General features: G+C 69.7%; 57 protein-coding genes and 1 pseudogene (1 of these 58 running past the window's edge). 38 read left to right on the top strand and 20 right to left on the bottom strand.

Features of this window, described 5'->3' with window-relative positions:
- From ACIHCQ_RS36300 to ACIHCQ_RS36290, 3 genes are all read right to left on the bottom strand, one after another.
- A protein-coding gene (locus tag ACIHCQ_RS36300) for a GNAT family N-acetyltransferase (protein ID WP_399672361.1) crosses the window boundary here: on the bottom strand, positions 1–417 show its start. 828 nt of this gene lie to the left of the window's left edge; the window shows 417 of its 1,245 coding nt (coding positions 1–417); it begins with the start codon at positions 415–417; the stop codon falls past the left edge of the window.
- Positions 418–515: 98 nt separating this feature from the next.
- The gene (locus ACIHCQ_RS36295) at positions 516–1,502 is read right to left on the bottom strand and encodes an asparaginase (protein WP_399672359.1); all 987 of its coding nucleotides are present in this window, start codon (positions 1,500–1,502) and stop codon (positions 516–518) included.
- 57 nt (positions 1,503–1,559) lie between these two features.
- Positions 1,560–2,117, bottom strand: a complete 558-nt coding sequence (locus tag ACIHCQ_RS36290) for a hypothetical protein (RefSeq protein ID WP_399672358.1) — start codon at positions 2,115–2,117, stop codon at positions 1,560–1,562.
- 115 nt (positions 2,118–2,232) lie between these two features.
- On the opposite strand from ACIHCQ_RS36290, the gene dtd reads away from it, so the two are divergent.
- On the top strand, positions 2,233–2,658 hold the full coding sequence (dtd, locus tag ACIHCQ_RS36285; RefSeq protein WP_399672356.1) for a D-aminoacyl-tRNA deacylase: 426 nt from the start codon (positions 2,233–2,235) through the stop codon (positions 2,656–2,658).
- 73 nt (positions 2,659–2,731) lie between these two features.
- On the opposite strand, the gene ACIHCQ_RS36280 is transcribed toward dtd, so the two are convergent.
- The 6 genes from ACIHCQ_RS36280 to ACIHCQ_RS36255 form a co-directional block, all read right to left on the bottom strand.
- Positions 2,732–3,700, bottom strand: a complete 969-nt coding sequence (locus ACIHCQ_RS36280) for a YgfZ/GcvT domain-containing protein (protein WP_399672354.1) — start codon at positions 3,698–3,700, stop codon at positions 2,732–2,734.
- A gap of 10 nt (positions 3,701–3,710) precedes the next feature.
- Complete coding sequence (locus ACIHCQ_RS36275) at positions 3,711–4,160, bottom strand: Fur family transcriptional regulator (protein ID WP_399672352.1); 450 nt, start codon at positions 4,158–4,160, stop codon at positions 3,711–3,713.
- A 40-nt stretch (positions 4,161–4,200) separates the two neighbouring features.
- The gene (locus ACIHCQ_RS36270; RefSeq protein ID WP_399672350.1) at positions 4,201–4,773 is read right to left on the bottom strand and encodes an FABP family protein; all 573 of its coding nucleotides are present in this window, start codon (positions 4,771–4,773) and stop codon (positions 4,201–4,203) included.
- 260 nt (positions 4,774–5,033) lie between these two features.
- Positions 5,034–5,489 carry a hypothetical protein gene (locus ACIHCQ_RS36265; RefSeq protein WP_399672348.1) on the bottom strand — a complete coding sequence of 152 codons (456 nt, stop codon included), beginning with the start codon at positions 5,487–5,489 and terminating at the stop codon, positions 5,034–5,036.
- 324 nt (positions 5,490–5,813) lie between these two features.
- Positions 5,814–6,836, bottom strand: a complete 1,023-nt coding sequence (locus tag ACIHCQ_RS36260) for a LacI family DNA-binding transcriptional regulator (RefSeq protein ID WP_399672346.1) — start codon at positions 6,834–6,836, stop codon at positions 5,814–5,816.
- A 24-nt stretch (positions 6,837–6,860) separates the two neighbouring features.
- Entirely contained in the window at positions 6,861–7,700 is an 840-nt protein-coding gene (locus ACIHCQ_RS36255; RefSeq protein ID WP_399672344.1) for a response regulator transcription factor, read from the bottom strand.
- A gap of 209 nt (positions 7,701–7,909) precedes the next feature.
- Here ACIHCQ_RS36255 and ACIHCQ_RS36250 point away from each other — a divergent pair, with 209 nt between their 5' ends.
- The 7 genes from ACIHCQ_RS36250 to ACIHCQ_RS36220 all read left to right on the top strand — a co-directional run bounded on the left by ACIHCQ_RS36250 (position 7,910) and on the right by ACIHCQ_RS36220 (position 12,937).
- Positions 7,910–8,743 carry an alpha/beta hydrolase family protein gene (locus ACIHCQ_RS36250; protein WP_399672342.1) on the top strand — a complete coding sequence of 278 codons (834 nt, stop codon included), beginning with the start codon at positions 7,910–7,912 and terminating at the stop codon, positions 8,741–8,743.
- 33 nt (positions 8,744–8,776) lie between these two features.
- Positions 8,777–9,031 (top strand): MoaD/ThiS family protein, encoded by a 255-nt coding sequence (locus ACIHCQ_RS36245; protein WP_399672340.1) that lies wholly within the window; start codon positions 8,777–8,779, stop codon positions 9,029–9,031.
- A 10-nt stretch (positions 9,032–9,041) separates the two neighbouring features.
- The gene (locus ACIHCQ_RS36240) at positions 9,042–10,112 is read left to right on the top strand and encodes a hypothetical protein (protein ID WP_399672338.1); all 1,071 of its coding nucleotides are present in this window, start codon (positions 9,042–9,044) and stop codon (positions 10,110–10,112) included.
- A 116-nt stretch (positions 10,113–10,228) separates the two neighbouring features.
- On the top strand, positions 10,229–10,978 hold the full coding sequence (locus ACIHCQ_RS36235; RefSeq protein ID WP_399672336.1) for a DUF2993 domain-containing protein: 750 nt from the start codon (positions 10,229–10,231) through the stop codon (positions 10,976–10,978).
- Between the two features lie 426 nt (positions 10,979–11,404).
- Positions 11,405–12,244 (top strand): sulfurtransferase, encoded by an 840-nt coding sequence (locus ACIHCQ_RS36230; protein ID WP_399672334.1) that lies wholly within the window; start codon positions 11,405–11,407, stop codon positions 12,242–12,244.
- 66 nt (positions 12,245–12,310) lie between these two features.
- Positions 12,311–12,598, top strand: coding sequence for a DUF1416 domain-containing protein (locus ACIHCQ_RS36225; protein WP_399672332.1), 288 nt, complete (start codon positions 12,311–12,313; stop codon positions 12,596–12,598).
- A gap of 81 nt (positions 12,599–12,679) precedes the next feature.
- Positions 12,680–12,937 (top strand): DUF3099 domain-containing protein, encoded by a 258-nt coding sequence (locus tag ACIHCQ_RS36220; RefSeq protein WP_399672330.1) that lies wholly within the window; start codon positions 12,680–12,682, stop codon positions 12,935–12,937.
- Positions 12,938–12,958: 21 nt separating this feature from the next.
- Here ACIHCQ_RS36220 and ACIHCQ_RS36215 read toward each other — a convergent pair whose 3' ends face one another.
- Positions 12,959–13,321: a DsrE family protein gene (locus tag ACIHCQ_RS36215; protein WP_399672328.1), complete on the bottom strand. Its 363-nt coding sequence runs from the start codon at positions 13,319–13,321 to the stop codon at positions 12,959–12,961.
- Positions 13,322–13,614: 293 nt separating this feature from the next.
- Between ACIHCQ_RS36215 and ACIHCQ_RS36210 the strand changes: the two genes are divergently transcribed.
- The 3 genes from ACIHCQ_RS36210 (at position 13,615) to ACIHCQ_RS36200 (ending at position 17,009) form a co-directional block, all read left to right on the top strand.
- Complete coding sequence (locus tag ACIHCQ_RS36210; protein ID WP_399672326.1) at positions 13,615–14,772, top strand: trypsin-like peptidase domain-containing protein; 1,158 nt, start codon at positions 13,615–13,617, stop codon at positions 14,770–14,772.
- 72 nt (positions 14,773–14,844) lie between these two features.
- Entirely contained in the window at positions 14,845–15,561 is a 717-nt protein-coding gene (locus ACIHCQ_RS36205) for a response regulator transcription factor (RefSeq protein WP_399672324.1), read from the top strand.
- The gene (locus ACIHCQ_RS36200; protein WP_399672322.1) at positions 15,558–17,009 is read left to right on the top strand and encodes a sensor histidine kinase; all 1,452 of its coding nucleotides are present in this window, start codon (positions 15,558–15,560) and stop codon (positions 17,007–17,009) included. The genes ACIHCQ_RS36205 and ACIHCQ_RS36200 overlap by 4 nt, the downstream gene beginning before the upstream one ends.
- Positions 17,010–17,024: 15 nt before the next feature.
- Here the strand turns inward: ACIHCQ_RS36200 and ACIHCQ_RS36195 are convergent, their stop codons facing one another.
- Positions 17,025–17,894, bottom strand: a complete 870-nt coding sequence (locus ACIHCQ_RS36195) for a phosphatidylinositol-specific phospholipase C (protein ID WP_399672320.1) — start codon at positions 17,892–17,894, stop codon at positions 17,025–17,027.
- 113 nt (positions 17,895–18,007) lie between these two features.
- Entirely contained in the window at positions 18,008–19,828 is a 1,821-nt protein-coding gene (locus tag ACIHCQ_RS36190) for a bifunctional metallophosphatase/5'-nucleotidase (RefSeq protein ID WP_399672318.1), read from the bottom strand.
- 206 nt (positions 19,829–20,034) lie between these two features.
- On the opposite strand from ACIHCQ_RS36190, the gene mshD reads away from it, so the two are divergent.
- The 9 genes and pseudogenes from mshD to pstB all read left to right on the top strand — a co-directional run bounded on the left by mshD (position 20,035) and on the right by pstB (position 31,070).
- Complete coding sequence (gene mshD / locus ACIHCQ_RS36185; RefSeq protein ID WP_399672316.1) at positions 20,035–20,958, top strand: mycothiol synthase; 924 nt, start codon at positions 20,035–20,037, stop codon at positions 20,956–20,958.
- 1,018 nt (positions 20,959–21,976) lie between these two features.
- Positions 21,977–24,217 (top strand): RNA degradosome polyphosphate kinase, encoded by a 2,241-nt coding sequence (locus tag ACIHCQ_RS36180; RefSeq protein ID WP_399672314.1) that lies wholly within the window; start codon positions 21,977–21,979, stop codon positions 24,215–24,217.
- A 73-nt stretch (positions 24,218–24,290) separates the two neighbouring features.
- Positions 24,291–24,581, top strand: a pseudogene (locus ACIHCQ_RS36175) (CHAD domain-containing protein); the annotation flags it as partial.
- Between the two features lie 459 nt (positions 24,582–25,040).
- Positions 25,041–26,177, top strand: coding sequence for a hypothetical protein (locus ACIHCQ_RS36170; RefSeq protein WP_399672465.1), 1,137 nt, complete (start codon positions 25,041–25,043; stop codon positions 26,175–26,177).
- Complete coding sequence (locus tag ACIHCQ_RS36165; RefSeq protein WP_399672312.1) at positions 26,174–26,656, top strand: NUDIX hydrolase; 483 nt, start codon at positions 26,174–26,176, stop codon at positions 26,654–26,656. Before ACIHCQ_RS36170 ends, ACIHCQ_RS36165 begins: the two co-directional genes overlap by 4 nt.
- A gap of 179 nt (positions 26,657–26,835) precedes the next feature.
- Entirely contained in the window at positions 26,836–27,969 is a 1,134-nt protein-coding gene (gene pstS / locus ACIHCQ_RS36160; protein ID WP_399672310.1) for a phosphate ABC transporter substrate-binding protein PstS, read from the top strand.
- Between the two features lie 202 nt (positions 27,970–28,171).
- Positions 28,172–29,167 carry a phosphate ABC transporter permease subunit PstC gene (gene pstC / locus ACIHCQ_RS36155; RefSeq protein WP_399672308.1) on the top strand — a complete coding sequence of 332 codons (996 nt, stop codon included), beginning with the start codon at positions 28,172–28,174 and terminating at the stop codon, positions 29,165–29,167.
- Positions 29,164–30,228, top strand: coding sequence for a phosphate ABC transporter permease PstA (gene pstA, locus ACIHCQ_RS36150; RefSeq protein ID WP_399672306.1), 1,065 nt, complete (start codon positions 29,164–29,166; stop codon positions 30,226–30,228). The genes pstC and pstA overlap by 4 nt, the downstream gene beginning before the upstream one ends.
- 65 nt (positions 30,229–30,293) lie before the next feature.
- A complete protein-coding gene (gene pstB / locus ACIHCQ_RS36145) occupies positions 30,294–31,070 on the top strand; it encodes a phosphate ABC transporter ATP-binding protein PstB (RefSeq protein WP_399672304.1) in 777 nt (258 codons plus the stop codon).
- 130 nt (positions 31,071–31,200) lie between these two features.
- Here pstB and ACIHCQ_RS36140 read toward each other — a convergent pair whose 3' ends face one another.
- Entirely contained in the window at positions 31,201–32,199 is a 999-nt protein-coding gene (locus tag ACIHCQ_RS36140) for an anion permease (RefSeq protein WP_399672302.1), read from the bottom strand.
- 5 nt (positions 32,200–32,204) lie between these two features.
- Entirely contained in the window at positions 32,205–32,825 is a 621-nt protein-coding gene (locus ACIHCQ_RS36135) for a DUF47 domain-containing protein (RefSeq protein WP_399672300.1), read from the bottom strand.
- A gap of 221 nt (positions 32,826–33,046) precedes the next feature.
- On the opposite strand from ACIHCQ_RS36135, the gene ACIHCQ_RS36130 reads away from it, so the two are divergent.
- Positions 33,047–33,397 (top strand): metal-sensitive transcriptional regulator, encoded by a 351-nt coding sequence (locus ACIHCQ_RS36130; protein WP_399672298.1) that lies wholly within the window; start codon positions 33,047–33,049, stop codon positions 33,395–33,397.
- A 32-nt stretch (positions 33,398–33,429) separates the two neighbouring features.
- Here ACIHCQ_RS36130 and ACIHCQ_RS36125 read toward each other — a convergent pair whose 3' ends face one another.
- Positions 33,430–33,621, bottom strand: coding sequence for a hypothetical protein (locus tag ACIHCQ_RS36125; RefSeq protein WP_399672296.1), 192 nt, complete (start codon positions 33,619–33,621; stop codon positions 33,430–33,432).
- Positions 33,622–33,704: 83 nt separating this feature from the next.
- Positions 33,705–34,541, bottom strand: coding sequence for a hypothetical protein (locus ACIHCQ_RS36120; protein ID WP_399672294.1), 837 nt, complete (start codon positions 34,539–34,541; stop codon positions 33,705–33,707).
- 371 nt (positions 34,542–34,912) lie between these two features.
- Here ACIHCQ_RS36120 and ACIHCQ_RS36115 point away from each other — a divergent pair, with 371 nt between their 5' ends.
- Entirely contained in the window at positions 34,913–36,478 is a 1,566-nt protein-coding gene (locus ACIHCQ_RS36115) for an FAD-binding oxidoreductase (RefSeq protein ID WP_399672292.1), read from the top strand.
- Positions 36,479–36,487: 9 nt separating this feature from the next.
- Here the strand turns inward: ACIHCQ_RS36115 and ACIHCQ_RS36110 are convergent, their stop codons facing one another.
- The 3 genes from ACIHCQ_RS36110 to ACIHCQ_RS36100 form a co-directional block, all read right to left on the bottom strand.
- Positions 36,488–37,219, bottom strand: a complete 732-nt coding sequence (locus ACIHCQ_RS36110) for a phosphatase PAP2 family protein (RefSeq protein ID WP_399672290.1) — start codon at positions 37,217–37,219, stop codon at positions 36,488–36,490.
- Between the two features lie 220 nt (positions 37,220–37,439).
- The gene (locus ACIHCQ_RS36105) at positions 37,440–38,459 is read right to left on the bottom strand and encodes an NlpC/P60 family protein (RefSeq protein WP_399672288.1); all 1,020 of its coding nucleotides are present in this window, start codon (positions 38,457–38,459) and stop codon (positions 37,440–37,442) included.
- A 143-nt stretch (positions 38,460–38,602) separates the two neighbouring features.
- On the bottom strand, positions 38,603–39,010 hold the full coding sequence (locus ACIHCQ_RS36100; protein WP_399672286.1) for an ATP-binding protein: 408 nt from the start codon (positions 39,008–39,010) through the stop codon (positions 38,603–38,605).
- Between the two features lie 170 nt (positions 39,011–39,180).
- Between ACIHCQ_RS36100 and ACIHCQ_RS36095 the strand changes: the two genes are divergently transcribed.
- From ACIHCQ_RS36095 to ACIHCQ_RS36040, 12 genes are all read left to right on the top strand, one after another.
- Positions 39,181–40,059 carry a helix-turn-helix domain-containing protein gene (locus ACIHCQ_RS36095; protein WP_399672284.1) on the top strand — a complete coding sequence of 293 codons (879 nt, stop codon included), beginning with the start codon at positions 39,181–39,183 and terminating at the stop codon, positions 40,057–40,059.
- An 11-nt stretch (positions 40,060–40,070) separates the two neighbouring features.
- Positions 40,071–40,253, top strand: coding sequence for a DUF397 domain-containing protein (locus tag ACIHCQ_RS36090; protein WP_399672282.1), 183 nt, complete (start codon positions 40,071–40,073; stop codon positions 40,251–40,253).
- Positions 40,246–40,488, top strand: a complete 243-nt coding sequence (locus ACIHCQ_RS36085; RefSeq protein WP_399672280.1) for a DUF397 domain-containing protein — start codon at positions 40,246–40,248, stop codon at positions 40,486–40,488. The genes ACIHCQ_RS36090 and ACIHCQ_RS36085 overlap by 8 nt, the downstream gene beginning before the upstream one ends.
- A 218-nt stretch (positions 40,489–40,706) precedes the next feature.
- On the top strand, positions 40,707–41,123 hold the full coding sequence (locus tag ACIHCQ_RS36080) for a hypothetical protein (protein ID WP_399672278.1): 417 nt from the start codon (positions 40,707–40,709) through the stop codon (positions 41,121–41,123).
- Positions 41,120–42,910 (top strand): alpha/beta hydrolase, encoded by a 1,791-nt coding sequence (locus ACIHCQ_RS36075; protein WP_399672276.1) that lies wholly within the window; start codon positions 41,120–41,122, stop codon positions 42,908–42,910. The genes ACIHCQ_RS36080 and ACIHCQ_RS36075 overlap by 4 nt, the downstream gene beginning before the upstream one ends.
- Positions 42,910–43,470 (top strand): hypothetical protein, encoded by a 561-nt coding sequence (locus ACIHCQ_RS36070; protein ID WP_399672274.1) that lies wholly within the window; start codon positions 42,910–42,912, stop codon positions 43,468–43,470. The genes ACIHCQ_RS36075 and ACIHCQ_RS36070 overlap by 1 nt, the downstream gene beginning before the upstream one ends.
- 395 nt (positions 43,471–43,865) lie before the next feature.
- Positions 43,866–44,174, top strand: a complete 309-nt coding sequence (locus ACIHCQ_RS36065; RefSeq protein WP_389275553.1) for a hypothetical protein — start codon at positions 43,866–43,868, stop codon at positions 44,172–44,174.
- Between the two features lie 160 nt (positions 44,175–44,334).
- The gene (locus ACIHCQ_RS36060) at positions 44,335–45,204 is read left to right on the top strand and encodes a hypothetical protein (RefSeq protein ID WP_399672271.1); all 870 of its coding nucleotides are present in this window, start codon (positions 44,335–44,337) and stop codon (positions 45,202–45,204) included.
- On the top strand, positions 45,194–46,555 hold the full coding sequence (locus tag ACIHCQ_RS36055) for a hypothetical protein (protein WP_399672269.1): 1,362 nt from the start codon (positions 45,194–45,196) through the stop codon (positions 46,553–46,555). Before ACIHCQ_RS36060 ends, ACIHCQ_RS36055 begins: the two co-directional genes overlap by 11 nt.
- Positions 46,552–48,114: an SCO6880 family protein gene (locus ACIHCQ_RS36050; RefSeq protein ID WP_399672267.1), complete on the top strand. Its 1,563-nt coding sequence runs from the start codon at positions 46,552–46,554 to the stop codon at positions 48,112–48,114. The genes ACIHCQ_RS36055 and ACIHCQ_RS36050 overlap by 4 nt, the downstream gene beginning before the upstream one ends.
- Positions 48,115–48,132: 18 nt before the next feature.
- Positions 48,133–49,554, top strand: coding sequence for an ATP-binding protein (locus tag ACIHCQ_RS36045; protein ID WP_399672265.1), 1,422 nt, complete (start codon positions 48,133–48,135; stop codon positions 49,552–49,554).
- A 4-nt stretch (positions 49,555–49,558) separates the two neighbouring features.
- Positions 49,559–51,088: a type VI secretion protein gene (locus ACIHCQ_RS36040; protein ID WP_399672263.1), complete on the top strand. Its 1,530-nt coding sequence runs from the start codon at positions 49,559–49,561 to the stop codon at positions 51,086–51,088.
- Here the strand turns inward: ACIHCQ_RS36040 and ACIHCQ_RS36035 are convergent.
- Entirely contained in the window at positions 51,085–51,633 is a 549-nt protein-coding gene (locus ACIHCQ_RS36035) for a GNAT family N-acetyltransferase (RefSeq protein ID WP_399672261.1), read from the bottom strand. The genes ACIHCQ_RS36040 and ACIHCQ_RS36035 overlap by 4 nt on opposite strands.
- Positions 51,634–51,766: 133 nt before the next feature.
- Between ACIHCQ_RS36035 and ACIHCQ_RS36030 the strand changes: the two genes are divergently transcribed.
- From ACIHCQ_RS36030 to ACIHCQ_RS36015, 4 genes are read left to right on the top strand one after another with little or no spacing between them, the layout of a single operon-like run.
- Positions 51,767–52,708 (top strand): ATP-binding cassette domain-containing protein, encoded by a 942-nt coding sequence (locus ACIHCQ_RS36030; protein ID WP_399672259.1) that lies wholly within the window; start codon positions 51,767–51,769, stop codon positions 52,706–52,708.
- Entirely contained in the window at positions 52,705–53,481 is a 777-nt protein-coding gene (locus ACIHCQ_RS36025) for an ABC transporter permease (RefSeq protein ID WP_399672257.1), read from the top strand. Before ACIHCQ_RS36030 ends, ACIHCQ_RS36025 begins: the two co-directional genes overlap by 4 nt.
- 32 nt (positions 53,482–53,513) lie before the next feature.
- Positions 53,514–54,767, top strand: a complete 1,254-nt coding sequence (locus tag ACIHCQ_RS36020; RefSeq protein ID WP_399672255.1) for a sensor histidine kinase — start codon at positions 53,514–53,516, stop codon at positions 54,765–54,767.
- A 32-nt stretch (positions 54,768–54,799) separates the two neighbouring features.
- Entirely contained in the window at positions 54,800–55,474 is a 675-nt protein-coding gene (locus ACIHCQ_RS36015) for a response regulator (RefSeq protein ID WP_399672253.1), read from the top strand.
- The last annotated feature ends 88 nt before the right edge of the window (positions 55,475–55,562 follow it).

Genomic DNA, 55,562 nt, shown 5'->3' with positions numbered 1-55,562 from the left:
GGCCCACTCGGTGGTCCAGGTGGCGGGCCCGAAGCCGTACCGCCCGTAGATCGGGTACTCCGCGGCGATCAGCGTGGAGACGACGTCGCCGCGCTCCTTGGACTCCGCCAGGTCCGCGGCCATCAACCGGCTGAGCAGGCCGCGGCGGCGGTGCGTCGGCGAGACCGTGACGTTGGAGACGGCGCTCGCGGGGAGCGCGGCGCCGCCCACGGCGGTGAGCTGCTGGGCGAAGGAGCGGTACGTGGCCACGCAGCGGCCGTTGTCGAAGGCGCCGCTGACCCGGGAGAGGTCCGTGTGCGCGCGGCGGTCGGCGATCTCCTCGTCCGAGAAGACCGGAGGTCGGAGAAACCCGGTGGCCAGCGCCCGCAGCCAGTCGGGGAGCTCAGAATCGGCGATCATGCGAGTTTCGACGCTCATACGCGACACGTTATGCACCGACGGATGTAATCCGCACCGGGTTTTCGGCGGAGCCATCGACGGGGCTCGCCGGGTGCCTCGCGGCGGCCCCCGCCCGGTCAGAACGCCGCGCGGACTCCGCCGACCTCCGAGCCGCCGCCCAGCAGCGGCATTTGTCCGATCCGGCCCACCACCGGAGAGTCCACGCCCATGATTTCGAGCGCCCGGGCCAGCACCGGGCCCACCGCCCGTGCCGCGCCGTCGTCCAGCTTGAAGGCCAGCGCGCGACCGTCCGCGAACGCCACCGCCTGAACCGCCTCCGCGCCCATCTTGGAGAGCGCGCCCGGCACCGCGCGCATCAGCCAGGTGTCGTGGCGGCGCGTGCCCGCGACGTACTCGGGGTGCTCGCGCATCGCGTCCGCGACCCTGCGCTCGGCCGTGCCCGGCGCGGCCAGCACGCAGTGCCGGAAGGCGCGGGCCAGCCCGGTCAGGCTGATCGCCAGCAGCGGCGCGCCGCAGCCGTCCGTGCCGACCGCCGCAACGCGCTCGCCGGAGGCGGCCTCGACCGTCTCGTGGACGAGCTGCTGGAGCGGGTGCGCGGGGTCGAGGTAACCGGCGCGGTCCCAGCCGTTGTGCGCGCAGGCGGCGAGCATCGCGGTGTGCTTGCCGGAGCAGTTCATGGTGACCCGGTCCCGGATGTGCCCGGCGGCGAGATACGTCTCCGCCTCGGCCAGATCCAGCGGCAGGTCCGGCGGGGTCTGCAGCTCCTCCACCGCCAGGGAGTGTTCGGCGAGCATCGACCGTACGAGATCGAGGTGGAAACCCTCGCCCGAGTGGCTCGCGGCGGCCAGCGCCAGCCGCTCCCCGGCGAGGTCGAGGCCGGAGCGCAGTATGGCCGCGGCCTGCATGGGCTTGTTGCTGGAGCGCGGGAAGTGGGGCGCGGCGGGGTCCCCGAGGGCGAGTTCCACACTGCCGTCCGCCGCCAGGACGACGAGCGAACCCCGGTGCCTTCCCTCGACAAAACCGGACCGTATGACTTCGGCGAGTACCGGGGACATGCCGGCAGGAAGGGCGGTGCCGGCGGGGGTGGCGGGGGTGGTGCTCATCGTCGGCCTCTCGGGGGCGGATGCGGGCTCCCCGGAAGGGGCGTTCGATGGAACGCTTCAGGTGAGCAGGTCGTCTACTTGCGCTTCGCCCTTACGGTACCTGCGCCCGATCTCGGCGCTGCAATCGTCGGCCGTACGCTGCAACAGCTGCCGACGACGGGAAACCTGCTGCTCATAGCCGACCAGCCGGCCCATGGCGGCGTCCAGCTCCTCATCCGTACGGGCGGTCAGGTCGGAGAGCTCGACCTCGGACAGCATGTCGGCGGCCAGCCGCCGGTACTCCTCGCTCTGCGGTGTGGAGAGCGTCACATGGCGGGCGGACGAACGGTGCTGGGACGGTGCGTCGGCCAGGATCTCCGACAGCCGGTCGACGACGGGCGTCTCGGTGGCGGTACGCCGTGCCAGTTCGGCCCGCAGGATGTCGATCCGGCCCTGGAGCAGCCGCCGTACATAGCTGAGGTCCGCCTCGTCGCGGTGGGAGTCGCGGCGCAGCGTGCGCAGCTCGGGCAGGCGCAGTGCGCCGATGTCGTACTGCACCGGCTCCAGCAGCGCGGAGACCGCGGCAGGCGTAGGAGATGCGGGACCGGGCGCGTGCCCGGCACCAGATGTGCTCATTGCGTGTTCCGTCCCCTCGACCGGTGCGGCTGCACCGCCTGCCTGCATCGTGCCACTCCGGAACCTTCCGACGCAGGTGCACTGCACCCGTTCAGCCGCAGATAGGTTGGCATGTATGCGTGCGGTGGTGCAGAGAATCGACGGCGCGAGCGTCGTGGTCGCGGGTGAAACGGTCGGCGAGATCGTCGGCGAAGGGCTGTGTGTGCTGGTGGGGGTCACCCACGGCGACACCGTGGAGAAGGCCGGGCAGCTGGCTCGCAAGCTCTGGTCGCTTCGCATCCTTGATGGTGAGAAGTCCTGCTCGGACGCGAATGCGCCGTTGCTGGTGATTTCGCAGTTCACTCTCTACGGGGACGCCCGCAAGGGCCGCCGCCCCACCTGGAACGCGGCGGCGCCGGGTGAGGTGGCCGAGCCGCTGGTCGAAGAGGTGGTGGCGCAGCTGCGGGCGCTGGGGGCGCACGTGGAGACGGGCCGGTTCGGGGCGGACATGCGCGTCTCGCTCACCAATCACGGCCCGTTCACGGTGATCGTGGAGATGTAGCCGCACGGATCGGTCCGCCGCACGGATCGGGCTGTACGGATCGGGCTGTACGGCTGTAGGGGGGCCGTACGGCTCAGGGCTGGACGACCGGTTCCTGCGCGGCTGCCGTGTCGCCGCCCACCAGCAGCTCCGCGTCCAGCGGCACATTGCGCTTGATCACCGCGAGCGCGATCGGCCCCAGCTCGTGGTGGCGCGCGGAGGTGGTGACAACGCCGAGCTGGCGGCCCTCTTCACCGTCCGCCGCGAGCCGCACGGGGGTGCCGTGTCCCGGCAGGTGCACCTCGCTGCCGTCGAGGTGCAGGAAGACCAGCCGGCGCGGCGGCTTCCCCAGGTTGTGGACGCGCGCCACGGTCTCCTGGCCGCGGTAGCAGCCCTTCTGGAGGTGGACCGCGCTGCCGATCCAGCCCAGCTCGTGCGGGATGGTGCGGTGGTCGGTCTCGAAGCCGACGCGGGGGCGGTGGGCCTCGACGCGGAGCGCCTCGTAGGCGAGGATCCCGACGGCCGGACCGTTCGCGGCGGCGTATGCCTCAAGGTCGGCGCGCGGCAGGAACAGATCGCGGCCGTACGGGGTCTCCCGTACGGCAACGCCCTCGGGCGTGGGCGCGATGGAGCCCGCGGGCAGGTACACGACCGCGAAGTCGTCGGTGCGGTCGGCGACTTCGACCCGGTAGAAGAACTTCATCGACTCCAGGTACGCGATGAGCTCCTGCTGCGTGCCCGGTTCGACATGCGCCCAGACCGTCGCGCCGTCGTCCACGAGATACAGGGCGTGCTCGATATGGCCGTGCGCGGAGAGGACCAGCGCCTCGGTGGCCTGGCCCGCCGGGAGGTCGCTGACATGCTGGGTGAGCAGCAGGTGCAGCCAGGTCAGCCGGTCGTCGCCGGTGACGGTGACGACGCCGCGGTGCGAGAGATCGACGAGACCGGCGCCGTCCGCGAGGGCGCGCTGCTCACGGAACAGATCGCCGTAGTGCGCGGCGACGCCTTCGTCACGCTCTTCGGCCGCGACCGCGCCGGGCAGGGACAGCAGGGGGCTCTTCATGCGCTCCAGCCTACGACTCGGTAGTTGAAGCGTCAGCGGCGCACTTCTGGGCGCAGTTCTGGCAGCGGCCGAAGATCGCGAAGTGCTTCATGTCCGTCACGAAGCCGAAGGTCTCGCGCAGCTTGGCGGTGAACTCCGCGGCGACCGAGACATCCGCCTCGATCACATTGGCGCAGTCCCGGCAGACCAGGTGGATGTGGTGGTGGCGGTCGGCGAGATGGTACGTCGGAGCGCCGTGGCCGAGGTGCGCGTGGGAGACGAGGTTCAGCTCCTCCAGCAGCTCCAGCGTCCGGTAGACGGTGGAGATGTTCACGCCGGACGCGGTTTTGCGCACCTCGGAGAGGATGTCGTCCGGAGTCGCGTGCTCAAGGGCGTCGACAGCCTCCAGGACAAGCTGCCGCTGCGGGGTCAGCCGGTAACCGCGCTGCCGCAGATCGCTCTTCCAGTCGGTCTTCACCACGCCCCCAGTGTAGGCAGGCGTGGGGGCTGCCACCCGGCCCCTACTTGAAGAAGGCGATTCCGTCGTCGGGAAGGTCGCCGAGATCCTTCGCCCACTGCTCGACCTGCTCCGGGGAAACGACCTTCTTCAGGTGTGCCGACATGTACGGCCGCATCGGGACCTCGGGAGTGGACTTCTCGCCCACCCACATCAGGTCGCCCTTCACATAGCCGTAGAGCCGCTTGCCACCGCTGTACGGGCCCGAGGCCGCGGTGCGCGCGACCGCGTCCGTCGCCAGGTCGATCTGCGGCTTCTGGTCGGCGAGCTCGCCGTACCAGACCTCGACAACGCCCTGGTCACGGACCATGACGACCTCGACCTTGCGGCTGGAGTCGATACGCCAGTAGCCGGACTCGGACTCCAGGGGGCGCACCTTCTGGCCGTCGGTGTCGAGGACCCAGGTGCGGGAGGTGTACTCGACGAAGTCCCGGCCGTCGTGGCTGAAGGTGACTTCCTGGCCGAAGTTGCACTTCTCGGCGCCGGGGAAGTCGGCGACGCCCGCACCCTCCCAGGTGCCGAGGAGGAAGACGAGGGGGACGAGGCCGGGGTTCAGGTCGGACGGAATCTCGATCATGAGTGGCTCTGACGATCTGTAGAGATGCGAGTGTGACGAAAAGGACGATCAGTCTGCGACCGGTGACGCCTAGCGCTGGCCCTGGTACAGCTTCTTCACGGTCAGACCGGCGAAGGCGGCGACGCCGACGCAGACCAGAACCAGCAGGGCTTCGAAGAAGACTTCCAGCACGGGGTGCTCCTCGGGTGAGCGGTATGAGCGGTAGGACCGGGCCCCAGCCTAATGGGTGGGGGCCCGGCCCTCTCTGCGAGGTGCGGCACTCAGCCGAGCAGCTGGTTCTGCAGGCGACGGTCTGGTAGAGGGGGACGGCCGGGGCTGTGCCCCTCTACGACTGCACGATCAGGGCGGAGAGTGTCACCGGCGGTCATGTACGCGTGCCGGACGTGGACAGGGCCACGCGGCGCGGGCTCGTCATACACATGCGTCTGGGTCGACGGGGCCGCGTTCCAGGGCTCGTACCCCGAGTTCAGCGGAGCTGCGTCCGCCACCCCGAGCACCGGCACCTCGGCATCCATTCCACCGTCGAAGTGATCGTCGCAGAACCCCTCCGCGTACGCGACTGTGTGGAGGCGGAGCAAATAGATCTGGGTGACCGTGGAGTCGGGCGTGGTCCAGCCGCGTGCGGCGATGTGCCGCAGCCCGTCGTCGGCGAGGTCCTGTTTCAGGTCCGCTCGATCTTCCTTGGCGTACGCGGCGAGGAATCGGTCGACCGGCACCCGGCCCCTCTCGCCCTGGAGAGCCTTGTCGAGCTGGGCGCCCTTCGGCGCCGGGAGCAGCAGTCCGCCCAGGTCCGCGTTCGCCCGCCGACAGCGCGTGGCTCCATCTTCGGGTACGCCCAGAGGCCATCGCGCTTCGTCCCGTGTCCCAGGACGTCCGTGCGCGTCTGCTCCGCGATCCCGTAGGCAACACGGCCCAATAGTTTGTGCCAGTCGCCGGTGGCACGGACTGGTGCATCACCGAACCCAGGGCCCGACAGAGGCCCGCAGCCCGAGAGCCCCCGGCCCGAGCCACAAGGCCCCGCGCCCCACGCCCGAGTCGGACTATCCGCACCCGCACGACCGGCGGATGACCAAACCCGAAGGGAACTGCTTGACCCTCTCCCTCCGTGAGCCCGCCACCCGCAGGCCCTCGTCCAGGACCAGGTCCACCGCCGCCCGGGCCATCGCCGGGCGGTCCGAGGAGATCGTCGTCAGGGGCGGGTCCGTCAGGCCCGCCTCCTTCACGTCGTCGAAGCCCGCCACCGCCAGCTCGCCCGGCACATCCAGCCGCAGCTCCCGCGCCGCCCGCAGTACGCCGATCGCCTGGTCGTCCGTCGAGCAGAAGATCGCCGGCGGGCGGTCCTCACCCGCCAGCAGCTTCAGCGCCACCTGATACGCGTCGTACCGGTTGAACGGGGCATGGAAGAGCCGCCCCTCCACCGACCGGCCCGACTCCAGCATCGCCCTCCGCCAGCCCTCGACGTGGTCCGCCACCGGGTCGCCGACCGACGGGGTCGACTCGACCCCGCCCAGGCACGCCACGTACGCGTATCCGTGCTCCAGCAGATGGCGCGTCGCCAGCTGCGCCCCGCCGATGTCGTCCGTGACGACGGCCACGTCGTCGATCGCCTCCGGACGCTCGTGCAGCAGCACCACCCGCGCGTCCCACGCCTCGATCTCCGTCGCCGCCCGCTCGCTCATGCCCTGGCTGACCAGGATCAGACCGGAGACCCGCATCCCGAGGAACGCCCGCAGGTAGTGCACCTCGCGCTCGTCGCGGTAGTCGGAGTTCCCGACGAGCACCATTTTTCCGCGTTCCGCCGCGGCCTGTTCGACCGCGTGCGCCATCTCCGCGAAGAACGGCTGCCGGGCGTCCGGCACGATCATGCCTATGAGGTCGGTCCGCCGCGACGCCATCGCCTGGGCGACCCGGTCTGGTCGGTAGCCCAGCTCCTTGATCGCGGCGAGTACCCGCTCGCGCGTGGCCGGGGCAACCGGCCTCGGTCCGTTGTTGATGACGTAACTGACGACCGCAGTCGAAGTCCCCGCCAGTCGCGCCACATCATCCCGCGTCACCTTGGCCACGCGCGGCAGTCTACGCGGGGTGACCTACCTCTGGGCAGGGCGTACGGCGGCTTCCTCCGCCTCGGTCGTGTGCTCCGTACGGGGGACGGATTCCTCCGCCGGTACGGACGGCGCCACAACGGGAGCAGCCGCAGCCGCAGCAGCCGCCGCCTTCGCCTTGGCCTCCTCCGCGGCCACCGCCGCCCGCTCCACCTTCTCCGGCGTCACAAAGCGGTAGCCCACGTTCCGTACGGTCCCGATCAGCGACTCGTGCTCCGGGCCGAGCTTCGCGCGCAGCCGCCGTACGTGCACGTCCACCGTCCGCGTACCGCCGAAGTAGTCGTAGCCCCAGACCTCCTGGAGCAGCTGCGCCCGCGTGAACACCCGTCCCGGGTGCTGTGCGAGGTACTTCAGCAGTTCGAACTCCTTGAAGGTCAGGTCCAGGACGCGGCCCTTCAGCTTCGCGCTGTAGGTCGCCTCGTCCACCGACAGATCGCCGTTGCGGATCTCCATCGGGCTGTCGTCCGCGGTGATCTGCTGGCGGCCCATCGCGAGGCGCAGTCGCGCCTCGACCTCGGCGGGACCTGCCGTGTCGAGCAGTACGTCATCTATGCCCCAGTCGGCGGTGACGGCCGCGAGACCGCCCTCCGTGACGACGAGGATCAGCGGGCAGCCGGGTCCGGTGGACCGCAGCAGTTGGCACAGCGACCGCACCTGAGGCAGATCGCGGCGGCCGTCGATCAGAATGACGTCGGCACCGGGGGTGTCGACAAGAGCCGGGCCTTCGGCAGGCGCCACCCGCACGTTGTGCAGCAGCAGTCCGAGGGCGGGAAGCACCTCCGTCGACGGCTGGAGGGCATTGGTGAGGAGCAGCAGAGAGCTCATCGCGCCCCACCTGCCTGGGTCGTCCTACGGTCGTGCATGGTGCGCTCGCCCATAACGTCGGTTCCTCCTCGGTCCCTGCGAGGACATGGCGGCAATGGTCCGCCGTTCGTTCTGTGTTCACTGTTCACCTGGCTGTAACAATGGACAGGAAACACAAAAGGATCCGGTGGCTTCATTGCCCGGATCCTCTGCACAGCAGAATAACCCACATGTCTACCGGGTCAGAGGGTCCTTACCGCACTTCAATTATTCCCTTGTTCACGCGGGCGCCACTCAGGACGGTCCTCCGGACGGCGGACGGGGTGCGTATCGAGGCGGTGTACGAACCGTGTACGGCCGGTTTCACCCCTACCGCGATCGTCGTCGCGCACGGCTTCACGGGCTCCGTGGACCGGCCCGCCGTACGCCGGGCGGCGCGGGTGTTCGCGCAGCGTGCGGCCGTGGTCACCTTTTCGTTCCGCGGCCACGGCGGCTCGGGCGGACGCTCCACGGTCGGCGACCGCGAAGTGCTGGACCTCGTGGCCGCGGTGGAGTGGGCCCGCTCGCTCGGGCATACGCGGGTGGTGACCGTCGGCTTCTCCATGGGCGGCTCGGTGGTGCTGCGGCACGCGGCGATGAGGGCCACGGAGTCGGTGCACAGGGGGCGCACAGAGGCGCGTACAGACGCGGTGGTCGCCGTCAGTGCTCCCGCCCGCTGGTACTACCGCGGTACGGCCCCCATGCGGCGGCTGCACTGGGTGGTCGGCCATCCGGTGGGCCGCCTGGTCGGCCGCTACGGTCTCCGCACCCGTATCCATCCCAGGGACTGGGACCCGGTCCCCGTGTCGCCGGTCGAGGCGGTGCCGCTCATCGCCCCGACGCCGCTGCTGATCGTCCACGGCGACCGCGACGCGTACTTCCCGCTCGACCATCCGCGCATGCTCGTCGCCGCCGTAGAGGACGGGCCGGCCGAGCTGTGGCTGGAGGTGGGCATGGGCCACGCCGAGAACGCCGCCGACGACGAACTGCTCGGCCGTATCGGGCGTTGGCTGGACGGCGAGTAGCTCATGATGGAGGCAGACGAAAGGAGTGCGGACATGGCAGCGGGAACCATCCGCTACTGGGCCGCGGCCAAGGCGGCGGCCGGGATCGCGGAGGAGTCTTATGCCGCGGTGACGCTCGCGGATGCGCTCGACGTGGTGCGTGAACGGCACCCCGGTGACCTGGCGCGTGTCCTGCAGCGGTGTTCGTTCATAGTCGACGGCGCGCCCGTGGGGACCCGCGGCCATGAGACGGTACGGCTTGCCGAGGGCGGCACGGTCGAGGTGCTCCCGCCGTTCGCAGGAGGATGAACCGCAGATCATGAGCAGCGATCAGCAGTATCCGTATCCGTACGGGCAGCAGCAGCCGCCGCAACAGCAGCCGTATCAGGGTGAGTACCCGGATCAGTACGGGCAGCAACAGCAGCAACAGCCGTACCAGGACGCCGCCGCCCAGACCTGGCAGGGCGAGACCTGGGACACCCAGTACCAGCCCGCCGCGTCGGCCAACGCCAATCCGTATCCGCCGTCGGCCCAGGCAGTGTACGAACCGGCTCTTCCCGTGATTCCGCCGCCGGCCGACCCCGCCGCCGTCCCCGACGGGTACAGCGCGCCCACCACCTCCGGAAACGCCCGGCTGACCGCCGCCCAGCGCGCCCGCGCCGAGGGACGTTCGCCGATCATCGCGCCCGGCATGCAGCCCGCCGGGCTGACCGCCGCCCTGTCCCTGCTGCTCGCGGGCGGCGCGGCAATCGGCCCGTACGCCCTGCTCGTACCGCTCGTCCTGCTCCAGGCCGTCACCGCCGCGGGCTGGTTCCGGCTGAACGGCATGTGGCCCGCCCGGCAGGGCATCGCGCTCGCCTTCGCGGGCGGCCTCGCCGCCGATGCCGTACTGCTCGCCGTCGGCCGCGAGAACGCCCCCGCCGCGATCGTCGGCACGCTCGGTGTCTGGGTGCTGCTCATCCTCGTACTGCAACTGCGCAGCCGGGCGGGTGCGGACGAGCGGATGAGCGGACTGATGGCGACCGTCGCGTCGGCCGCCCTCGCCATCCTCGCGACCGGACACCTCGCGGCCGAGAGCGACGCCGTGGTGGTCGGCGCGATCGCGGTCGCCGTGGCCGTCGTCGCCCGCGCGCTGCCGCTGCCGGGTGTCGTATCCGTCGTCCTGGCGCTGCTGGCCGCCGCCGGTGCGGGCATCGCGGCCGGTGGCCTGAACGACATCGGGGCCTCGGGCGCGCTGCTCGGCGCGGCGGCCGGTGGCTGCGCGCTGATCGGGCTGCGGGCGGCGAGCTACGACTACCCGTCCCGCTTCGTCCACATGACGGCGGGCGTGGCGCTGCCGCTGACCGCCGCGGCTCCGGTGGTCTATCTGATCGGCCGCGCCCTGGTGTGACGTACCCCTGGTGTGACGTACCGCGCGACCGGGCCAGGAACCAAAGCTTCCGGCCCCACGTCGATCATTAGCAGGGCCGACGGCCTGACAGACCCAAGGTGGGGGACCCCAATCCAATGCGAGCACTGCGAATACTGCTGATAGTCGCTGTGGTACTGGGCGGCATCTTCGTCGCCGCGGACCGAATCGCGGTGAACATGGCCGAGTCCCAGGCGGCCGACAAGATCAAGACCAGTCAGGGGCTGAGCTCGACCCCGGAGATCTCCATCAAGGGCTTCCCCTTCCTCACCCAGGTCATGGGCAAGGAACTCGACGAGGTCGATGTCAGCCTCGCGGGCATCACCGCCACCGCCGACGGCCGCTCGGTCAACGTCACCGAGGTCGAGGCGCAGCTGCGCGCGGTGCGGATCAACAGCTCCTTCTCCTCCGCCGTCGCGGACCAGGCCGACGGCTCCGCCCGGATCTCGTACGCGGACCTGACGAAGGCCGCGCCCGAAGGCGCCACCGTCAGCTACGCGGGCGCCGAGCGGGCAGCCAAGGGCCAGGTCAAGGTCACCGGTCCGGCCGTCGAGCTGCTGGAAGGCGCGGGCATCCCGGTCCCCGGCAGCATCAAGGAAGAGCTCGGCGACAGCACGATCGACGCGTACAGCACGGTCGTCCTCAGGGATGGCAGCACGGTCCAGCTGAAGGCTGTGACGCTGCCGAAGCTGCCGGGTCCGGGCATGGAGGACCGGCTGCGCGAGATTGTGGACTACGACCTGGAGATCGCCGGAATGCCGTCGAGCGTCAAGCTGGACAAGGTGGAGGCGACGGACGCGGGACTGCGGTTCTCCGGCACGGGGCAGAACGTGTCCCTGACCAGCTGACGGTCGTACGGGCTGACGACCGTATGGTGAGACGCCGGTGTCCGGTAAGCAGAAACCGGAGCCCTGTCGGCGGTCACGGCGGCGACTCGGCCGGAGCATCGTCCCATAATGTGGATGATCGCGTCTCAATATCCGACACGCCGGTGACATGGTGGCCGGGTCGTCCCTACGATCGACGCATGCAGTGCTCTATTAGCGGTCTCCGACAGCGGGGACAGGCAGATCTCACGAAGCGGCGGGCAGTAGACCTGTGCCGTGTCGCTGCCATGCTCTGTCGCACTGTCTGAGCGGGAGCCCGACTCCCGTATCCCGGCCCTTCGACTCTTGTCAGGGCAACCCGTGCCTGTACGCCGCGCATTCCGCGTATCCGCACACCCACCCCTGCTTCGCACCACCCGCCGCACACTGCCCCGGAGGAGAAACCGCATGAGCCGCAGCGATGTCCTGGTAGACGCCGACTGGGTCGAGGCCCACATCGACGACCCCAAGGTCGCGATCGTGGAGGTCGACGAAGACACCTCCGCGTACGAGAAGAACCACATCAAGAACGCGATCCGCATCGACTGGACCAAGGACCTTCAGGACCCGGTCCGCCGTGACTTCATCGACCAGGAGGGCTTCGAGAAGCTCCTGTCGGCGAAGGGCATCGCGAACGACACGACCGTCGTCCTCTACGGCGGCAACAACAACTGGTTCGCCTCCTACGCCTACTGGTACTTCACGCTCTACGGCCACGACAGCGTGAAGCTGCTCGACGGCGGCCGCAAGAAGTGGGAGCTGGACTCCCGCGACCTGGTCGACGCCGTCCCCGAGCGCCCCGCCACCGAGTACAAGGCCAAGGCTCAGGACACCTCGATCCGCGCCTTCCGCGACGACGCGGTGGCGGCCATCGGCACGCTGAACCTGGTCGACGTGCGCTCGCCCGACGAGTTCTCCGGCAAGCTCCTCGCCCCGGCGCACCTCCCGCAGGAGCAGTCGCAGCGCCCCGGCCACATCCCGAGCGCCCGCAACATCCCGTGGTCGAAGAACGCCAACGACGACGGCACCTTCAAATCGGACGACGAGCTCAAGGAGCTCTACGAGACCGAGCAGGTGGACCTCGCGAAGGACACCATCGCGTACTGCCGCATCGGTGAGCGTTCCGCGCTCACCTGGTTTGTGCTGCACGAGCTGCTCGGCGTCGAGAACGTCAAGAACTACGACGGTTCGTGGACCGAGTACGGCTCCCTGGTGGGTGTGCCGATCGAGCTCGGCGCCAACAAGTAAGCCTCCGTCTCCGACTTCTCAGACCTCTCGACTTTCTCGACTTCTCCGACCGGAAGGACCAGTTTTATGTGTGGAGCACAGGCCGGCGGCCCCGACGCCTCGACGATCAAGCCCGGTGAGACGACCATCCAGGGCAGCGTGACGCGTGACGGCCAGCCCGTCACCGGTTACGTCCGTCTGCTGGACTCGACCGGCGAGTTCACCGCCGAGGTCCCGACCTCGGCCACCGGACAGTTCCGCTTCTACGCGGCCGAGGGCACGTGGACGGTGCGCGCGCTCGTCCCGGGCGGCACGGCGGACCGTACGGTCGTCGCGGAGCAGGGCGGCCTGGCCGAGGTCGCCATCGCGGTCTGAACACTGGTGAACACCGGCTGAAGGGCCGCACCCCTGGAATTCGCCCTGGGGGGTGCGGCCCTTCAGCCGTACGCTGGAGGCATGTACGCGCGGCGTCGGCGCCGGTATTTCCTGCTGATGGGCGGTTGCGTTTTTCTCTTCGTCTCCGCCTGGGCATTCGTGCGGCTCTGGTCGGTCCCCGTGGCCGTCGGCATGTGTGTTGTCGCCATGGTCATCCCGCCGATCGCCGCGATGGTCGGCAATGCGCGCGGGCCGGACGACCGCTGGTGGGACGATCCCTCGGGGGACCCGAAGTCGGACGAGTGGTGGGACGAGCTGGACGGCAAGCGTCGTCAGTAGCCCCAGCAGCCTCAGCAGCCGTCAGTAGACGAGCGCCTGGACGTCGTCCGCCAGGCTTTCGCTGACGAAGACCTGCGCGCCCGCGATCCGTACGCCCTCCAGTACGTCCTTCTCCCCGATGTCGCGCCGGGCCGCGCACTGCGTGCAGAGGGTGATCTGCCCGCCCACCCGGATCGCCTCGATCAGGTCGGGCAGCGGCGCGGCATGCGGCAGTTCGAACTCGGCCGCACGGCCCGGCAGCGCGAACCACGCGGACTCGCCGGTCAGCCAGAGCGAGACCTGCACGCCACTGGCCACGGCGACGGCCGCCACCGTAAAGGCCTGCGAGCAGCGCTCGGGCGCGTCGGCTCCGGCGGTCACCTTGATAACGAGTTTCTTGGCCATGTGCGGAACTTTGACGTGCTCCCTGGCCTAAAGTCCAGGGATTCTTGCCACGGTCGTTGGACCGTCTGGGTGGCTTCCTGCTAGGCGATGGCGCGAAGCTGCCGCACGGGGGTGTGGGGGCGTCAGCCCACACGAACCCTCCCCCAGGGGTCTGGGGTGCAGCCCTCAGTCAAGGAAACGGGCGGGGTGGGGGAGAGCAACCCCGCAGCCCTTATTTGCCGCATACACGCTTCTGTTGGGCTTCTTAGGGCCTCCTCAGGCCCCTCTCATCTACAACGCCGACAGTCGTTGCCATGAGCGACTACTACCGCCGAAGCGGCGAAGAGGGCAACCAGCAGCAGCCGTACAGCACGGGCGCCGGCGACTACCCGCCCCCGCCCCCCTTCGGGCCCACCGCGCCCACCGCGCCCACTGGGCCCACCGGGCCGGAAGGGCACACCGCGCCCGCCACCGTGTGGCCGGGCGACGGTGGCGCGGGGTACCAGCCCCCCGGTGGCGTCGTACAGGCCGGCACACCCGACGCCGCACCCGGCCCCGGACACGCACCCGCACCCGCACCCCACCGCGCCCGCGCCAAGCGCCCCGTCGCCCTCCTCGCCGCCGTCGCGCTCATCGCCGCCGTCGTCGGGGGTGGCGCCTCCGCCCTCGTGCAGCAGTACGTCGACAACGGCGACACCGGCAGCGCCGCCGCCACCTCCGTCACCGGCACCACCGTCTCGCAGAGCAGCAACGGCACCGTCGCCGGAGTCGCGCAGGCCGTCTCGCCCAGCATCGTCGAGATCAACGCGACCTCCACCGCCGGAGAGGCCACCGGCTCCGGGGTGATCATCACCTCGGGCGGCGAGATCGTCACCAACAACCACGTCGTCTCCGGCGCCGACTCCATCAAGGTCCAGCTCAGCGACGGCAAGACGTACACCGCCAAGCTCGTCGGCGCCGCCCCGGACAAGGACCTCGCCCTCATCAAGCTGGAGGGCGCCAGCGGCCTCAAGGCAGCGACTCTCGGCGACTCCAGCAAGGTCAAGGTCGGTGACGAGGTCGTCGCCATCGGCTCGCCCGAGGGGCTGACCGGCACCGTGACCAGCGGAATCGTCTCCGCGCTCGACCGCGATGTCACCGTCGCGAAGGACGAAGGCCAACAGCAGCAACAACAACAGCAGCAGGGCGGCGGCAACTGGCCCTTCGAGTTCGGCGGGCAGCAGTTCAACGGCGACACCGGCTCCTCCAAGACCACGTACAAGGCCCTCCAGACGGACGCCTCGCTCAACCCCGGCAACTCCGGTGGCGCGCTCATCAACATGAACGGCGAGATCATCGGCATCAACTCCGCGATGTACTCGCCCAGCGCGGCATCCAGCTCCACCGCGGGCAGCGTCGGCCTCGGCTTCGCCATCCCGGTCAACACCGTCAAGAGCGACCTCGGCAGTCTGCGCGACGGCGGCGACAGCTAGCCCCCGTACGGGGCTCGGCCCATGCGAGGCTGGGCCCCGGAACCGACGTCCCCGGACCGAAAGAGACCGCAGATGACCAGCGCCGAGCGCATCCTGATCGTCGACGACGAACCCGCCGTGCGCGAGGCACTCCAGCGCAGTCTCGCCTTCGAGGGCTACGGCACCGAGGTCGCCGTCGACGGCGTCGACGCGCTCGCCCGTGCCGAGGCGTACGCGCCCGATCTGATCGTCCTCGACATCCAGATGCCCCGGATGGACGGCCTGACCGCCGCCCGCCGGCTGCGCTCCGCCGGATCGAAGGTGCCGATCCTGATGCTGACCGCGCGCGACACCGTCGGCGACCGCGTAACGGGCCTGGACGCGGGCGCCGACGACTATCTGGTCAAGCCGTTCGAGCTGGACGAGCTGTTCGCCCGGGTCCGGGCGCTGCTGCGGCGCAGTTCGTACGCCGCCGCCGCGGACGCGGCCACCGACGACGACGTGCTGGCCTTCGCCGATCTGCGGATGGATCTGGCCACCCGCGAGGTCACCCGCGGTACGCGCCGCGTCGAGCTGACCCGTACGGAGTTCACGCTGCTGGAAATGTTCCTGGCGCACCCGCGCCAGGTGCTCACCCGTGAGCAGATCCTCAAGGCGGTGTGGGGTTTCGACTTCGAGCCGAGTTCGAATTCACTGGATGTGTACGTGATGTATCTGCGCCGCAAGACGGAGGCGGCCGGTGAGCCGCGCCTGGTCCACACGGTGCGCGGGGTGGGGTACGTCCTGCGTACCGGAGGCGGTGAGGGGTGAGCAGTCAGCCCCAGAACCACCGCAGGTCGTTCCGTACGCTGCCGCTGCGCTCCCGGCTGGCCCTGCTGGTCACCACGGCCGTCGCGGTCGCCGTCGCCGCCGTGTCCGTCGCCGCCTGGCTGCTGACCAGCGCCCAGCTGCACAACGAGCTCGACACCTCGCTGGAGAACAGCAGCGCGCCATTCGGTTCGGTGCGACAGGCGCTGGACACATGTCTCAATCCCCCGAGCGAATCCACGCCGGGCGCCGGCTTCGCCTATATCCAGGTCGTCGCTCCCAGCGGCGAGGCCTGTGTCGATCCGTACTCGCAGCCCGTGAAGGTCCAGCAAGAGGACATCGACGTCGCGAACGGCACCACCTCCGAGACCCTGCACAACTCGACCACGGAGCAGGGTGTTGAGGTACGCGTCCACACGGAGCTGATCGACGCCAGACCCTTCGACGTCCGCGCTCTCAATGTCGACCCGCGATCGCCGCTGATCGCCGTCTCGGTCTCGCGTCCCCTGACTGAGATCGACACGTCCCTGAACCGGCTCGCCCTGCTCCTGACCGCCCTCGCCGGCATCGGCGTACTCGGCGCGGGCGCCGCCGGCCTGTGGATCGCGCGGACCGGGCTGAAGCCGGTCGACCGGCTCACCGGAGCCGTCGAGCACGTCGCCCGTACCGAGGATCTGACCGTACGCATCCCCGTCGAGGGCGAGGACGAGATCGCCCGCCTGTCCCGCTCCTTCAACTCCATGACCGCCGCGCTCGCCACCTCCCGCGACCGGCAGGCGCAGCTGATCGCCGACGCCGGGCACGAGCTGCGTACGCCGCTGACCTCCCTGCGTACGAACATCGAGCTGCTCGTGCGCAGCGACGCGACCGGCCGGGCCATCCCGCCCGCCGACCGTGCGGCGCTGATGGCATCGGTCAAGGCGCAGATGACCGAACTCGCCGCGCTCATCGGCGACCTGCAGGAGCTCTCCCGGCCCGACGCCGTCGGCCACGGCCCGTTGAAGGTCGTCGCCCTGCACGAGATCGCCGAGACCGCACTGGACCGGGCGCGGCTGCGCGGCCCCGAGCTCACCTTCACGGCCGAGCTGGAGCCCTGGTACGTACGGGCGGAACCGGCCGCGCTGGAGCGGGCGGTGGTCAACGTCCTGGACAACGCGGTGAAGTTCTCGCCGCCGGGCGGGACGGTCGAGGTGGCTCTGCGACGCGGCGAGCTGACGGTACGGGATCACGGCCCCGGCATTCCCGCCGAGGATCTCCCGCACGTCTTCGAACGCTTCTGGCGCTCGCCGTCCGCGCGCGCCCTGCCGGGCTCGGGGCTCGGACTGTCGATCGTGGCCCGTACAGTGCAGCAGGCGGGCGGCGAGATCGCGCTCGGGCCCGCGCCGGGCGGCGGTACGCGCGCGGTGATCCGGCTCCCGGGGGCGGCGACCCCGCCGCCGGCCACTCCCTGACTCAGTTGCGCTGACTCAGTTGTGGCGGATCAGTGCGTCGACAAGCCCGGCCCGGATGTTGGGGTAATCCATCGGCACGATGCCCAGCCCCTTCCAGCCGCCCGCCTCGGCCCCGTCGACGAAGGAGTGGACCCGGGGGTTCAGCCGGTCCGAGTTCCAGCGCGGCGGCAGCAGGGCCGCGGTGGACACGTAATTGACGTACAGCTTGCCGGGCTGCTGCGCCGCCTTGCGGAAGTGCGTCTCGATCTTGGGGTATTTGGCCCCTGGCTCGGCCATGTAGTCGTCCTGGATGTCGAAGAGGTTCCCGTCCCCGTACCGGACGCCGGGCAGCCCGCCGTTGTCGGCGAGGAGGACCACCTTGCCGCGCGCCTGGCCCAGCGTCGGCAGTCCGGCGCCGATCCGGAAGAGCGGACGCCAGCCCTTGCCGTCCAGGTACAGATCGAAGATGCGGCGGAAGGTGGCGTCGCTGTCCTCCGAGTACTCCTGCTTGACCCGCATCAGTACCGTCTCGGAGGGATGCGCGGCAAGGAAGTCACGGCAGGCGATGAGCACATCGCCGAACATCAGGTTCTGGTAGGACGCGCCGTGGTGGATGGCGAACGAGTCGCCGGTGACCCGGCAGCGTACGTCCAGGAACCGGATGCCGCTGTTCAGCTGGTCGGCGATGGTGGTGTTCTGACACTCCGTCCACAGTCCGCCGAAGCGCGTGCCGGAGTTGTGGGTCCCGGGAATCGTCAGCCGCGCGAGGGCGGTGGAGTCGCCTGCGCCCGCCATCCAGTCCTGCGCGGCCAGGGTGCGCTGCGGCGCGGCGAGGGCGCCCGGTGCGGTGATGAGGGCGGTGGCGGAGACAGCTGCCGCGCCCGCGAGAAAGCTCCGTCGGTCCATGGTCAGGCAGTATGGCGGGGTCACGTCAAACGCCGCCAGGGTGCAACGGCGGTGGGGCGGCAGGCTGTTGCCCACCGCCCCACTCACTCACGTACTGGCCACTGCTACCGCTGTTACTGCACGACCGTGATCCGGCCCGTGGCCGGCGGCGCGATCGGCTTGTCCGCCGTCGAGTTCGCCGCCAGGTACTCGTTGAAGAGATCCAGGTCGGACGCGCCGACCAGCTTGTTCGTGTGCTCCTTCAGCACGGCGAAACCGTCGCCGCCGCCCGCCAGGAACTCGTTCATCGCAACCCGGTAGGTCTTCGCCGGGTCGAGCGCCACGCCGTCCAGCTTCACCGAGGCGACATCGATCCGGGCAGCGCCCGTCTTCGTCAGGTCCAGGGTGTACGTGAAGCCCTTCGACACCTGGAGGATCTTCGTCGACGCCTCGTTACCGCCGCTCACCTGCTGCTGGAGCATGGTGATCAGCTGGGCGCCGGTCAGGTCGACGACGTTCATCATGTTGGTGAACGGCTGCACGGTGAACGCCTCGCCGTACGTCACCACCCCGTCGCCCTCGCTCCCGGACGCCTTGAAGACCAGGTCGGACCTGATCCCGCCCGGGTTCATGAACGCGATCTGCGCGCCGCCCTTGTCCGCCGGGGCAAGACCCGCCAGCTGCGCGTCCGCGATCAGGTTGCCGAGCGGCTTCTCGGGCGCCGTCGAGCCGCGCCCGTTGATGTCGGCGGAGATCCAGCCCTGCGGCCGGTTCGCGACCGGCGCGGCCAGTACGTTCCAGCGCGCGATGAGCGAGGTCATGTCCGCGGCCTTCGGCTGGTCGCGCCTGACGATGTGGTTCGCGGACTTCACCGACGTACGGACGATGTCGCGTGTCCGGCGGTCGTAGGTGAGCGTGGTGTCCGTGTAGAGCTTGCCGAACGCGGCTGCCGAGGTCACCGTGCGCGGCTTGCCGGACGGGTCCGGGATCGTGCACGCGTACGCCTGGTGGGTGTGGCCGGTCACCAGCGCGTCCACCTGCGGGGAGATGCCCTTGGCGATGTCGACGATCGGCCCGGAGATCCCGTCACCGGCGCCCGGCGAGTCGCAGTCGTAGTTGTACGCCGTCGAGGCCGGGGCGCCACCCTCGTGGATCAGCGCGACGATCGACTTCACGCCCTTGCGCTCCAGCTCACGGGCGTACTTGTTGACCGTCGCGATCTCGTCGTGGAACTTCAGGCCCTTGACGCCGTTGGCCGTGACGATGTCCGGCGTGCCCTCCAGGGTCACCCCGATGAAGCCGATCCTGACGCCGTTCTTCTCCCAGACCGTGTACGGCTTGAGGATCGGGCGGCCGGTCTTCTCGCTGGTGACGTTGGCGGCGAGGTAGGGGAAGTCCGCGCCCTTGAACTCGGTGTCCTTCTCGTAGCAGCCCTCGACCGGGTGGCAGCCGCCGTTCTGCATACGGGCCAGTTCGAGCGCGCCCTCGTCGAACTCGTGGTTGCCTACGGCCGACACATCGAGGTCGATCTTGTTCAGCGCCTCGATGGTCGGCTCGTCGTGGAAGAGCCCGGAGAGCAGCGGGCTGGCGCCGATCATGTCGCCGCCCGCGGCGGTGATGGAGTACGGGTTGCCCTTGCGCGCGGTGCGCAGCGAGGTCGCCAGGTACTCCACGCCACCGGCGGGAATCGTCTTGGTGGTGCCGTCGGCCTGGTGCTCGGTGACGTTCCCGGCGGAGCCGGCCGGCGGCTCCAGGTTGCCGTGCAGGTCGTTGAAGGAGAGCAGCTGCACATCGACGGTGCGCGAGGGCTTGTGGCGGTCGCCCTGGCTCTGGCTGCCGGTGGCGGCGGCGGGCAGCGCGGCGACGAGCGCGCCGGCGGTGGCCACGCCCGCGGCGGCGGCGAGCAGCCGCCGGGTCCGCCGGGCCGCGCGGTTCTTCTGTTGTGTCGGTGACATCTGTCCCCTCATGTCCCTCTGTGCCCTTGTCGAGCGGCAGCCTAGAGTCAACGCGCGTAGCGCGACAGGGGGGTACGTGTTACGACCTGGTTGCTTCGGCCCGAACGGGCGGTACTTCGCGGGGTGCGGCGGCGCGAAATGGCACCCGCGCGAAATGCCGCCCGGGCAGTGCCCGTGGGCGCCGCCCTCCGCCGTACCCTCGACGCATGACCACTGACTCGGTGTTTCCGGAGCCCGGACGGCAGATCGAGACCCTTGACGAGCTCTCCGCCGATCAGGCCGGCGCCGTGCTGGACATGCTCGCCGCGGCCACGCGCGCCGATGGGATGCAGGCCGTGTCCGAGCAGGGGCGGCTGCAGCTGCGCGGCGGGAAGCGGGAGGGCGTACGGCATCTCCTGCTCACGGTCGGCGGCGAGCTGCTCGGCTACGCGCAGCTGGAGGACACCGACCCGGTCGAGGCCCCGGCCGCCGAACTGGTCGTGCATCCCTCGCACCGGGGGCGCGGGCACGGGCGGGCGCTGGGCATGGCGTTGCTGGCGGCGTCCGGGAAGCGGCTGCGGGTGTGGGCGCACGGCGGAAAGTCCGCGGCCCGCCATCTGGCGCAGGTGCTCGGGCTGACCCTGTTCCGTGAACTGCGCCAGCTGCGGAGGCCGTTGAGCCCGCTGGACATCCCCGAGCCGGTGTTCCCGGAGGGCGTGACCGTACGCACCTTCGTGCCCGGCGAGGACGACGCGGCCTGGCTGGCCGTAAACGCGGCGGCCTTCGCGCACCACCCCGAGCAGGGCTCCCTGACGCAACGGGACCTGGACGACCGCAAGGCCGAGCCGTGGTTCGACCCGAAGGGCTTCTTCCTCGCGGAGCGGGGCGAGGAGCTGATCGGCTTCCACTGGACGAAGGTGCACGCGGAGGAGCACCTCGGCGAGGTCTACGTCCTGGGCATCCGGCCGGACGCCCAGGGGGGCGGCCTGGGCAGGGCGCTCACGGCGGTCGGACTGCGCCACTTGGCAGCGCAGGGCCTGACGACGGCGATGCTGTACGTGGACGCGGACAACCCGGCGGCGCTGAGGGTGTACGAACGGCTCGGCTTCGCCACGCATGAGGTGGACCTGATGTACCGGACGGAGACGTAACGGGGCCTGACGGGGGCTGACCGCTCCGGCGGTCGGCTACGGCCCCCGGTGCGGCTGGGTAGGGCCGCGCGCACTGCGTAGGGCGTGGACAACGGCGAGGTAAGACCTGCGGACGGGCCGCGTACCGGCAGGGGCGGTAACGGGCGTGGCCTGGGCTACGGGGCCGGGGACGGCCTGCGGGCGGGCCGGGGTACGGGCCGCCGTACGGTCGAGGACAACCGCCGGGTTCGGCCTGCGGACTGCCGGGTACGGGCCGCTGTACGCGGTCAAGGACAACCGCCCGGGTACGGGCCGCGCGCGCACCGCGTACAGCGAGGACAACGACCAGGTACGGCCTGCGGACGGGCCGCATACCGGCAGGGGCGGTAACGGGCCCGGCCAGGCCTACGGGCCGGGTACGGGCCGGGTACAGCGAGGACCAACAGGTGCGGCCTGCGGACGGCCGCGTACCGGCAGGGGTGTGACGGGCCCGGCCAGGCCTACGGGCCGGGTACGGGCCGGGTACGGGCCGCCGTACGGTCAGAGACAACCGCCGGGTACGGCCTGCGGACTGCCGGGTACGGGCGGGTATGGGCCGAGCCGACCGCGCACGGGCCGCCGTACGGTCGGGGACGACCGCCCGCGTACGGGCCGGGTACAGCCGCGCGACCCGCCCGTACGGTCCGCGCACGTCCGCGCGAACCGCCCGCAGGATCCGGGCGCAAGGGCCGCGCACGGCTACGCGAACCGCCCGCACGATCCCCGCGTACGGGACCGGCCCCACGCGCCCGGGGCGGCCACACGAGCCGCCCGTACGGCCCCGGCATACGGCCCACGCCGGGCGCCCGCCCGGCACCCGACCCCCGCAGGCCCCTCCCCGCTTCCTCCCACGTCATGTCGTTGTTACCCCGCATTCAGAAACCCTTGCGACCCTCACTCAATGCAGCCTGCTGTGCCCGCCTCCCCCAACGGCAAAATCCCCCTTACTCCAGCCCTCTCCGACGCGCCAGTGACCCCCTCCGCGCGGAACAATGGGCCCATGAGCCAGCACGCAGCGAACGCAGCCGAGGTACCGGTCCAGCACCCCCAGCCGTCCGTCGGTACCATCGCCGCGCACCGGACGCACACCGTCGCGGCCACCGTGTCAGATCTTGAGCCCGACCTCGATGCCGATCTCGACGGTTACGAGGAAGAGCACGAGGGCGGCGGCGCCGAGCTGCCCCAGGGCCGTTTCCTGGACCGGGAGCGCAGCTGGCTCGCGTTCAACGAGCGGGTTCTGGAGCTTGCCGAGGACCCCGCGACGCCCCTCCTCGAACGGGCCAACTTCCTCGCGATCTTCGCGTCGAACCTGGACGAGTTCTTCATGGTCCGCGTCGCCGGCCTCAAGCGCCGTATCGCGACGGGTGTCGCCACCCGGTCCGCGTCCGGTCTCCAGCCCCGCGAGGTCCTGGACCTGATCTGGTCCCGTTCCCGAGAGCTCATGGCCCGGCACGCCGCCTGCTACCAGCAGGACATCGCCCCGGCGCTCGCCGACGAGGGCATCCATCTCATCCGCTGGCCGGAGCTCACCGAGAAGGAGCAGGCCCGCCTCTTCACGCTGTTCCGGCAGCGGATCTTCCCGGTCCTGACGCCGCTGGCGGTCGACCCGGCGCACCCCTTCCCGTATATCTCGGGCCTCTCCCTGAACCTCGCGGTCGTCGTACGCAACCCGGTCAGCGGCCACCGCCACTTCGCCCGGGTGAAGGTCCCGCCGCTGCTCTCCCGCTTCCTGGAGGCGTCGCCGCAGCGGTACGTCCCCCTCGAAGACGTCATCGCCGCGCACCTCGAAGAGCTCTTCCCGGGGATGGAGGTGCTGGCGCACCACATGTTCCGGGTGACGAGGAACGAGGACCTGGAGGTCGAGGAGGACGACGCCGAGAACCTTCTCCAGGCCCTGGAGAAGGAGCTCATGCGGCGCCGCTTCGGTCCGCCGGTGCGGCTGGAGGTCGAGGAGTCGATAGACCCGTACGTCCTGGATCTGCTGGTCCGCGAGCTGAAGATGTCCGACGCCGAGGTGTACCCGCTGCCCGGGCCGCTGGACCTGACCGGGCTCTTCAGGATCGCGTCGATGGACCAGCGGCCCGACCTGAAGTTCCCGAAGTTCGTGGCGGGCACGCACCGGGACCTGGCCGAGGTGGAGTCGGCGTCCGCGCCCGATATTTTCCTGGCGCTGCGTGAGCGGGACGTACTGCTGCACCATCCGTACGACTCGTTCTCGACGTCCGTCCAGGCCTTCCTGGAACAGGCCGCGGCCGACCCGGACGTGCTGGCGATCAAGCAGACGCTGTACCGGACGAGCGGCGACTCCCCGATCGTGGACGCGCTGATCGACGCCGCCGAGTCGGGCAAGCAGGTGCTCGTACTCGTCGAGATCAAGGCCCGCTTCGACGAGCAGGCGAACATCAAGTGGGCGCGCAAGCTGGAGGAGTCCGGCTGCCATGTCGTCTACGGGCTGGTGGGGCTCAAGACCCACTGCAAGCTGTCGCTGGTGGTCCGCCAGGAGGGCGACACGCTGCGCCGGTACTCGCATGTCGGGACCGGCAACTACCACCCGAAGACAGCGAGGCTGTACGAGGACCTGGGGCTGCTGACGGCGGACCCGCAGGTCGGCGCGGACCTCTCGGACCTGTTCAACAGGCTGTCGGGGTACTCGCGGCGCGAGACGTACCGCAGGCTCCTGGTGGCGCCCAAGTCGCTGCGCGACGGTCTGATCGCGCGCATCAACAAGGAGGTCGCGCACCATCGTGCGGGACGGCCCGCGTACGTACGCATCAAGGTCAACTCGATGGTGGACGAGGCGATCATCGACGCCTGCTACCGGGCGGCGATGGCGGGCGTACCGGTGGACATCTGGGTACGCGGGATCTGCGCGCTGCGCCCCGGGGTCACCGGTCTCTCGGAGAACATCCGGGTGCGGTCCATACTCGGGCGCTTCCTGGAGCACTCCCGGGTCTTCTCGTTCGGCAACGGCGGTGAGCCGGAAGTGTGGTTCGGCAGCGCGGACATGATGCACCGGAATCTGGACCGCCGTATCGAGGCGCTGGTACGGGTGATCGACCCGGCGCACCGGGCGGCGATCACCCGGATGCTGGAGGCGGGGATGTCGGACGGCACGTCGTCGTGGCATCTGGAGGCGGACGGTTCGTGGACGAGGCACTCCGCGGACGGGGATGGCCAGCCGCTGCGGCATGTACAGGAGATGCTCATAGACGCCCGGAGGCGCCGGCGTGCACAGCCCTGATCTGTCCCATCTGTCCCGGACGACGACCCGGACGGCCTCGCGGGGCCCTCGGGGCTCACGGCAGGACCCGGTCATGGACACGGCGGGTGAGGCTCTGGCCCGGTATCTGCATGCGCGGGCGGGGGACTTCCTGCGGAGTCTGCGGCTGCACGGGGAGAGCGGCGCGGATACGGCGGGGGTGCTGGAGGCGACCCACGCGCTGCGGCAGGCGTCCCGGCGTATAGGCGGCACGCTGCACACGTTCCGTCCGCTGCTGGACCCGGTCTGGGCGGACGACCTGCGCACGGAACTGTCGTGGCTCTCGTCCACCCTGGCCCAGGAACACGCGTATGCGGCGCGCATCGCGCGAGTGCTTGACGCGTTGTCCCGGCTCTCGGGTTCGACGCCGCTGCCGCCACCGAGGGGCGGCGCGGGCGGGACGGGCGGGACGGGGGGCCACGGCGCCCCGGGCGCACCCGCCGGCCTGGGCGACGGCAACGAGCTGGGCAATCCGGATGGCTCCGGCACCCTGGGGGCTCCCGGCGGGCACGGCGCCCCTCACGACCAGGGCGACACGGGCAGTGTGAGCGGCTCGGGCCACCACGGCACCCTGGGCAAACCAGACGGCTCCAGCTCCAGCCACCTCGGCATAACGGTCAACCCCGGCGACCTTGAAGGGCTCGGCACCCCGAGCGGCTCCGACCCCCCGGGCGATCTCGGCACGCTCGGCGCACCCGCCGATTCCGGGAACTCGGGCGAACTCACCGCCCCGGGCGGCTTGAGCGGCTCCAGCGGGCTGGGTCGTCGTCCGGGCGGCTCCGGCGGCTCCGCCGACCACGGCACCATGGGTAACCCGACCGGTACCGACGCCCCCCTCGGCCAAAGCACGGGCGACCACAGCGGCCCGCCAGGCGCTCCCGGCACCCCGGGCGTTTCCGGGCATCTCGGCATAACGGTCAGCCCCGTCGGCCCTGGCGGCACCGACGCCCCGGGCGCTCCCGGCATCCTCGGCACACCTGCCGGTTCCGGCGAACCGGCTGCCCCGGGCAGCCCGGGCGCACCCGGCGACCTCGGCACCATGGGCAACCCGACCGGCCGCGTCGCCCCCCACGGCCACGGCGGCGCGGACAGCCTGGCCACGCTCGGCGATCCCGGCCGCGCCCACGCGCCGGGCGCGGTCGGCAAGCTCGGCACCCCCGCCAGGTCTGGCAGTTCCGGTGACCAGGCGGCCCCTCGCGGCCCGGGTAACCCAGCCGGTCCCGGCACCGCGGGCGACTCCACCAAACTCGGCACCCGCCCCGGCGGCCCCCGTGCCGCCTCCGCACGCAGTGGCGAAGCCTCCCGGGTCACCGGAGCCCTCACCGTAGGCGCCGCGCGCGCCGGGGCCCTGTTGGAGCGTCAGCTCAGCCTTGCGCGGACCCGGGCGCATTCCGCCGCGTTGCAGGCCCTCGGCTCCGCCCGCTTTCACGCGGTCGCCGACTCCGTCGCCGTGCTCGCCTCGGAGCTGCCGCTCAATTCCCTGGCCGACGCCTCCACCGAGGCCCTCGCGCTGCCCGCCCAGCTGGCCGAGCACCGGCTGCTCGATGCCGTGGACGCGCTGCCGCTCGGCCGCGCGGCGCACCCGTACAACGCCGAAGCCCTTGTGCACGGCCTCGCCGCCGAGTCCGCCGGGGAGGCCCAGGACGCCCCCTGGCACCACGTACGACTGCTCCTGAGACTGCACCGGTACGCCCAGGAGGTGCTGCGACCGCAGGCGGACCCGGCCGTCGACCCCGTGCTGGGGCACGCCGGCCTCGTCCTCGACCGGCATCGCGACGCCGCCGCTGCCGCCACCGCTGCCGCCGCCGCCGCCCGTACGCCGCGGATCGCCCCGGCCACCGCGTACGCCCTCGGCGTCCTCCACGCCGATCAGCGGCACGAGGTCGAGGCCGCGCGCTTTGCCTTCCAGCAGGTGTGGCCCCGGAGGGCGGCGGACCGATGAGGGACGACGAGACCGTGCTGGCGGCTGGGTGCGTGTTGTGGCGGCGCGCACCAACACCCGGCAACGGCGCCCACGCCGACGACCGCGACTGCGACGAGATCGAACTCGCCCTCGTCCACCGGCCCAAGTGGTCAGACTGGTCCCACCCCAAAGGCAAGCTCAAGCCGTACGAAGACCACCCGCACGCCGCCCTCCGCGAAGTCCGCGAAGAGACCGGCATGACCGCCGACCTGGGCCCGGAGCTGCCCACCGTCCGGTACACGGTCGACGGCCGCCCCAAGGAGGTCCGCTACTGGGCCGCCGAGGCCACCGGCGGCGCCTTCGTCCCGAACCGCGAAGTGGACCGGATGGCGTGGCTGCCGCCCGCCGCCGCCCGCGCCCGACTGACCCAAACCAGGGACCGGGAACTGGTCACCGCCCTCCTCTCCACCCTCCATCCACGCACCGGCAGAGAGACCGGCAGAGACACAGGCACCTAGCCGCCCAACACGGTTCACCTCCCGTTCACCCTCTCCCGTTGGCGGCTTCACCTGATCTGCCTAATTTCGGCCTTACACGGTGACCGGTACAGCGCTGGTCCCCCCACCCCGACACACGCCGCCATAAAACGTGTCAGACATCAGTCAGCGTCTGGCGGCTCCTGGAAGGAACACCCGAAGTGAAGCTTCAGCGCATCAACGGGCTTCGCGCCACCGCGCTCGGCGCCCTCGCCCTTTCCGGCGCCCTGGTTCTCACGGCGTGTGGCTCGGACGACAACGCGGACAAAACGGGCACAGGCGAGAAGACCAGCGCCGCCTCGAACATCAAGTGTGAAGGCGCCAAGGGCCAGCTCCTCGCGGCGGGCTCCACCGCCCAGAAGAACGCCATGGACCTCTGGGTGAAGAACTTCCAGGCCGCCTGCGAGGGCGTGGAGATCAACTACCAGGCCATCGGCTCCGGCGGCGGTATCACCAAGTTCACCCAGGGCCAGGTCGCCTTCGCGGGCTCCGACTCCGCCCTGAAGGAGGACGAGGTCGCCGCGTCCAAGACGGTCTGCAAGACCGGCCAGGGCATCAACCTCCCCATGGTCGGCGGACCGGTCGCCATCGGCTACAAGCTGAGCGGCGTGGACAACCTCATCCTGGACGCCCCCACCCTCGCCAAGATCTTCGACTCGAAGATCAAGAAGTGGGACGACGCCGCGATCAAGGCGCTGAACCCGGACGTCACCCTGCCCAGCACCAACATCCAGGCCTTCCACCGCTCGGACGAGTCCGGCACCACGCAGAACCTCGGCAAGTACCTCAGTGAGGCCGCCCCGGCCGACTGGAAGCACGACCCGAAGTCGAAGACCTGGAAGGCCGAGGGCGGCCAGGCCGCCAACGGCTCCTCCGGAGTCGCCACCGCCGTCAAGGGCGCCGAGGGCTCCATCGGCTACTTCGAGCTCTCCTACGCGACCTCCCAGAGCATCCCCACCGTCAAGGTGGCCACCGGTGCCTCCGCCCCCGTCGAGGCCACCACCGACAACGCCTCCAAGGCCATCGGCGCCGCCAAGATCAAGGGCACCGGCAACGACGTCGCCCTGTCGCTCGACTACAAGACCAAGGTCGAGGGCGCGTACCCGATCATCCTGGTCACGTACGAGATCGCCTGCGACAAGGGCAACAAGCCCGAGACCCTGCCGACCCTGAAGGCGTTCCTGAACTACGCGGTCAGCGAGGACGGCCAGAAGGTCCTCGCCGACGCCGGCTACGCCCCGCTCCCCGCCGAGATCGCGACCAAGGTCCGCCAGATCGTCCCGACCCTGTCCTGACCTCCTGACCGGAACCCCGGACGTGAACATGAACGTGACCGTGAACATAAACGTGCACATGCACATGAACCCGTCCTGAACCTGTCCTGATTTCCGACCGAGGCCGGTCCGTCCGTACGCCACACGGGCGGGACGGACCGGCCCCGGCATCCGGTGCACCGCCGCCAGGAGCCCGCACGCTCCGCAGACCGGAAGAGTCCTGATGGTTACGACCACCCACACTCCGAAGCCGCCGCCCGACCGGCGAGCGGCCATACGCGCGTCCAGGGGGGCCACCCGCCCCGGCGACAAGGTCTTCCTCGGCCTGTCCCGCGGGTCCGGGATCACGCTCCTCGTGATCATGGCCGCGATCGCGGCCTTCCTGACCTACCGGGCCGCGATCGCCATCTCGAAGGACGAAGCGAACTTCCTCACCACCTCCGAGTGGAACCCGGCCGGCGACCCGCCGGTCTTCGGCATTGCCGTCCTGGCCTTCGGCACGATCGTCAGCTCGGTCATCGCCATGCTCATCGCCGTGCCGGTCGCGATCGGCATCGCGCTGTTCATCTCGCACTACGCGCCGCGCAAGCTGGCCGGCCCCATCAGTTACATCGTGGACCTGCTCGCCGCCGTACCGAGCATCATCTACGGCCTGTGGGGCGCCATCTTCCTGGTCCCGTATCTCGACGGCCTCAACCAGTGGCTGGACGAATACCTCGGCTGGACGTACATCTTCGACAAGGCCAGCGACGGCGTCGCCCGCAACCTCCTCACCGTGGGCATCCTGCTGGCGATCATGATCCTGCCGATCATCACCAACGTCACCCGCGAGGTCTTCCTCCAGGTGCCGAAGATGCACGAAGAAGCCGCGCTCGCCCTCGGCGCCACCCGCTGGGAAGTCATCCGCATGTCGGTGCTGCCCTTCGGCCGCTCCGGCATCATCAGTGCCTCGATGCTCGGCCTCGGCCGCGCGCTCGGCGAGACGATGGCGGTGGCCGTCGTACTCTCGCCGAGCTTCCTCATCTCCGGGCACCTGCTCGACCCCGGTGGCGGCACCTTCGCCCAGAACATCGCGGCGAAGTTCAACGAGGCCAATGAGTTCGGGCGGGACGCCCTGATCGCCTCCGGTCTCGTGCTCTTCTTCATCACGCTTGTGGTCAACGGCGCGGCACGGTGGATCATCGCGCGCCGCAAGGAGTACTCGGGGGCCAACGCATGAGCAACGCAGTCCAGGACAAGCGGCCGGTCGTCGTGCAGCCGACCTCCCTGTCGCATGCCAAACTGCCCCGCTGGGCCCCGGCCGGTTTCGCGGCCGTCTCCATCGCCCTCGGCGTCGGCGTCGGCCTGCTGGCCGGCTGGGAGAGCCGTATCCAGTGGGGCATGATCTCGGCCCTGCTGTTCGTGATCATCTCGTACGTCACGACCACGGTCGTCGAGAACAAGCGCCAGGCCAAGGACCGGGCAGCCACCAGCGTCGTCTGGGTCTGCTTCATCCTGGCCGTCATCCCGCTGCTGTCGCTCGCGTGGGTCACGATCAGCAAGGGAAGCAACGTCCTCGACGGCTACTTCCTGAGCCACTCGATGAACGGCGTCCTCGACGCCGAGGCCGGCGGCGGCATCTACCACGCGCTGCTCGGCACCATCGAGCAGGTACTCATCGCGGCCGTGATCTCCGCCCCCATCGGCATGCTGACCGCGATCTACCTGGTCGAGTACGGTCGCGGCAGGCTCGCGCAGGCCGTCACCTTCTTCGTCGACGTCATGACCGGCATCCCGTCGATCGTCGCGGGCCTGTTCGTCCTCGCCACCTGGAACCTGATGCTGGGCTTCGGGCCCTCCGGGTTCGCAGGCTCGATGGCGCTCGCGATCCTGATGATGCCGGTGGTCGTCCGCTCCACCGAAGAGATGCTCAAGCTCGTACCGAACGAGCTCCGCGAGGCCGCCCTCGCCCTGGGCGTCCCCAAGTGGCGCATGATCCTCAAGGTGGTCCTGCCCACCGCGATCGGCGGCATCACCACCGGCGTCATGCTGGCGATCGCCCGTATCACCGGCGAGACGGCCCCCGTGCTGCTCCTCGTCTTCGGTACGAAGCTGATCAACACGAATCCCTTCGAAGGCGCCCAGTCGTCGCTGCCGCTGTATGTGTACGAGCAGTACGCCGTCGGCACCGACGCGGCGATCGACCGCGCCTGGGCCGCCGCCCTGGTGCTGATCGCCTTCGTCATGATCCTCAACCTGCTGGCCCGCTCCATCGCCCGCTGGAAAGCCCCGCGGCGCTGATTCGCGGCTCCGCCGCGTGGCCGGCCGCTGGGCCCCACGCCCGTACGAAAGAAACAGTGATTCAGATGGCCAAGCGAATCGACGTCAGCGGCCTCACCGCCTACTACGGCGCCCACATGGCGATCGAGGACATCTCGATGACCGTGGAGCCCCGCTCGGTGACGGCCTTCATCGGCCCCTCCGGCTGCGGCAAGTCGACCCTCCTGCGCACCCTGAACCGTATGCACGAGGTCACCCCCGGGGGCAGGGTCGAGGGCAAGGTGCTCCTGGACGACGAGAACCTGTACGGGTCCGGCGTGGACCCGGTCACCGTGCGCCGTACGGTCGGCATGGTCTTCCAGCGCCCGAACCCGTTCCCCACGATGTCGATCTTCGACAATGTGGCGGCGGGCCTGCGGCTCAACGGCTCGTACAAGAAGAACGAGCTGGCGGACGTCGTGGAGAAGTCCCTCAAGGGCGCGAACCTCTGGAACGAGGTCAAGGACCGCCTGAACAAGCCCGGCTCCGGCCTCTCCGGCGGTCAGCAGCAGCGGCTGTGCATCGCCCGCGCGATCGCGGTCGAGCCGCAGGTGCTGCTGATGGACGAGCCGTGCTCGGCGCTGGACCCGATTTCGACCCTCGCGATCGAGGACCTGATCGGCGAGCTGAAGGAACGCTTCACGATCGTCATCGTGACGCACAACATGCAGCAGGCGGCGCGCGTCTCGGACCGTACGGCCTTCTTCAACCTGTCGGCGGTCGGCCAGCCCGGCAAGCTCATCGAGATCGACGACACCGAGCGGATCTTCGCGAACCCGTCGGTCCAGGCGACGGAGGACTACATCTCCGGACGCTTTGGGTGATCTCGGGGGCCTCCCCCAGCACGTCTCGCGGTGCTGCATGGCGGTGCCACCGCAAGGCGAAGGGCCCGCCCCTCTCCAGGGGCGGGCCCACTCACATAAAGGCCGACACGTGTCAGCTGTACGACACATCTCAGCCGAAGACCAGATACACGATCCCGTAGCTCACCGCGGCCACCGCCGCGGCAGCCGGCATGGTGATGAACCAGCCCATGATGATGTTCTTCGCGACACCCCAGCGGACCGCTTTGACCCGCTTCGTCGCCCCCACGCCCATGATCGCCGAGGTGATCACATGCGTCGTGGAGATCGGCGCGTGGAACAGGAACGCCGAGCCGAACATGATCGACGCGCCGGTCGTCTCGGCGGCGAAGCCCTGCGGCGGGTCCAGCTCGATGATCTTGCGGCCGAGCGTCCGCATGATGCGCCAGCCGCCCGCGTACGTACCGAGCGAGAGCATCAGCGCGCAGGCGATCTTCACCCAGATCGGGATCTCGCTGGCCTTGTCCTCGACATCGGCGATGACCAGCGCCATCACCACGATGCCCATGGTCTTCTGCGCGTCCTGCAGACCATGACCGAGGGCCATGCCGGCCGCCGAGACCGTCTGCGCTATACGGAAACCGCGCTTGGCCTTGCCCGGGCTGGACTTACGGAACGCCCACATGATCCCGACCATCGCCAGATAGCCGACGATCAGCCCGACGAAGGGCGAGATGAACATCGGGATGACGACCTTCTCCAGCACCCCGGACCAGATCACATCGGTCCCGCCCGCGAGCGCCGCGCCCACCATGCCGCCGAACAGTGCGTGGGAGGAGGACGACGGCAGACCGAAGTACCAGGTGACCAGGTTCCACACGATCGCGCCGACCAGCGCGGCGAAGAGGATGCCCATCCCCTTGGAGCCCTGGGGCGTCGCGATGAGCCCTTCGCTGACGGTCTTGGCGACGCCCTGGCCGAGGAACGCGCCGGCGAGGTTCATCACCGCGGCCATCGCCAGCGCGGCACGCGGTGTCAGCGCGCGCGTGGAGACGGAGGTCGCGATCGCGTTCGCGGAGTCGTGGAAGCCGTTGGTGTACGTAAAGCCGAGCGCGACGCCAATGGTCACGATCAGGGCAAAGGTGTCCACGAGGTTCAGGACTCCTTGACCGCGATGGTCTCCACGGTGTTCGCGACATGCTCGAACGCGTCGGCGGCCTCTTCCAGCACATCCACGATCTGCTTGAGCTTGAGTACCTCAATGGCTTCGTACTTGCCGTTGAAGAGCTGGGCCAGCAGCTTGCGGTGTATCTGGTCCGCTTGGTTCTCGAGGCGGTTGACCTCGATCCAGTACTCGGTGAGGTTGTTCATGGTCCGCAGATGCGGCATGGCCTCGGCGGTCAGGTCCGCGGCTCGCGCCAGAACCTCGATCTGCTGCTCGACGCCCTTGGGCAGCTCCTCGATCTGGTACAGCACGACCAGGTCGACGGCCTCCTCCATGAAGTCCATGATGTCGTCGAGCGACGAAGCGAGTTTGTAGATGTCCTCGCGGTCGAACGGTGTGATGAAGGAGGAGTTCAGCTGATGGAAGATGGCATGGGTGGCGTCGTCGCCCGCGTGTTCCGCAGCCCGCATCCGCTCGGCGATCTCGACCCGGCCGGGGGCATCCGCACCGAGCAGTTCCATCAGGAGCTTCGAGCCCGTGACGATGTTGTCCGCCGAAGCGGCGAACATGTCGTAGAAGCTCGTCTCCCTGGGGGTCAGACGAAATCGCACGTGAGGTCCTCGGGATGCTCTGGATTCGGTCAGGCTGATGGTAGGCGCATCATCCGGCCACGGCTAAGCGGCGTTGTTCAGTGTCGCCCATGATGCACAGTGATCAATACGGGGCCCCAGCCCGATCCTGCACGTATCCGGCACGATTCGGTACGATATACCCGCGAGGGGTATGCAGGGCAGCAGCCAGAACCCACAACGAACGAAAACGGGAGGACGCGATGACGACCACTGAGACGGCCGGCCCTCCGGCGGTCACGGCAGAGACCGTCACAGACCACGACCGTGGTGTGCACGGGTACCACAAGCAGAAGGACGAACACCTCAAGCGGCTGCGCCGGATCGAGGGCCAGATCCGCGGCCTCCAGCGCATGGTCGACGAGGACGTCTACTGCATCGACATACTCACCCAGGTCTCGGCGTCCACCAAGGCCCTGCAGTCGTTCGCGCTCCAGCTGCTCGAAGAGCATCTGCGGCACTGCGTCGCGGACGCGGCGGTGAAGGGCGGCGAGGAGATCGACGCGAAGGTCGAGGAAGCGACGAAGGCGATCGCCCGCCTTCTGCGCACCTGATCCTCCTCCTGATACTCCTCAGTCATCCGTCCTCAGTCCTGCCAGAACGGCCGCAGCAGTGTGGACCGCTCGGCGGCCATTCTCAGCACCTCGTCAATGCGGTCCGGGCTGAGCCGCTCCTCGTCCGCGGCCGACGCCGCGATCATCAACTCACCGCACAGCTCGATCTCGGCGAGGGCCACGTGGTCCTGGACCGTCTTCGTACTGTTCGGAGCCACGCGCATTCACCTCTTCCTGTTCTGCCAGTGCTGACGACTTCCTAGCGTAGGCAGTGGCGCACGGACCGCGCATGGCACGTCCGGACCATTTAGGCCCTGATCTTCCCGGCGTAGATGTCGCGTGCGTCGGGGAGACGTACGACGACGGGGGTCCCGAAGTCGTACAGCAGCGTGGTCGAGGTGACGGCCACCTCACCCGTCCCGTTGGTGAAGGAGAACCGGTGGCGGACCTTGCGCAGCCGCCCGGCGTCGTCCAGATACGCGTCGAACGGCACGAGATCGCTGGCGAACCCTTTCGCCGCGGCGGCCAGCGAGGCGCGCGCATGCGGTTCGGCGACCCGCGCCGCCCGCGCGATGTCGGTGGTGCCGCGGTAGTGGCGCACCTTCTCCCCGGCCAGTTCCTCGTCGCCGACGTACGTCACCTCCGCGGCGCCGCGCAGCAGCTCGGCCGCGGCGAGCGGATCGGTCGCGCCACCGGTGACCAGGTTGCCGTCCTCCAGCGTGGTCGTGTCGACCCGGACCCACTTGTCGGCCGGTACGCCCGCACCCCGGTTCTTCATGTACAGCGCCCCGGGCGCCAGCAGCTCGGTGATCGGACGGTGCGCGTTCGCGCCCGCGGGGTCCTTGGGCAGGACGACCTCCAGCCGCCCGGTCCGCCGCCTGAAGTCGTAGCCGCCCTCGCCCCGGATGGTCACCCGAGTCCCGCCGGTGGCCATCTCCATGGACGTACGGGCCTTGGAACTCCCGGCTCCGGCCAGCGCGTCCGCGGCCTTGCGCACCGCGTCCACATCGCCGCCGGCCCACCGGCCGTCGGCGGCGGCGCCTCCCCCGCCGGAACACCCGCTGGTGGCCGCCGTCCCCAGTACAACGGCCGCTACGGCGAACGCCCAGCACCCGCCCCTGCGCCTGTGCTGCTGCACCACCATCGCCTGCCAACCCCCAACACGGGACCGCTGCTTCTACGAGAGCCCACCCGCCCCGCATAACGACGGCCCGGACCCCTCGTCACGCGAGAGCCCGCCGCCGCTTGACCGCACGTAACGTGGGGTCGTGCCCCAGCAAGACGCGCTCGCAAACTCCCCGGACCATCGCACCACCACCACCGAACGTGGCTCCTTCGCCATCGCGCGCTGCACTTGCGGCTGGGCCGGCCCCGCGCGCAGATCGCGGGAAAGGGCACGTACGGACGCCCAGTTGCACGTCTCGGCGAAGTAGCCGACAACGTGACCGGCGAGGTCCCAAGCGGCACCTGGAACCCACCAGGCTCCCCAGCCGTCTTTTCCCCCAGGAGGCACTCATGGACCGGCGCGCGCTGCTCACCGCCGCGGTAGCTGTCACGGCCACCGCCTGTACGAGCAAGGGAGGCGGCGACGCGCGCCCGTCCCCCACACCGCCGGCCTCGGTGTCCACGCCCGCGTCAACGTCCGCGTCCGCGTCGGCCGCGCCCGACTGGAGCGCGCTCGGTCGCGGGCTCGACGGCAAACTCATACGTCCGGACGACGCCGCGTACCCCACCGCCCGCCAGCTCTACAACACCCGCTTCGACTCCCTGAAGCCCGCGGCCGTCGCGTACATCGCGGGCGAGGACGACGTCAAGGAGTGCCTGGCCTACGCCAGGGCCCATCGCGTCCCTGTCTCCATACGCAACGGCGGCCACTCCTACGCCGGTTGGTCCTCGGGCAACGGCCGCCTCGTCATCGATGTGTCCTCTCTCAATCAGGTCGCCCGGGACGGCTCCGTCGGCGCCGGCGCCAAGCTCATCGACGTCTACGACTCTCTCGTCCCCGACGGCCGCACCATCCCCGCGGGCTCGTGCCCCACCGTCGGCATCAGCGGTCTCGCGCTCGGCGGCGGACACGGCGTCACCTCCCGTGCGTACGGCCTGACCTGCGACAATCTCACCTCCGCCACGCTCGTCACGGCCGATGGCAGAACGCTGACCGCGAGCGCCACCGAGAACAAGGACCTCTTCTGGGCGCTGCGCGGCGCGGGTAGCGGCAACTTCGGCGTGGTGACGCGGCTCCGCTTCCGTACTCATCCCACGCCCCCGACCGTCGTCGTCGGGTATCTCAGCTGGCCCTGGTCGAAGGCCGCGGCCGCCCTCGCCGCCTGGCAGGCGTGGGGCCCGGACCAGCCGGACGAGATCTGGTCGTCGGCCCATCTCGCCGCCGGGCCGGGCGGCAGCACGCCCACCTTCTCCGTCGCCGCGTTCTCTCTCGGCAGCCAGGCCGGTCTCGAGAACGCGCTGGACCGGCTCGCCGACCGCGCGGGTTCGACCGCCCGGTCGGTTTCGGTGCGCCGACGCGGCTACCGCGACGCGATGTTCGGTTACGCGAACTGCTCGACGCTCACGGACGCGCAGTGCCGTCTGCCGGGGGCCACTCCGGGCCGTACGCCACAGGGCGCGCTCCAGCGCGAGACGTACGCCGCCGCGTCCGACTTCTTCGACCGCGAGCTGTCGGGGGACGGGGTGCGGGCGCTGATGGCGGCGTCCGAGGCCTTCACCCGGATCGCGCCGGGAGAGGGCGGGGGTGCCGGGTCCATCTCGCTCACCGCGCTCGGGGGTGCGATGAACCGGGTGGATCCGCTCGCGACGGCGTTCGTGCACCGGCGCTCGCGGATTCTCGCGCAGTACATCGCGGCTTGGCAGCCGGGCACGGCGGGCGGCACCCAGCGGGCGTGGCTGAAAGACGCGCACGCGTCCATGCGCCGTTACGCGTCGGGGGCCGCGTACCAGAATTACGTCGACCCCACGCTGACCGACTGGCGCCGGGCGTACTACGGTCCGGCCGCGGACCGGCTGACGCGGCTGAAGGCCGAGTACGACCCGGACAGGCTCTTCAATTTCCCACACGCGCTGTAGCGGCAGAGCTCACGCCGCAAGGTCGTTCTCCCCGGAGGCGGTCCCGGCCTCCTCGGTCTGCGGCTCCGGGATGTCGAGCGTCTCGGGCACCATCGCGCCGCCCGCGGATCCGGCCGCCTTCGACCGTACGAGCCACCCCACCCGCCCCGACCCGGCGACCGCGGACGCGAACGGCGTCAGCAGGGCGAGCGCGAGCGGCGCGAGCAGCAGCGTCACCGCCGTACCGAGCGCGAATCCGCCGACGACGTCGGTCGGATAGTGCACGCCCAGGTAGACCCGGCAGAAGCCCTCGACCAGGGCGAGCCCGATCGCGGCGAATCCGAACTTCCGGTGGGCGACGAAGATCCCGGCAGCGATGGCCATGGCCATCGTCGCGTGGTCGCTCACGAAGGAGTAGTCGGTCTTCCCGGCCACCAGGACGTCGATGCCCCGGTGGTCCAGGGACGGCCGCGGTCTCTCGACGAAACCGCGGATGGGGATGTTGATCAGCACCGCGATCCCGGCGGCGAGCGGTGCCCAGATCAGCCCGGCGACGGCCGAGACCGAGTCCTCGGCGCTGCCGCGCCTGCGGACGCTCCACCAGCACCAGACCAGCACCAGGACGAGCGCGAGCAGGATGCCGTACTCGCCGGCGAATTCCATGGTGCGGTCGAACCACCGTGGGGTGTCCTCGGCGAGGCCGTTGATGTCGTGGAGCAGGCCGAGATCGGGGTTCGAACCATTCGAAGCGAGTCCAGCCATCTGCCGCGGCCCCTTGCCTTGTCGCCTGCCGCGGCGCACATACGAGTGCGCCGCGGCCTCATACCCACCCCCGTGGTCAATGCGTACTGCTGTGCCTGCTGTTGTTTTCCTTGTTCCCGTCCATGGAACGGCCCATTCCCGGCGTGCGTTCCACTCTCCACCGAATGATCACCATGACGTTATCGAAGAGTGATACATCGTCGCAGCTCAGAGAGGTGCGTCAGGCTTGCGGGAGATCCGTCGGCAGCGCTTTCGCGCCATCCTTGGTAACCCTTGTCGCCCCGAAGTAGTCCGGCGTGTCGATCTTGTCGAAGCGGATCACGGCCCCGGTGTACGGCGCGTTGATCATGTACCCGCCACCGACATAGAGCCCGACGTGCCGGATCGCCCGTGAGTTGGTGAGGTCGTCGGAGAAGAAGACCAGATCGCCGGGGAGCAGCTCGTCGCGGGAGGGGTGCGGCCCCGCGTTGTACTGATCGTTCGCGACGCGCGGCAGTTCGATGTCCACGGTCCGGTAGGCGGCCTGCGTCAGCCCGGAACAGTCGAAACGTCCGCCCTGCTCGGGCGTGCCGTTGCCGCCCCAGAGGTACTTGGTGCCGAGTTTCTGCTGCGCGAAGTAGATCGCCGCGGCGGCCTGCCGCGACGGCTCGACGCGGCCGATGGGCCGGGCGAAGCTCTTCTCCAGGGTGCGGATGACCTTCACGTAGTTCTGGGTCTCGCGGTAGGGCGGGACGCCGCCGTACTTGATGACGGCGTAGGCACCAGCGTTGTACGCGGCGAGCATATTGTCGGTCGGGTCGCCGGGCGCCTTTTTGACGTATCCGGCCAATTCACAGTCGTAGGTGGCAGCGGACGGAATCGCGTCGGCCGGGTCCCATACGTCGCGGTCCCCGTCGTTGTCCCCGTCGATGCCGTGGGTCGCCCAGGTGCCGGGGATGAACTGCGCGATGCCCTGGGCGGCGGCGTGGGACTGGGCTTTGGGGTTCCAGCCGCTCTCCTGGTAGAGCTGGGCGGCGAGGAGCGCGGGGTTGATGGCGGGGCAGAGGTTGCCCCACTTCTGCACGAGAGGCCGATAGAGCGCGGGCACCGCCCCCTTGGCGAGCCCGACGGCACGGCCGCCACTGCCATTGGCCCCGCCCATGAGCCCGGCGGCGGCGGAGTAGGTCCCGACGACGAGCAGCGCGACGAAACCGAGGCAGAGCCCGATCCCGATTCCCGTGGCCACCCAGAGCTTTCGCACGCGTCAACCCTCCCCTATCCGGATCGCTTTCAGACCCGCTTCGGCCGGTACGCGTGGCGTACGGGCGATCCGGTCGGGTAAGTGCGCGCTGTCGGTCACGCGTTCCACGATAGCCAACTCTGCTGGTGGCAAACAGATTGGTCTCATGCCAGGCACTCGACCCAGAGGAGTTTGCCGCCGTGCTTCAGGGGGTGCGCGCCCCATCTGTCGGCGCAGAGCTGTACGAGGTGCAGCCCGCGCCCGTTCTCCGCCTCGGGGTCTACGGGATCCAGTGTGCCCTTGAAAGGGGCGGGGATCTCGGGGTTGGCGTCCCAGACGCTGAGGCGGAGCCGGCGGGGTTCGCGGGCGCCGAGGCGGAATTCGCATGGCTCGGCCGAGTAGAGGTGGGCGTTGGTGACGAGCTCGCTGGTGAGGAGTTCGGCGGTCTCGGTGACCTCGGTCATGTGGTGGGCACGGAGGACGGCGCGGAGGGTGCAGCGGGCGATGCCGGGGGCGCGGGGGTCGTGCGGGAGTTGCAGGGAGTAGGCCCAGGGCGGCGATACGGTTGCCATGGAAGTCTCCTTACGCGGAGCGGCGGTTGGGGTGGCGGTGCGTTTGCCCGGTGACCAGATCGCTCCGTCGAGCGGGGTGCTTCCAGGCGGGTGGCCTGAGCAATAAGGTAGCCGCGCCAGTAAATGCATTCACCGATTCCCGGTAATCTCGTTCACTACCACTCGTGTGGGTGACCAGTCACAGCAAGGAGGCGGAGGAGCCCGTGAGGAGCAACCCGACGGGTCGACAACTCCGGTTCGGCGCGGAGCTGCGCAGACTCCGGGAGCGTGCGGGCCTGAACGCCACCGAGGCCGGTCAACTCATGGGCATCAAGCAGACTCAGGTCAGCAACATGGAGGCCGGGCGCGTCGGCGTGAGCGCCGAACGGGTGCGCGCCCTCGCCTGCCACTACGGCTGCTCCGACAAGGCCCTCATCGAGGCGCTCAGCGACATGACCACCGAACGGTCGCGGGGCTGGTGGGAGGAGTACCGCGGGATCCTGTCCGGAGGCCTGATCGACCTGGCCGAAATGGAGCACCACGCGATGCTCCTGCGCGCCGGGGTCACTGCCCACGTCCCTGGCCTGCTCCAGATCCACGATCACGCTCGCGAGGTCTTCCGCCAAGTCGTGCCGGAACTCTCGCCCCCGGACATCGAGCACCGGCTCTCGTTCCGGATCAAGCGTCAGGCAATCCTCTTCAAGGACTCGCCCACCCCTTATCAGGCGATCATTCACGAAGCCGCCCTGCGCATGCAGTTCGGTGGAGTTGCCGTCACCAGGAGGCAGCTGCGGCACATCCTCGACATGAGCGAGCGCGCCCACATCACGGTGCACGTCATCCCGTTCGTCGCCGGCGCCTACCCCGGGTCGGGGCAGTCGATCCTGTACGCCCAGGGCCCCGTACCGCAGCTCGACACGGTGCACCTCGATCAGTCCCATGGCTCCGCGCTCATCGACGCCGAGGCCCAGCTCGACAAGTACCGCGTACTCCTGAAGCGGATGAAAGGCATCGCCCTCGGTGCCAAGGAGTCACGAGAGTTCATCCACACCATCGTCCAGGAGCTGTGAAAGGAACCGAGATGCCCACCGACACCTGGCAGAAGTCCTCCTACTGCGGCGAGGGCGAGGCCTGCCTCAACGTTGCCGCGACCGGCGGCTTGGTCAAGGTCACCGAGAGCGGCGATCCTCGCGGGGCGATACTCACCACCACCCCCGCCACCTGGTCCGCACTCCTCCGCACCCTCAAGGAAAACCATGGCTGACATCCCCGCCGACCTCGACTGGACCCGCGCCGCCCCCGACGACGCAGAAGGCCCCGGCCCCTGGATCGAGGTCGCCTTCGGCCCCGGGGACCTCGTCTACCTGAGGGAGACGAGCGACCCAGAGAACGTGGTCACCACCACCCGTAAGAAGTGGGACGCCTTCGTCCTCGGCGTACAGGCGGGCGAATTCGACCACTTCGCGGAGTTGGACGGCCAGGCACCCGAGGAAAGCTGAGCATCTACCCCGATACGTCGAACCGCAGGTGACGACGAGTCTCGTCACCCGCGCCCCGTCCGAGACGTACGCAACCGCGACCTGGCGGCTTTCGACGGAACAGTGAGAGCCGTAGACGGGAATGGCCCACTCCGCCTTGTTCGACGGCCACCCCCTGTCCATCAGATTCGCGTAGATTCGCGGAAGCAATTCGTCTGCTGATCACGGGGGAGGGGCGCATGGCGCTCAACGAGAAATGGGGCGAGCTGTTCGGCAACGACAGCTCCGGTACCCAAATGCAACTGGCCACTGTCGAGGGGCCCGGCGCGGGCAGCAACGGCAACACCCCCGACCTCAAGGCCGGCCAGGGTCCCTGGACCACCGCGTCCGGGGTCGCGGACGCCCTGCACACCTCCTCCGCCACCGCACTGACCGACTTGGAGACAGCAGCCAAGGTCGAGGCGAAGAGCACCGCGGGCCTGGACAGCACCAAGGCGATGGACGAGGTCCTCACTTCCTGGAAGGGACGCCTCACCGCCGTACGCGACGAATGCACCCGCCTCCAGGGCGCACTCCAGAGCGCGGGCAAGGAGTTCGGCGAGCGGGAGATCACAACCGAGAACAAGTTCAAGGGCAAGATCGGCGGCCCGAAGTGATCACCTGGGAGCAGCTGGAGAAGATCGATCTCGACGAATACCGGGACGCCGCGACCGGCTGGGGCAAGGTCTCCAGCCGTGCCAACGCGGCCAAGGATCGCGTCGACAACGAAATGCTCGGCAAGCTCCGCGAGACCCAGAAGGGCCAGACGGCCGACGCGGCCATCGGCGACCTGACCCGGCTGAGCCGCAATTACCAGTACATCCACACGGAGTGCGGACTGATCCGCACCGCCCTGAACGGGCTCGCCGCCGAAATGGCCGGGCCCCAGGGCAAGCTGAAACGGACGCTGGCGGATGTCCCCAAGACGTTCACGGTGAAGCCGGACGGCTCCGTGACGTACCCCGTACCCGTGCCTCTCGCGCCGGGCACCGGACAGGCCACCCCCGGAGCCCCCGTTCCCCTCCTGCCGGGCACGGCCGAGGGCGGCGCCAACGCCAACAAGGGCGCGGCGGAACAGATCGCCGAGGACATCGCGGCAGCACTGCGGGAGGCCAACGAGATCGACGGCCGGTACGCGGGCGCGCTGCGCAAGCTCGTGATCCCGCCGGACGCCAAGGGCCTCGACATCACCGACGCGATGTTCGCCGACGCGGCCCAGGACACGAGGGACCTCCAGCAGGCGGCCGGCAAGTACGCCGACGACGAGAAGATCCCCAAGGGCAAGTCGGCGGCTGAGAACGCCGCATGGTGGAACGGGCTCACCCAGGACCAGCGGGACGAGTACGCCACGCTCTACCCCGCCTCGGTCGGCGCCCTCGACGGCATCCCGTCCACTGTCCGCGACGACGCGAACCGCATGGTGCTGGCGGAGACCCGCGCCCAGACGCAGCTGGACCTGAACAAGCTGGGTCCAGAGCCCGCCAAGTACATCCAGAACCCGAGCGGTACCTATCCGGTGGCGATCAAGAACCCGGCCTGGGAGCAGTGGAACAAGGGCGGTGGCCCCCGCTTCCAGGCCCAGCTCAAGGGCATGGACGCGATCCAGAAGCGGTTCGACTCGCCCGCTTCGGATGGCCTGCCCGAGGCGTACCTCCTCGGCTTCGACGAGAAGGGCACCGGACGCGCGATCATCGCCAACGGGAACCCGGACACGGCGACCAACACCGCTGTGTACGTGCCGGGCACCACGTCCAGGCTGGAGGGTATCGGCGGGGACATCAACCGGATGACGGAGCTGTGGAAGGAGAGCAACGCGCAGTCTCCCGGGGAGTCCACCTCGACCATCACCTGGCTTGGTTACGACGCCCCGCAGAGCATCGTGCCCGGCGCCATGCAGAAGGACTGGGCGTACAACGGCTCGCCCAAACTGAACAGTTTCATGGACGGCCTCGAAACGGCCCAGGGCGGCGCCGACAACAGCCACACCACGGTCATCGGCCACAGCTACGGCTCCACGGTGGTCGGCGACGCCTCCAACAAGGGCGACCTGTCCGCCGACGACATCGTGGTCGCGGGCAGCCCCGGCATGATGGTCGGAGACGCGGATGATCTCGACGTCCCGAAGGGCCACGTGTGGTCCGAGGCAGCGTGGAACGACCCGGTGCCCGCGGGCGGCAAGCTCGCTGGACTCGGCGGCTACAAGTGGGGCGTCGAGACCTGGAACGGCATCCCCTTCAACGCCGGGTACGTCCAGACGGTGCCGTCGGACGAGGCCTTCGGCGCTCACCGGATGGACGTGGACACCAGCGGGCACAGTGACTACTGGAATCGTGGCTCCCAGAGCCTGAAGAACCAGGCTTCGGTCGTCGTCGGCGACTACGACCGCGTGGAAGAGGACGATTAGTGATCCGCATCAGCAGCAGGGGCGGGCGCGGGCGAGCGCTCGGCGCCCTCACCTCCGTTCTCGCCCTGACAACCATCGCGACGGGATGCTCGAAAGACATGGACGATCTCGGCTACAAGCCCACCACGCTCGCCGTCGACGACGCCCGGGCCAAGACCAAGTCCGTCTCCAGCCAGATCTTCGACATGATCGGCCTCAAGCAGGCCAAGACGACGGAACCGGGCCCCTCCATCTCCGCCTGCGAGGAGGACCCGGAGCACCTGTTCCTCTCCCGGCACCCGTGGTCGGTCTACGGCGTCTCCCCCGAGGAGCTGAAGCAGGGCTTCCAACGGCTCAAGGAGAACCTGCCCAAGGAGGGCTGGAAGATCGTCGAGTACGGGCCGAACAAGAGCGCGGCCAAGACGCTCGAACTGACCGCGGACTCCGAGAAGGAGCACTTCTCGGTCAACGCGGAACTCCGCGTCGGCGGCTCATCCGAGAAGACGCCCCTGATCCTGGTGAACGTGGTCTCCGGCTGCTACCGGGCACCCGACGGGACAGACCTCAACGGCGTGTACTGACCGCGAAGCAGCGCTTCACGGCTTCATGCTCCATGCGGGCGGTTGCCGCGGAGAGCCTCAACAACCAGGCCCGGGTCACCATGGGACCGACCGGCCACGCCCCCCGCGCACGCGACACACGCGCCCCGCGCACGCACCAGCAGGGCAGAGGGGCACCCACGACAGTCATTGCCCGGAGTCACGCCGCATGATACACAGAGTAACCAGACATATCTTGGTGCCGGGCCTGACCTGCGCCGCCGCAGGTCAGGACTGTTCGATCGGTCAAACGTGCGGAGATCGGGTAAGAAACCCTCCAAGTCGGCTTACGCGGACGGTTTCATCAGCGAAGATAGAACGACGACCCGTGCCGGGTGGCATGGGCATCGAATGACCCAACAGGGGCGGTGAGTTACATGATCCTGGCAGCCGAAAAGGGCGATATCACCACCATCATCGGCGGAATCGCCCCGAACTGGGGGCCTTTCGGGAGCCTGGGGAGCGAGGCCCGAGTGATGATCGAGGTAGTGATGGCCGTTGCCATCCTCCTCTGCCTCGGCATCGCGATCTGGGGCGCGGCCAAACAGCGCATCGGCGCGACGGCGCTCCGCGACACCTTCAGTGCCGAGCAGGGCAAGGGCCTGATCGTCGCCGGTCTGACCGGCGTCTTCATCATCGGGTCGCTGGGGACCGTGTTCACCATCGTCTACGGGATGGCCGTCTAGCCGCCCGTCAGTCCTCTCCGGGCGTGCCCGGCCACCGTTTGAGGTACGTCTCCCTGATGTCGAGTCACCACACCGCGCCCACGCGGGAAGCAGCACGACTACCGTCGTACTACGTGTCGTACGACGCGGAACTGCAACTGGTTGAGGGGGCGTACGCCAGATGAGCCTCGGCGACGAGCACGGCAGCTACGGCGGCGAGCCGAGCGGCGGCCGTGCCGACGAGAGCTTCGGCGGCACGGGCCAGACGCGTACGCGCCTGCCCGGCGGCGACACCGACGCGTACGGCTCCCCGCGCAGACCACCCGCGCGGAGCTCACGCTCCCTGATCGCGGTCGTGGGCGTCGTGGTGCTGCTGATCGCGGCCATCGCGTTCGCCAACCGGGGCGGGGGCGATGACGACCCGTCGGGAGGCGGGGGCACGGAAGCGGGGGCGCAGCCGACAGCGGCGACGGGGGTGAAACCGGTGACGGGGAAGAACGGGGCGAACCCGGCGATTCCCTCGGGGTACGCGAAGACTGAGCAGGGCGCGCAGAGCGCGGCAGCGAATTACGCGGTGGCCCTCGGCTCCGACGGCATGTTCAAGGCGGCGACTCGCCGCGGCATCGTGGAAGCAATCTACGATCCCGCCGCGGCCGGCGCCCTGATGACCGGCCTGGACAAGGCGTACTCCGCGGGCTTCCTCGCCAACGTCGGCCTGAGCGCGGACGGCACCCCGCCCGACGGAATGACCTTCGTCTCCCGTACGGTCCCCGTCGGCACCAAAGTGACGGCGCAGAACGGCGACACCGCCACGGTCGAGGTCTGGTGCACCGGGCTGGTGGGCCTGGCAGGGCCGGACTCCACCAAGCCGGTGACCGACACCTGGTTCACGATGACCGAGAAGCTCAAGTGGGTCGGCAACGACTGGAAGATCGAGTCGTCGAGCCAGAAGGAGGGTCCGACTCCGGTCAACGGTGACAACCGTGCCTCCTCAGCGGACGAGATCGCTGGTGCTGTCCAGGGATACGGAGGCTTCACCTATGCCCGCTAGCCGGCACCCCCGTGCACCCCGTACACCCCGTGCCATCGCGCTGACGGTGGCCCTGGCCAGTCTCCCGACCTCCGTCATCCTCCTGGCATCGCGCGCCGCGGCGGCGCCCACCCCCGGCCCGACGCCCAGCCCCACGCCAAGCCCGAGCAACAACGCCTGTGACCTCCTCGTCGGAGGAGCCAGGGAGCACTGCGAGGAGGGGCCCGGCGCCTCCACCCGCTCGCCCTCCACCGACCCCACCGACGCCCTCGACCCCCTCACATCCCTCGCCCGCGGCTGCGCCGACGCCGCCGTCTGGACCGTCGACACCCTCTCCAAGGCCGTGAAGTCCACCGCCACCGTCGACTTCACCAACCCCGCCTTCCTCTCCCAGTACGCCATCGTCTTCGCCGCCGCCACCATCCTCACCCTCGTCCTCTGGCTCCTCGCCGTCGCCAAGCGCGCCATCCGTGGCGTCCCCCTCACCACCGCCATCTCCGAAGCCATCGGCTTCCTCTGGCTCACCGTCCTCGCCTCCGCCTTCACCCCCCTCCTCCTCTTCACCCTCGTCTCCGTGACCGACGGCGTCACCGAGGTCATCGCCGGCTCCACCAGCAGCCAGACCGACCAGTTCTTCGGGAACTTCTCCGGCGCCCTGAAGAAGGGCACCGACATCGGCGGTGGGCCGATCATGCTGATCGTCGTCTCGCTCGTCACCATCCTCGCCGCGGGCGTCCTCTACCTGGAACTGTTCATCCGCGCCGTCCTCCTCTACGTCGGCGCCCTCCTCGGCGTCGTCGTCTACGCCGGACTCGTCGACAAGAACATGTGGGGGCACGTCCGCCGCTGGGCCGGAATCATGATCGCGATCATCATGGTCAAGCCCGTGATCGCGATCGTGCTCGGACTCGCCGGCGCGCTCTCCGCCGAGGACGGGCCCGATTCCTTCTCCGCCGTCGTCTCCGGCCTCTCGATCATCCTGCTCGCGATCTTCGCCTCCGCGATGATCTACCGCTTCGTCCCCGGCTTCGGCGACGAGATCGCCGCCTCCCGCAACAACCGCCTCCAGAACGGCGCCGAGAACGCCGCGGCAGCCGTCATCAGCTCCCCCGCCGCCCTCGTCTCCCAGGGCATCAAGACCCACAGCAGCCGCGGCAACCAAGGCGGCGGCGACAGCAACGGCGGATCAGGCGGCGGCAGCGGTGCCCGGCCCTCCAACCCCATCAGCGGCGGCGTCGCCGCCCACAGCAGCCGCAGCACCGGCGGCAACGGCGGCACCGGCGCCGCCGCCGCGCCCCCACCCCGTAGCGGAAGCACCGGCAGCCCCCACAGCAACCGCAAGAACACAGGACCAGGAGGTGGCGGGCGTTGACCACGCAGTTGTCCCACCCGATCACGCCCCGCCGTACGTATCTCATCGGCCGGGCCCGGCCGAACGCGATCGTCGGCAAGAACCGCGAGACCGGCGAGATCGCCCTGATCATCGCCGGCGCGTTCCTCGGCATGATGAGCGGGCTGCTGGTCCCCGTCCTGTCCCTGCGGATCGTGATGCTGATGGGCTTCCCGCTCCTCGCCCTCGCCGCCGTGTACGTCCCGTACAAGCACCGCACGCTCTACAAGTGGTTCGAAATCAACCGCAGCTTCAAGCGCACCCTGCGCAACGGCACCCTCTACCGCTCCACCGCCGCCGAAGCGGGCACCCGGCTCGACGGCCGTGAGATCGAGGTCGGACCGCCCCCGGGCATCGGCCGGATCAACTGGCTCGCCGCGCCCTTCGGCCCCGACGAGATCGCCGTACTCCTGCACGCCGACCGCCGTACCGTCACCGCCGCCATCGAGATCGAGGGCCCGGGCGTCGGCCTGCGCGACAGCGAGGACCAGGAAGCCCTCGTCGACCGCTTCGGCACCCTCCTCAAGCATGTCGCCAACGGCGACGGCTTTGTGACCCGCATTCAGATGCTCGCCCGCACCCTCCCCGCCGACCCCGACGCACACGCCAAGGACGTCGCCCAGCGCGGCGACCAGCAGTCGCCCGGCTGGCTGCGCGACTCGTACGACCAGCTCCAGTCGATGGTCTCCACCTCCAGTGAGCAGCACCGCGCCTACCTCGTCGCCTGTATGCACTACACCCGCGAGCTCGCCGCCGAGGCCCACGCCATGGCCCGCGCCACCCGCCACTCCACAGGCCCGAAGACCAGGAAGCTCGACAAGGACGCCGGCCTCGCCGTCGTCATGGCCCGCGAGCTCACCGACATCTGCGCGCGCCTCGCCGAGGCCGACATCCGCGTCCGCCAGCCTCTCGGCCAGGGCCGTCTGTCCTCCCTCGTCCACTCCATGTACGACCCGGACCACCCCATCGACCACATCCAGGCGATGACCAAGCGCAACGCCTGGCCCGCCGAGCTGGACGCCATGCAGCCCACCTACCTCCAGGCGAAGACCCGCGAGTCCTCGACCCGCGCGCCGTGGTGCCATGCCACCGCCTGGGTGAAGGAGTGGCCGATGACCCCCGTCGGCGTCAACTTCCTCGCGCCGCTGCTCGTCCACACCCCCGATGTGATCCGTACGGTCGCGGTCTGCATGGATCTGGAGCCCACCGAGGTCGCCATCGAGCGGATGCTGACCGAGAAGACCAACGACGAGGCCGACGCGAGCCGCGCCGCCAAGATGAACCGCACCGTCGACCCGCGCGACATCGCCGCGCACGGACGGCTCGACCAGCGGGGTGAAGATCTCGCCAGCGGTGCGGCAGGCGTCAACCTTGTCGGGTACATCACTGTGTCGTCGCGTTCGCCCGAAGGCCTGGCCAGGGACAAGCGCACGATCCGGGCCTCAGCAGGCAAGTCCTATCTGAAACTGGAGTGGTGTGACCGCGAGCATCACCGGGCGTTTGTGAACACCTTGCCGTTCGCGACCGGCATCCGACGCTGAACGAGAGGGCAGTCCGCCATGCGAGATCCGCTGTCCGTCTTCACGGATGCCTTCACCTCCTTCCTCTTCGGGAAGGTGGAGACGACCCGCCTTCCCGTCCGTACGTCGACGGGGCAGGCGCAGGCCGTCTACCTCCCCACCGCCGCGCCCGGCCTCGGCGACTCCGGCGTGATCATCGGCCGTGAGGTGTACAGCGGCAAGGGCTATATCTACGACCCCTTCCAGCTGTACGGCCAGCAGCTGCCGGCCCCCCACTGGCTCGTGCTCGGCGAGTCCGGCAACGGCAAGTCGGCGCTGGAGAAGACGTACGTCCTACGGCAGTTGCGCTTCCGCGACCGCCAGGTGGTGGTGCTCGACGCGCAGGGCGAGGACGGCGTCGGCGAGTGGAATCTCGTCGCCCAGGAGCTGGGGATAACCCCCATCCGGCTGGACCCGATGACAGCGCTGGACGGCGGCATCCGGCTGAACCCGCTGGACCCGGCGATCACCACGACCGGCCAGCTGGCTCTCCTCCGTACGATCATCGAGGTCGCCATGGGGCACGGCCTCGACGAGCGGTCCGGCTTCGCGCTGAAGGTGGCGCACGCGTACGTGAACGAGACGATCACCGACCGGCAACCGGTACTGACCGACATCGTGGACCAGCTGCGGCACCCGGAGCCGGAGTCCGCCGAAGCGATGAATGTCGACATAGATGACGTACGGGCGTGGGGCCTGGACGTCGCGCTGGTGCTGGACCGGTTGGTCGACGGTGACCTGCGCGGCATGTTCGACGGGCCGACGACCGTCGGCATCGACCTGGACGCTCCGCTGATCGTCTTCGACCTCTCCCACATCGACCGGAACTCGATCGCGATGCCGATTCTGATGGCGATCGTGGGGGTGTGGCTGGAGCACACCTGGATCCGGCCGGACCGCAAGAAGCGCATCTTCCTGGTGGAGGAGGCGTGGCACATCATCAACTCCCCGTTCGTGGCACAGCTGTTCCAGCGGCTGCTGAAGTTCGGCCGTCGGCTGGGTCTGTCCTTCGTCGCGGTGGTCCACCATTTGAGCGACGTGGTGGACGGGGCGGCGGCGCGGGAGGCGGCGGCGATCCTGAAGATGGCGTCGACCCGGACGATCTACGCGCAGAAGGCGGACGAGGCGAGAGCGACGGGGCTGGTGCTCGGCCTGCCGCGGTGGGCGGTCGAGATCATCCCCACGCTCACTCCCGGCATCGCGGTCTGGGACGTCAACGGCAATGTGCAGGTGGTCAAACACCTGGTGACGGAGGCGGAGAGACCACTGGTCTTCACGGACCGGGCGATGACGGAGTCGACCGGGCCCGCGCTCCCGGAGGACGTGGCGGCCGCGGAGTGGGAGGCGGAGCAGCGCGCGGCCCTGATCGAGCGTCAGCAGCGGGACGACGCGTCCGAGGCGTCCGAGTCGACGGTGGCGTGACGAGATGCGTGACCGGCACGAAGGCGGCGATGGCCGTGCGAGAGAAGGCGGCATCCCGGACGGGCTGCTGATCGCCCTGCTGGCGTTCCTGCTCGGGCTGTCCGTGCTGGTCTGGAGTGGCACCGGCCTGGCGGGCGTGCTGGCGCACGGCGCGTGGCCGGAGGGCGTCACCTTCGGCAATACGCCGCCGGCGATCCGCGCGCTGATGTCGAATCCGCAGGACCTGCCGACGGCCTGGCCACAGACGCCGGCGGCGGAGCTCTCCGGGTACGGGCTGTTCTGGGGGCTGGTGATCGGCCAGGCGATGGTGCTGATCGTGGTGGCGGTGTTCGTCCTGGGCACCTTCGCCCGCTGGCGCGCGGTCCGCGCCCGGGACCACGACCCGATCGCACATGAGCGGCACGAGGCAGCCCAGGACCGGAGCGCCGGTGCGGGTGGCCCTCGCCCTGACGCGTTTACGGAGTCGGGACCTGGTCCGGGACCAGGTCCCGGACCAGGGACTACCCCCACGGCCACCCCTGTCCCTGTGGTCCCCCTTGTGGAGAAAGCCCCTCTGCCCACCACCCTCCCTACCCCCCTCCCCACTTCCTTGCCCGCTCCCCGAACCCCCCGGCTCCTCTACGGCGACCCCGCCACCCGCCGCCCCGCCGCCGTTCAGGCCGTCCTCGACGCCGCCGGACCCGCGCTCGTCGTCACGTCCGATCCCACCGTGTGGTCCGAGACGAAGGACGCGCGGGCCAAGCTCGGCCCCGTCCTCGTCTACGACCCCGGGCACCTCTGCGACACGCCCGCCCGCATCCACTGGTCGCCCACCGCCCGCTGCGAGGACGCCGCCACGGCCCGGGATCGAGCCGTCGCCCTCCTCGCCTCCGTACGGCCTCGCGCGCTCCTCGACGCCGCCATGGCCGACACCGCCGAGACGCTGCTGCGCTGCTGGCTGCACGCCGCGGCCGTGGACGGACGCCCGTTCAAGCAGCTCCACCGCTGGGCACAGGGCGGCTCCGCCCAGGAGGCCGTACGTATCCTCCGTACGCACCCCAAGGCCACCGCCGGACTCGCCGGACTGCTGGAGTCCGCGCTCACCGGGCACCCCGAACGCCGCGACATCGCCCAACAGTTGGTGGTCCGCGCGCTCTCCGCGTTCTCCTCGATCCACATCCGGGAGGCGTGCACAGCAAACCGGGCCGATTCGCTGACCTTGGAATCATTCATCGATGAAGGGGGCACCCTTTACGTGGTGGGTGAATCGATCGAAGATCCGCGCACCCACCCCGGTGCGATGCCTCTGCTCACCGCACTCGCATCAGACGTGGTCGAGCACGGCCGCCGCATGGCCGCACGGTCATCTGACGGCCGGCTCGACCCACCACTGACTCTCGTACTGGACGATGTCGCGGCCGTGGCTCCGCTGCCCCGGCTTCCCGACCTGCTGGCGACGGGCCAAGCCCAGGGACTGCCTACTCTGGTCCTGCTCCGCTCCGCCGAACAGGCGCGCGCCCGCTGGCCCCAGCCACTGACTGACCCAGTGGGCTAGCGCCTGATCTCCAGCTCCAGCTCCCGGGCCGTGGGATCCCCCGGCGCCGGCACAGAATCCCCGCTCGGCTCGAACCCGGCCCGCCGGTAGAACGCGGCAGCCCGCCCGTTGCGCTCGTGCACATACAGCCGTACGCGTTCGATGGGCGGCCCCGCCAGGGACCAGGACCACTCCACCGCCGCCGCGAACAGCGCGTCCGCGACACCGGTGCCGCGCGCCTCCGGCCGTACGAACACCCCGACCACATGCGTCTGGTCCATCTTCGCGGCCTCCCCGAACCGCACCTCCCCCGCCGGCCGCTCGACAAGCACCGTGAGCGTGCCCACCCACCGCCCGTCCGCGGCCTCCGCGATGAACTGTCGCGTGACGACCCCCTCCGCGGCAGCGGACGTCCGGTCCTGCCAGAAGACGTCGGGCCGCTCGACGGCCTGTTCGTATGTCTCCACGAAGGCGAGGTGAGCGACCGGATCCTGCAGTCCCACGAGCCTGATCTCCCGGGCCTTGGCCCACTCGTCGGCGCGTACGGGTCGAATAACGTATTCCATCTGGTGATACTGACGAACGCCCGTGCCCCTGAGCAACGTGGTTTGCCTGTCGTACTGCGGTACTACGCCCAGCGCTCCCGCTCCCGCCCCCAGTCGGACGATCCTCGCCCGCCCGCTCCTTAGCGTCGAAGACATGATTCGGGCACACGGACTCACCAAGCGGTACGGCGACAAGACGGTCGTCGACGATCTCACCTTCACAGTCAGGCCGGGCGCTGTTACGGGCTTCCTCGGTCCGAACGGTGCAGGCAAGTCCACGACCATGCGCATGATCCTGGGCCTGGACGCACCAACCCTCGGCCGCGCCACCGTCGGCGACCGCCCCTACGCCGCCCACCGCGCGCCCCTCACCGAGGTCGGCGCGCTCCTGGAGGCACGCAGCATCCATCCCGGCCGCTCCGCCTACCACCACCTGCTGGCACTCGCCCTCACGCACGGCATCCCCCGCGCCCGCGTGAGTGAGGTCCTCGCCATGACCGGGCTGTCCGAGGTCGCCCGCCGCCGGGTGAAGGGCTTCAGCCTCGGCATGGGCCAGCGGCTCGGCATCGCGGCGGCCCTGCTCGGCGACCCGGCCACCGTCATCCTGGACGAGCCTGTCAACGGCCTCGACCCCGAGGGCGTCCTCTGGATCCGCAACCTGCTCAAATCCCTCGCCGCGGAAGGCCGTACGGTCTTCGTCTCCTCCCACCTGATGAGCGAGATGGCGGTCACGGCCGATCACCTGATCATCATCGGCCGGGGCAGACTGCTCGCCGACACGACGGTGGAAGCATTCGTACGGGAGGCGGGGCTCGGGGCCATCAAGGTGGTCACGCCGGACACGGAAACCGTCCGGCTGCGCGGCCTGCTCGCAGGCCCCGGCATCGACATCACCAGCGAAGGGCCACCAGGCACGCTCCACGTCCACGGCACGGACGCGCGGCACATCGGCCGTACCGCCGCCGCGCACTCCATCCCCCTCTACGAACTCACCCCACAGGCCGCCTCCCTGGAGCAGGCCTTCATGGAACTCACACGCGAGTCCGTCGAGTACCAGGCCACGCCCCAGGCCACGCCCCTCCAAGGAGCAGCATGACCTCAGCTCTTCACATCACGGCTCCCCGCGTGCTGCGCTCCGAGTGGTCGAAGTTCTTCTCCCTGCGCTCGACGTGGATCGCGCTGGCCGCCGCGACAGTCCTCGTTCTCGCCATGGGCGCGATCACGGGGATCAGTTACGACCCGGGCGGCGAGGACGCGGGGCGCGTCGATCCCGTACGGTTCACTCTCCTCGGCACCCAGTTCTCGCAGATCGTGATCGCTGTCCTGGGCATCCTCGTCACGGCCGGGGAATACTCGACGGGCATGATCCGGTCCTCCCTCGCCGCCGTACCGCGCCGTACGCCCGTGCTGTGGGCCAAGGCCGCCGTCTTCACCGCGGTCGCCTTCGCCGCCACTCTCGCCACCGCCTTCGCCGCTTTCCCGCTCGCGCAGGCCTTCCTCGACGGCACCGACATGTCCATCTCCATCAGCGACCCCGGCGTCGTCCGTGCCCTCACCGGCACGGCGGCGGCCCTCGCCCTGACCGGCGCTTTCACGCTGGCTCTCGGTGCGCTGCTGCGCTCGGTGCCGGGTGCCATCGGCGCGTACATCGGCTGCGTGCTGATCCTTCCCCAGGTCCTGGGCATGCTTCCGTTCGACGCGGTGAAGGACGCGGTCAAGTACCTTCCACTGGAGGCCGCCGACGCGCTCAGTACGCTGCACCGCGCCGAAGGGGTCCTGGCACCGGGGCCGGCGCTGCTGGTACTCGGCGCGTGGGTGACGGCGGCGCTCGTCGCGGCGGCCTTGCTGCTGCGCCGCCGCGACGTATGACAAAACGTACGAGGACAGGACTGGACTGGACGATGAGCCCGAGCTCCGGTGTCAAGGGCGGCACGGGCCCCCAGCCGCTCACCCGGCTCCTCCACCTCGCCACCCAGCGCATACGGGCCTTCGACCGCCGCCACCCCCTGGTGTGGGACCTGCTGCTGCCGGTCGTCGCAGCGATGGGCGGCCTGGCCGACCTCATCAACTCGAACTGGCGCATCGTCGCACCCAACCCTGACGTTCCGGCCGCCCTCGTCGCCGTGATCACCGCCGGATTCGTACTTCCCCTGGCGTGGCGGCGACGGCGGCCCCATTTGGCGATGACGGTCGTCTTCGTCGCCGTAACCCTCAACGGCTGGACGGGCGCGGCGGCACAGATCTCGATGACCGGGCTGGTCGTACTGTTCAATGTCACCCTGCGCGCCTCGGCGCGCGGTCTGGCCTGGATGTGCGTACTGCTTACGGCGCAGACGGCGGTGACGGCGACCCGCTGGCCGGACGGCGACTGGGGACGCGCGTTCGTCCCCCCGATGATGTCGCTGGCCCTGGTCATGCTCCTCGCCATCGCCGTACGCAGCCGCCAGGAGTACACCGCTTCTCTCGTGCAACGAGCGGAGCAGCTGGAGATCGAACGCGATCAGCAGGCGCGCCTTGCCGCAGCCGCCGAACGTGCCCGGATCGCCCGGGAGATGCACGACATCATCGGCCACAACCTGGCGGTGATCACGGGCCTGGCGGACGGCGGCTCGTACGCGGCGGCCTCCGGCAAGAACCCGCAGCGCGCAGGCCAGGCCCTGGACGCCATCGGCACAACGAGCCGCCAGGCGCTGGGCGAACTACGACGGCTGCTCGACGTACTGCGCGAAGACCCGCCGACGCCGGACCTCACCCCGCAGCCGTCCCTGGCCGACCTGGAGGCGCTGGTGGAGGGCGTACGGGAAGCGGGCCTCCCGGTGCGCCTCACGACGAGTGGAGCCCCGCGCACAACTCTGTCCCCCGGCCGCCAGCTCACGGTCTACCGGGTGGTGCAGGAATCCCTCACCAACACCCTCAAGCACGCGGGCCCGCAGGACGTCACTGCGGAAGTCACCCTGACGTACACCCCGGACGCCCTGGAGGCCGTCACCACGGACACCGGCCGCGGGGGCGTGGGCGAATCGCGTTCGGGCACGGGCGGTGGCCGGGGCATTCGCGGAATGCGCGAGCGTACGTCGCTGTACGGCGGCACACTCAAAGCCGGCCCGGTGCCGTCGGGCTGGCAAGTCTGCCTGACACTCCCCCTGAACGACTGAGCGATCGAGCGACACAGAGAAGGACAAGCCCAGTGACGACCGTGCTCGTGGCCGACGACCAGCCGATGCAGCGTTTCGGCTTCCGGATGCTGCTGGAGAGCCAGGACGACATGACGATCGTGGGCGAGGCGGCAAACGGCACGGAGGCGGTCCGCCTCGTCGCCCAGCACCGCCCCGATGTGGCCCTGATGGATATCCGCATGCCGGGCCTGGACGGCATTGAGGCCACTCGCCGCATCATCGCGGCCGGTGCCCGTACGCGTGTCCTCATCCTGACGACCTTCGACCTCGATGAGTACGCGTACGCGGGTCTCCGGGCCGGCGCCAGTGGCTTTCTCATCAAGGACGCCCACCCGGAGGAGCTCCTCTCGGCAATCCGTGCGGTGGCGAGCGGCGACGCGGTGGTCGCCCCAAGCCTGACCCGCCGCCTGCTGGACGCATTCGCGCACCACCTGCCGCACGGACCCGGTGGCACCGATGCGACCGAGGGACCGGATGCCCGTCTGGCGTCTTTGACCGACCGTGAACGGGAAATCCTCACCGTCATCGGCCAGGGCTGGACGAACACGGAAATCGCGTCGCGTTTCCACCTCGCCGAATCGACGGTGAAGACGCATGTCAGCCGCATTCTCGCCAAGACGGGCGCCCGGGACCGCGTACAAGCGGTCATCCTGGCCTACGACACCCGCCTGGTAAATCCGTCCTGAACGCAGGAATGCCCCGCACCAGAGGTGCGGGGCATTCCCACAATGATTGTTCGGCGGCGTCCTACTCTCCCACAGGGTCCCCCCTGCA

It is taken from the genome of Streptomyces sp. NPDC052236 (genome assembly GCF_044548015.1).
GTDB lineage: Bacteria > Actinomycetota > Actinomycetes > Streptomycetales > Streptomycetaceae > Streptomyces.
This window is presented reverse-complemented; position numbering and strand designations above follow the sequence as displayed.

Excerpts from the sequence above, each read along its gene's own strand:
- ACIHCQ_RS36240 (WP_399672338.1), top strand. The coding sequence starts at position 9,042 with ATGAGCAGCGATCAGCAGTATCCGTATCCGTACGGGCAGCAGCAGCCG.
- ACIHCQ_RS36210 (WP_399672326.1), top strand. The coding sequence starts at position 13,615 with ATGAGCGACTACTACCGCCGAAGCGGCGAAGAGGGCAACCAGCAGCAG.
- dtd (WP_399672356.1), top strand. The coding sequence starts at position 2,233 with ATGCGTGCGGTGGTGCAGAGAATCGACGGCGCGAGCGTCGTGGTCGCG.
- ACIHCQ_RS36250 (WP_399672342.1), top strand. The coding sequence starts at position 7,910 with ATGTCTACCGGGTCAGAGGGTCCTTACCGCACTTCAATTATTCCCTTG.
- ACIHCQ_RS36020 (WP_399672255.1), top strand. The coding sequence starts at position 53,514 with ATGAGCCCGAGCTCCGGTGTCAAGGGCGGCACGGGCCCCCAGCCGCTC.
- ACIHCQ_RS36255 (WP_399672344.1), bottom strand. The coding sequence starts at position 7,700 with ATGAGCTCTCTGCTGCTCCTCACCAATGCCCTCCAGCCGTCGACGGAG.
- ACIHCQ_RS36045 (WP_399672265.1), top strand. The coding sequence starts at position 48,133 with ATGCGAGATCCGCTGTCCGTCTTCACGGATGCCTTCACCTCCTTCCTC.
- mshD (WP_399672316.1), top strand. The coding sequence starts at position 20,035 with ATGACCACTGACTCGGTGTTTCCGGAGCCCGGACGGCAGATCGAGACC.
- pstC (WP_399672308.1), top strand. The coding sequence starts at position 28,172 with ATGGTTACGACCACCCACACTCCGAAGCCGCCGCCCGACCGGCGAGCG.
- ACIHCQ_RS36215 (WP_399672328.1), bottom strand. The coding sequence starts at position 13,321 with ATGGCCAAGAAACTCGTTATCAAGGTGACCGCCGGAGCCGACGCGCCC.
- ACIHCQ_RS36040 (WP_399672263.1), top strand. The coding sequence starts at position 49,559 with ATGCGTGACCGGCACGAAGGCGGCGATGGCCGTGCGAGAGAAGGCGGC.
- ACIHCQ_RS36290 (WP_399672358.1), bottom strand. The coding sequence starts at position 2,117 with ATGAGCACATCTGGTGCCGGGCACGCGCCCGGTCCCGCATCTCCTACG.
- ACIHCQ_RS36055 (WP_399672269.1), top strand. The coding sequence starts at position 45,194 with ATGCCCGCTAGCCGGCACCCCCGTGCACCCCGTACACCCCGTGCCATC.
- ACIHCQ_RS36195 (WP_399672320.1), bottom strand. The coding sequence starts at position 17,894 with ATGGACCGACGGAGCTTTCTCGCGGGCGCGGCAGCTGTCTCCGCCACC.
- ACIHCQ_RS36030 (WP_399672259.1), top strand. The coding sequence starts at position 51,767 with ATGATTCGGGCACACGGACTCACCAAGCGGTACGGCGACAAGACGGTC.
- ACIHCQ_RS36280 (WP_399672354.1), bottom strand. The coding sequence starts at position 3,700 with ATGAAGAGCCCCCTGCTGTCCCTGCCCGGCGCGGTCGCGGCCGAAGAG.
- pstB (WP_399672304.1), top strand. The coding sequence starts at position 30,294 with ATGGCCAAGCGAATCGACGTCAGCGGCCTCACCGCCTACTACGGCGCC.
- ACIHCQ_RS36225 (WP_399672332.1), top strand. The coding sequence starts at position 12,311 with ATGTGTGGAGCACAGGCCGGCGGCCCCGACGCCTCGACGATCAAGCCC.
- ACIHCQ_RS36190 (WP_399672318.1), bottom strand. The coding sequence starts at position 19,828 with ATGTCACCGACACAACAGAAGAACCGCGCGGCCCGGCGGACCCGGCGG.
- ACIHCQ_RS36085 (WP_399672280.1), top strand. The coding sequence starts at position 40,246 with ATGGCTGACATCCCCGCCGACCTCGACTGGACCCGCGCCGCCCCCGAC.
- ACIHCQ_RS36205 (WP_399672324.1), top strand. The coding sequence starts at position 14,845 with ATGACCAGCGCCGAGCGCATCCTGATCGTCGACGACGAACCCGCCGTG.
- ACIHCQ_RS36125 (WP_399672296.1), bottom strand. The coding sequence starts at position 33,621 with ATGCGCGTGGCTCCGAACAGTACGAAGACGGTCCAGGACCACGTGGCC.
- ACIHCQ_RS36060 (WP_399672271.1), top strand. The coding sequence starts at position 44,335 with ATGAGCCTCGGCGACGAGCACGGCAGCTACGGCGGCGAGCCGAGCGGC.
- ACIHCQ_RS36230 (WP_399672334.1), top strand. The coding sequence starts at position 11,405 with ATGAGCCGCAGCGATGTCCTGGTAGACGCCGACTGGGTCGAGGCCCAC.
- ACIHCQ_RS36130 (WP_399672298.1), top strand. The coding sequence starts at position 33,047 with ATGACGACCACTGAGACGGCCGGCCCTCCGGCGGTCACGGCAGAGACC.
- ACIHCQ_RS36100 (WP_399672286.1), bottom strand. The coding sequence starts at position 39,010 with ATGGCAACCGTATCGCCGCCCTGGGCCTACTCCCTGCAACTCCCGCAC.
- ACIHCQ_RS36110 (WP_399672290.1), bottom strand. The coding sequence starts at position 37,219 with ATGGCTGGACTCGCTTCGAATGGTTCGAACCCCGATCTCGGCCTGCTC.
- ACIHCQ_RS36065 (WP_389275553.1), top strand. The coding sequence starts at position 43,866 with ATGATCCTGGCAGCCGAAAAGGGCGATATCACCACCATCATCGGCGGA.
- pstA (WP_399672306.1), top strand. The coding sequence starts at position 29,164 with ATGAGCAACGCAGTCCAGGACAAGCGGCCGGTCGTCGTGCAGCCGACC.
- ACIHCQ_RS36170 (WP_399672465.1), top strand. The coding sequence starts at position 25,041 with ATGGGTAACCCGACCGGTACCGACGCCCCCCTCGGCCAAAGCACGGGC.
- ACIHCQ_RS36035 (WP_399672261.1), bottom strand. The coding sequence starts at position 51,633 with ATGGAATACGTTATTCGACCCGTACGCGCCGACGAGTGGGCCAAGGCC.
- ACIHCQ_RS36220 (WP_399672330.1), top strand. The coding sequence starts at position 12,680 with ATGTACGCGCGGCGTCGGCGCCGGTATTTCCTGCTGATGGGCGGTTGC.
- ACIHCQ_RS36120 (WP_399672294.1), bottom strand. The coding sequence starts at position 34,541 with ATGGTGGTGCAGCAGCACAGGCGCAGGGGCGGGTGCTGGGCGTTCGCC.
- ACIHCQ_RS36295 (WP_399672359.1), bottom strand. The coding sequence starts at position 1,502 with ATGAGCACCACCCCCGCCACCCCCGCCGGCACCGCCCTTCCTGCCGGC.
- ACIHCQ_RS36235 (WP_399672336.1), top strand. The coding sequence starts at position 10,229 with ATGCGAGCACTGCGAATACTGCTGATAGTCGCTGTGGTACTGGGCGGC.
- ACIHCQ_RS36090 (WP_399672282.1), top strand. The coding sequence starts at position 40,071 with ATGCCCACCGACACCTGGCAGAAGTCCTCCTACTGCGGCGAGGGCGAG.
- ACIHCQ_RS36245 (WP_399672340.1), top strand. The coding sequence starts at position 8,777 with ATGGCAGCGGGAACCATCCGCTACTGGGCCGCGGCCAAGGCGGCGGCC.
- ACIHCQ_RS36080 (WP_399672278.1), top strand. The coding sequence starts at position 40,707 with ATGGCGCTCAACGAGAAATGGGGCGAGCTGTTCGGCAACGACAGCTCC.
- ACIHCQ_RS36115 (WP_399672292.1), top strand. The coding sequence starts at position 34,913 with ATGGACCGGCGCGCGCTGCTCACCGCCGCGGTAGCTGTCACGGCCACC.
- ACIHCQ_RS36165 (WP_399672312.1), top strand. The coding sequence starts at position 26,174 with ATGAGGGACGACGAGACCGTGCTGGCGGCTGGGTGCGTGTTGTGGCGG.
- ACIHCQ_RS36270 (WP_399672350.1), bottom strand. The coding sequence starts at position 4,773 with ATGATCGAGATTCCGTCCGACCTGAACCCCGGCCTCGTCCCCCTCGTC.
- ACIHCQ_RS36180 (WP_399672314.1), top strand. The coding sequence starts at position 21,977 with ATGAGCCAGCACGCAGCGAACGCAGCCGAGGTACCGGTCCAGCACCCC.
- ACIHCQ_RS36025 (WP_399672257.1), top strand. The coding sequence starts at position 52,705 with ATGACCTCAGCTCTTCACATCACGGCTCCCCGCGTGCTGCGCTCCGAG.